The following is a 45166-nucleotide window of genomic DNA, read 5'->3' as shown; positions in this document are numbered from 1 at the left end:
AGGGGCAAGAGCCCTTGGTTACTTGGGGCTTTTCCAAGTGACTCGCCGTAAGGGCGAAACCCTAAGTGGCCGTTACCGCAGCAACGGATATACACCCATTCCAAATATGCACCTGGAGCCCTCCAACCTAAAGTGAGCAGTACTACGACTGTAGGAGCGAGCCGGCTCCGGGCGGCGTTCCGACGATGGACGTCAACGATAACGCGCACTGTCTGAATGGTCGCGGTGTCTAGACGTTTTTCGTCGGAACGCCGCCCGGAGCAGCCTCGCTCCCACAATGGACCTCGAACAGCCCTGCAATGAGGTCGCTCAAGCCAAAAAAAAACCCAGATTTTCACCTGGGTTTTTTTATCTTCACATGATCAGTGCCGTTAGCGCCCCATCGCTCGTGCCGCATCCGCGGTGTACATGTCCGGGGTGAACTTGGCTTCGTTGAGAATCGGCCCCTTCTTGGACTCGTTGGTCATGGCGTAGCCGGTGTACTGCCCTGAGTTCAGGTCCATGAAGAACTGCGAACCGGCCTGCCAGGCGCTCATGTCCGGGTGGTAGTAGTAGTTGATCATCGCATGCTTCCACAGTGCACCACGGCTGTCGTAGTTGTCCGAAACCACCGAGTTCCAGGTGTCTTCGTCAATAAACAGCACACGCTTGCCGTAGACATGGCGGTAGCCCTCTTTCAACTTGGCCTCAAGCACCCAGACACGGCGCAGCTCATAGCGCATGTAGTCAGGGTTGGGGTGGTTGGGGGTGAGGATGTCGGCGTACTTGACGGCACCGGTGTTCGGCTTGAAAGCGTTGGCCGGAACGTAGACTTCACGCTTGCCGATCAGCGTCCAGTTGAAACGCTCGGGCGAGCCGTTGTAAAGACGGTCTTCGTCGACAGTCATGGTGCCGTTGGTACCGATCATGGGCTGATCGTAACCGTAGCCAGGCAACTGCCGTACACGCCGGGTGGACGGGCTGTAGCTCCAGGCCTGACGCGGGTTGGTGAGGAAGTTGTAGGGTTCTTGGGAAATACTCACTACACCGTTGTCGCGCGCCGGTTTTAGCGTGGTGTTCCAGCTCATGGCCTGTATCGCGCCTTCAGTCTTGGGCTCGACTGTCGGCGAGTTGGCTTGCGAGAGATTTCGCGCATGGGCACGACCCCAGCCGATGCTGCCGTTAGGCAGGACTGACGCCAAATCGCTGACCTTTTCTTCGGTGTAGGCACGCGCCGGCAGCTGGTGGTTCCACAGCAGCTCCATGCCGTTTTTCGGGATCGGAAACGGTATCTGGCCGATCCCTTCGATGCCCATGCCGTCGTCGGCCAGCTTGGCGTTCAAGGCGTTTTTCATCGCCCGTTCGCAAACATAGTCCGGGTAGCGGAAGTCACGATGACCTGGGTAGATGTTCATCTTGTAGGTGGTTGGGTAGCGCTTGAGCAGGGCCTTCTGACCTTCGGTCAAATGGCTTTCGTACTGGCTCATATTCTGCGCGGTGATCACCAGGATCGGCTTTTCGGAAGCGTAGGGGTCGACCGGCTGGCTGCCGGAAAACTTCACGTGATTCCAGCCTGGTACCTCGCCGAGGTACTTGCCGGTGTAGGGCGGGATGGTGCCTTCGGCGTTGCCGGCTTTCTCGGCACCGACACAGGTCAGTTCCTTGCCGAGTTTGGCAGCCTCTTGCGGCGATACCTGCGCAAGTACGTTGCCTTGCAGGCCGACATTGGCGGCCACTGCAGCTACGAACATCACGCCTCTTGTTGTTATTTTCATCGATTGGCTCCTTCGCAGACCAGGACTACTGGGGTACTCCATTGTTCCTGATCTGCTGGGGAGAACATCGTCCGGAAAGACTAATCAGTCAGGCACTGACCAATAATTCACGGATCTGTGCCTTGATCAATTTGCCCGACGCATTACGTGGCAGCGGCTCCTGAAAACCATGTACCTCGGCTGGTACCTTGTAGGCGGCAAGGCGCTGGCCGATAAAGGCACACACCTGCTCCCGGGTCGGCGCCGGATCAAGTTCGCTGCGCAATACCAGCACCAGGCGCTCACCCAACTCCTCATCGGCCACCGCAAAGGCGGCCGCTTCAACGACCCCGGGCATTTCGCAGATACAGGACTCCACTTCACTGGCGGAAATCTTTTCCCCCGCACGGTTGATCAGGTCCTTCGCCCGGTCGGTGATGTAGAGGAAGCCCTCGTCATCCAGCAGGCCGATGTCACCGGTGTCCAGCCAGCCGTCCTGCAACGTCTGGGCACTGGCTTCGGGCAAGCGCCAGTAGGCGCTCATCAGCGTTGGCGAACGCAGCCAGATCAGGCCGCTTTGCCCTGCTGGCAGCGGCGAATACGGGTCGGGACCGATACACACATCAACGATCGGCAGCGGCCAGCCCACCGAATCGGGTTTGTACACGAACTGGTCGCCACCCACCGCCGCGCCGATGCCGTTGCTCTCGGTCAGGCCGTAACCACTGCCGCCAATCGCCTTGGGCTTGCGCTTGCTGATCTGCGCCAGCAGCCGGCTCGGCGCCAGCGCCCCTCCCAGGCCGAGGCCGTAGAGGCTGTCGCTGTCGGTGCTGTCAAAGCGTGGCGAGCCGAGCAATTGCTGCATCATCACCGGTGCACCGTTGAACTGGGTACAGCGCTCGTCGCGAATCAGGTCAAAGGCCTTGTCGACGTCCCACTTGTACATCAGCAACAAGCGTCGTCCGCTGCGCAGGGCCAGCAGAAACTGCGCGTGCAGGCCGCTGACATGGAACAGCGGCACCGCCATCAGGTTGGTCGGCGCCAGGCCGCTGTCGATCACCGCCTGGATGCGCTCGGGCGAACTCACAGCGCAGAACGCTGACTGGAACTCCAGGGCCGTCAGCGCCTGGCAAATGGCGCGGTGGCTTGACAGCACACCCTTGGCCCGACTGGTGGTACCGGAGGTATAGAGGATCAGCGCCGGGTCATCGGGGTCGATGGTGATGGCCGGCAACGCCAGCACCGGGGCCTGGATCAATGCCTCAAAACGCTGGCAGTTGGGCGCAAGCGCTTGCCCTTCCTGTACACCGACCACAATGCTGACCAGGCCCTCGTTGAGCACGTCGCCCGCCAGCAGGCGCAGGCGCTGCTCGTCACACACCAGCACCTGGGCGCCACTGTCCTGCAGGCCATGGAACAGCTCGTCGCGCAGGCCCCAACTGTTCAGGGGCACACACACCGCGCCGCACCGTTGCACCGCGACAAAGGCCACCAGCCAGGCCGGCTGGTTGCGCATGGCGATAGCCACCCGATCGCCCTGCTTCACCGAAAAACGTTGGGACAGTTGTGCGGCCAGCCGATCGACCTGGTCGAAAAATCCGGCGAACGTCAGCCGCTCCTGCTCCCACACCAGAAACTCACGGTCACCGTGCACGCGACCTGCATCGATGGCATCGAGCAGGTTGGGTGGTGCATGGCGAAAATACCGCAGGTTACCGTTGGGCGAAGTCACCACCTCGTACGGCGATCCCGGGCCGATCAACTGCTGCCAGGCGTTGCGCCACTGTTCCAGCTTCATGTTTTCACTTCTCCAAAGACTCGAAAGCGGCGTAGCGCGCACACTGGAAATCACTGTCACCCAGACACGCCTGGACCACGCGAATTCGCTTGAGATAAAGGCCCACATCCAGTTCGTCGGTGACACCGATACCGCCGTGCATCTGCACCGCTTCATTGCTGATCCGGGCAGCGGCTTCGCCCGCTTTCCATTTGCCCAGGCTCACCAGGCGCCCACGTTCAGCCGCGCTCAAGGCGCTGTCGTCGAGCGCTGACAACGCCGCCATCACGGCGCTGCGGGCCAGTTGCAGTTCCACGTGCAAGCGCGCCGCACGATGCTGCAAGGCCTGGAACGAGCCGATCAAGGCATCAAACTGCACGCGGGTCTTGAGGTAATCCAGGGTCAGGGCGAACAACTGCTCGGCGGCGCCAAGCAACTCCGCAGCCAGGCACGCACGCCCCCGATCCAGCGCTTCATCCAGGGCTGGCCACGCTGCCCCAACGGTACCGAGCAAGGTTTCGCTGCCCAGTTGCACCGCACTGAAACGCAGCTGCGCGTAATTGCGCGAGTCGATCAACGACAGTGCACTGACCTGCAGCCCCGGCGTGTCTGCCGGCACCAGGAACACGCTGATGCCCTGCTCTTCACCCGCCTGGCCGTCGGTTCGTGCAGTGACCAGGTAGGCATCGACACCCAGGCCATCGATCACGAAGAACTTCTCGCCGTCCAGACGATAGCCACCGGACTCGGCGGTGGCCGTCAGCGCCGTGTGCACAGGCCCATGGCGCGGTTTTTCATCCAGGGCCAGGGCCAGGCGCCGTTCGCCGCTGATCAACGCCGTCAGCCACTGATCCTGCTGCGCCGCAGAGCCTGCCAGATGAATCAGCGAACCACCGAGCACCACACTGGACAACAGCGGTGAGGCCGACAGGTTTCTACCCATGGCCTCGAAAATCGGCCCCAGGCCCATGCATCCAAAATTCAGTCCACCCAGCGCCTCGGGAAACGGTATCGCGCTCCAGCCCAGGCCAACTGTCTCCTGCCACAGTTGCGGGTCGTAACCGGGTTCGCAGGCCTCGTCTCGCAGGCGCCGCTGCGCCGCTACCGGGCTGCGCGCCGCCAGGAACTCGCGAGCACTGTCCGCCAACAGGCGTTGCTCTTCGCTATACACCAGACTCATGGTCACACTCCCCTTAAACACTCGGCAGGTTCAAGACCCGCTTGGCGATGACATTCAACTGCACTTCCGACGAACCGCCAGAGATGGTCAGGGCAAAGCTGTTGAGCCAGCCTCGGGTGACGGCCAGTTCCTCGCTGCTGAACGGCTCGCCTTCAAGGCCCAACGCGCGGTAGCCGAGGGCATCGAGGAGGATCTCGAACTTGTCGCGCTCCTGCTCGGTATGCACCAGCTTCATGATCGCCATGATCGCGCTGGTGTCCAGGCCAGCCCTGGCCTCCTCGCCCATGCGCTGCACGGTGAGGTTGTAGGCATGTTCGTCCATTGCGCAGGCCTGGGCGCGGGCGCGCAGGGCCTGGTCAGCGGGCGACTGGCTGTCTGGCAGGTAACGTTCGATCAACGGCAGCAGATGAAAGTGTGTCGGCAGGCTGAATTCGCCAAACTTGGACATGGCCCTGCGCTCGTGCTGCAACAGGCTCTTGCCCAGGTTCCAGCCACCGTTTAGCGGCCCGATCAACTGGCTCTGCGGGACCCGCACATTGTCGAAGAACACCTGGCAAAACGCCGACTTGCCGCTGATCAGGTCAATCGGCGAAACGCTGACTCCCGGGCTTTTCATGTCCAGCACGATCAGGCTGATGCCCTGGTGCTTGGGCGCCTTGGGATCGGTGCGCACCAAGGCGTACATCCAGTCGGATTTGTCGCCGTAGGAGGTCCAGATCTTGGTGCCATTGACCACGAAGTCATCGCCATCGGCGATGGCCGAGGTTTTCAAACTGGCCAGGTCGGAACCGGCATTGGGCTCGGAAAAGCCCTGGCACCAGCGCACCTCACCGCGGCACATGGGTGGCAACAGCGCCTGCTTCTGCGCTTCGCTGCCGAACTCCAGCAGCACCGGACCGAGCATCCAGATACCCAGGTTGATTTGCGCCGGTCGACATTTGAGCCGACGCAGTTCGCTTTCCAGTACCGCGTTGTATTCGGCGCTCAGTCCACCACCGCCATACTCGCTGGGCCATTGCGGACAGAACCAGCCTTTGTCGCGCATACGCTCGAACCAGAGGCGGGCGTCTTCATTGGGAAAGGCTACATGACGACCACCCCAGACCATCTCGCCCTCGGGAGTGGCGGTGCGCAGCGACGCTGGGCAATTGGCCTCCAGCCAGTCGCGCGTCGCTTGCCTGAATTGTTCGATTGCGCTCATTCGTTCACCTGAAAGGGACGTTATTGTTATTCGCATCAAGGGTACAGCCTGACTCAGCGCCTGGTGCGCGGCATCCCCAGGCCAAACTGGGCGATCAACTCGCGCTGGATTTCATTGGTGCCGCCGCCAAAGGTCAGGTTGACCGACGCCCGCACTTCATACTCCAGCTCGCCGAGCAGATAAGCTGCCGCAGAACCTGCCCGGGTCAGCCCGCTGGCACCGACAATGGCCGACAACTTGCGCAGGATCTCGATCGCCGACTCCGAGCCATAGACCTTGGTCGTGGAGGCCAGCGCTACGTCGACCCGATCGCGCTCAAGGTCGGCGGCGATGCGAAAGTTGATCAGGCGCATGGCTTCAAGCCTTGCATAACACTCGGCCAGGTCGCGCCGTACCCACGCATGATCGGTGGCGCGGTGGCCCTGTTCATCGGCACAACGTGCCCACAAGTAGACCCGGCTGAACAGGCTGACGACTTTGTCGGACCATGCTCCCAGCCCCAGGCGTTCGTGGTTGAGCTGCGCGGTGATGAGTTTCCAGCCACCGTGCAACTCGCCCACCAGCATGTTCCGCGGCACCCGTACGTTATCGTAATACGTGGCGGCCGTGGGGTTGCCGGAAGTCGGAATCAGGGTGCTGGAAAATCCTTCGGCCCGGGTATCGAGAATCAGGATCGAGATACCCTTGTGCCGCGCCTGCTCAGGGTCGGTACGCGCCGCCAGCCAGATGTAATCGGCCGAGTCGGCGCCAGACGTCCAGAGTTTACTGCCATTGACCACAAAGCCTTCGGCATCTTCGCGGGCAGTGGTCTTGAGGACTGCCAGGTCACTGCCGGCGCTGGCTTCGGAGTAACCAATGGCGAAGTTGATTTCGCCGGCGGCAATGCCGGGCAGGAATTTTTCCTTCTGCAGCGCCGAACCATGCGCCATCAGGGCCGGGCCGACAGTGCTGATGGTCACGAACGGCAGCGGCGCGCCGGCAATGTTGGCTTCTTCGAAGAAGATCAACTGCTCGGTGGCCGCGTAGCCCTGGCCGCCGTAAGCCTTGGGCCAGCCGACGGCCAGCCAGCCATCACGGCCGATCTGGGCGATGGTGCGGCGAAACAGCTCGCCGCCTTCGGTGCCACGCATTTGCTGGCGGAGCTCGGGGGTCATCAGGTTCTGGAAATAGTCCCGGACCTTGAGCCTCAGAGCACGTTGTTCGGGGGTGAGATCGACGAACATGAGACGCTCCTTATACCGCGCCGAGAATCAGGCCGCTGGTAGGCACGCCGGTCCCGGCGGTCACCAGCACGTTTTCCACACTGTCCACCTGGTTGACCGCCGTGCCACGGACCTGTCGCACCGCTTCGGCGATACCGTTCATGCCGTGGATGTAGGCCTCGCCCAACTGACCGCCATGGGTGTTGATCGGGAATTTACCGCCACGGGCATGGTGCCCGGCGCGAATGAATTCCTTGGCCTCGCCGCGCTTGGCCAGGCCGAATTCTTCCAGTTGCGGCAACACGAAAGGCGTGAAGTGGTCGTAGATGACCGCCGTCTGCAAGTCTTGCGGGCCCAGGCGCGACTGGCTGTACAGCTCCCTGGCGACCACGCCCATCTCCGGCAAGCCGGTGATGTCGTCACGGTAGTAGGAGGTCATCACTTGCTGCCCCGCGGCGATGCCCTGGGCCCCGGCCTTGATGATCACCGGCTTTTGCGGCAGGTCGCGGGCGCGCTCCGCCGAGGTGATGACCATGGCCACCGCGCCATCGGATTCCTGGCAGCAGTCAAGCAAGTGCAGCGGCTCGCAGATCCAGCGCGAAGCCTGGTGCTCTTCGAGGGTAATCGGCTTGCCGTAGAAAAACGCCTGGGGGTTGGTGGCGGCGAAATCGCGTACCGCTACCGCGACCCGGCCGAAGTCCTCGGAGGTGGCGCCGTAGGTGTGCATGTAGCGCTGGGCAAACATCCCGACCCAGGCCGCCGGGGTGTGGAAGCCGTGAGGCATGTACCAGCCGTAATTGACGTTCTCGAAGGTCGGCGTCGAGGCAAAGCCGTAACTGCCGGTGCCGAAGCGGTACCAGGAGCGTTCGTTCATCGCCCGATAGACCACCACCACCTTGGCCACGCCTGTGGCCACCGCCATCGCCGCATGCATCACCGGCCCGCAGGCGGCGCCACCACCGTGGGGCACTTGGGAGAAGAACTTGACGTCCTTGCAGCCCAGCAGGCGGGCAATTTCATACTCCGGAACCTTGTCTACCGAATAGGAACTGAAGCCCTCGACCTCGGAGGGATCGATGCCGGCGTCCTTGAGCGCCGCCAGGGTCGCTTCCATGGCCAGGCGCAGTTCGGTGCGCCCGGAATTCTTGGAAAACTCGGTCGCGCCCAGCCCGACAATGGCGGCGCGCCCGGAAATCGACGAATTCGTCATCTGTGATGTCTCCCGCGAATTAGGGCAGAACCAGCGCGACCGTACCGGTCACGTGATTGCCCATGGAGTTTTTGCCCTTGAGGGTCACTTCCAGGGTGCGTGTAGCAGCATCCTGATGGGTCACTTCGCCGCTGAAGATCATGCTGTCACCGGGGTAGTTCGGCGCGCCTAGCTTGATTTTCAGCGAACGGAACTGCACCTGCGGGCCGCTCCACTGCTCGATGAAGCGTTGCACCAGGCCGTTGGTGGTCAGGATGTTCATGAAGATATGCGACGAACCCAGCGCACGAGCCGCCTCCAGGTCATGGTGGCCGGGAAAGTAGTCGCGGGTGGCAATCGCACCGCCGGCAATCAGGCCGACCGTGATCGGAATCGTCAGCTCGGGCAGTTGTTCGCCGGTGTGCACGTCTTCAAAGCGCTTGGTGTTCATCGAGGTCATATTTCCATCCCAAGGTGTCGTTATCGCTCAGCCAGTCGCCGAGGCGTTCCAGGATCACCGACGATCCTCCCAATGCACTGCTCAGCGCCCGGCTCCAATAGAGGAACCGGTGGATCGGGTACGTCAGGTCGACGCCGATACCGCCGTGCACATGCTGTGCGGTGTGCCCGATGCGGTGCCCGGCCTCGCAGGCCAGGTACGCCGTGGCCAGGGCCTCGGCAGGTGCCGGCAGGCCGGCGTCCAGGCGGTAGCACAGTTGCCACAGCGCGCTGCGCAGCACCTCAAGGTGCACATGGGTGTCGGCCATACTCATCTGCACGGCCTGGAAGCTGCCGATGCTGCGGTCGAACTGCTCACGCTCGCTGACATAAGCCACGGTGCGATGCACCTGCTCGGCGCTGACGCCCAGCTGCAACGCCGCCAGGGCGGCAATCGAGCGCGGTGCCAGCCAGTCCAGCGCGGCCTCGGGCAGCACTTGATGCTTGCCCAGGGTGACGCCTTCGAAGTTCAGGTCGGCCAGGGCTTCGCCGTGGGTCATGACCCCTGCCACGCTGCTGATACCCGCCTGGCCCAGGTCTACCAGCACCAGCCGTGGCAGCCCTGAGACCAGGGCCAGCACCAGCGCCGCCACCGATTGTTCGGCCAGGGCCAGCGCCGCGACCCGCCCGTCCAGCCGCCAGCCGTCAGCCTCGGCGCTGGCCTGAAGTTCAATGCCGCGCACGTTGCTCAGGCCATCGAGGCTCAGGGTCAGCAACCCCGTAGCTGTCACGGCCTGTTCAACCCAGGGCGCCAGTGGCGCACCGCCGAATTCGGCCAGGGTGGCCGCCGCCAGCTGGTGACGCCACAGCGGCACTTGCGCCAAAGCGCCACCCTGGGCATCGAGGATCTGCATCAGCTCGGTCATGCCCAGCCCGCTGCCACCGGCCGCTTCGGGGATGGCCAAGGCATGCAGGCCGGTTTCCACACAACCGGACCACAGTTCATGCATGTAGGCTTGCCCCGACAGATCCCAGTCACGCAGGCGCTCGTCGGTGCAGTAGTCGCTCATCAGGCTGCCCGCCATTTCGGCAATGGCACGCTGGTCTTCATTGAGTTCAAAATCCATACCGCCCCCTACTCTGCCAACGGCCGGAACATCGGCAACGCCAGATCGTCGTCGAAGGTCTGGAATTCGACCTGCAAACGCTGGCCGATGCTGATGTCTTCACGCTTGACGCCCACCAGGCCGGCGATCAGGCGCACGCCTTCGTCCAGCTCGATCAGGCCGATCGGATTGGGATGATCGAATGGCGCCACTTGCGGGTAGTGCATCACCACAAAGGAATACAACCGCCCCTTGCCGCTGGCTTGCAGGGTGTCCCAGTCGAACGAGTGACACTCGATACACACCGGTGCCGGCGGATGCCGCAAGGTGGCGCACTGGGTGCAGCGCTGGATCAACAGCTGGCCTTGCTTGCAGCCTTCCCAGAAAAACCGCGTGTCGTCGCTCATGCCGGGGGTCGGCCGCTTGGCCACCACCGGTTCGACGCTCGCCTGGGGCTGCGCCTCGACCTTTTCCACGCTGGCCGGGCGGAACTTGAAGACCCGGAACAACAGCTCGCCGACCTTTTCGTCGCCAGCGGCCTGTTGCGAGAAGTAGGTCATGACCAGGGTGACGAAAAAGCCGGTGCCAAGGCCCGTGGTCTTTTCATCGCCGACCGACTCCAGGCGCGTGGTGTAGTAGAGCTTTTCACCCAGGCGCAGGTTGCGTTCGAAGGTCAGCTCGGAGTTCACCGCCACCACCGACGGATAGCCGTAGGCATCCATCAGTCCAAGCACTTCATACGGGTTCTCGGTGGTCGAGCCCGGGGCGTAGTTGTTGATGTGGAAGCCTTCCATGCACCAGATCTGCAGCATGGGTGGCGGCGCGATAATCCCGTCGTTGCAGCTGCTGGCTGCCGTCAAGGGGTCGGTGTAGAGCGGATTTTCAAGGCCGATGACTTCGCACCACTGGCGAATCATCGGTGCGTTCACTTCATCCCAGGCGTTCACGCGACCGTATTGGCGCCCAACCAGGGCGCGTACTTTGGATAGCAATTCTGGATCAGCCAAGTTCGTCTCCTGCGTGTTCAAAGCGGCGCCCGGTACTGCAACGCCGACGTGGGTCGATCAGTGCGGCGCGACCTGCGCCGCACTGAGATAAGCCGGGCGTTCACCGCCGCCATGTAGCAACAAATTGCATCCACTGGCGTAACCAGCCAGCCTGGACGCGATGTACAGACAGGCATTGCCGATATCCTCCGGCAGGGCCATGCGTCCTGCCGGGATACCGGCACTGACGGCGGCGATACCGGCTTCATCGCCGTAGTGCACGTGTGAAAGTTCGGTACGCACCAGCCCCGGGCTCACGGCCACAACCCGCACCTTGGGCGCCCATTCCGCTGCCAGCGATTGCACCAGCGCCAGTACCCCGGCCTTGGCCGCACCATAGGCCGCGGTGCCCGGCGAGGCGCGCAGCCCGCTGATGCTGCCGATAAAGACGATGCAACCGCCCTCGTCCTGGGTTTGCATCATCAGGTTGGCTTGCTGGGCGACGTTGAGCGGGGCAATCAGGTTGAGGCGGATGATCCCCTCATGAAACCGCGGCGAGGCGCTCGCGGCGTCGGCTGACGGGCTGCCACCGGCGTTGTTGATCAGCACGTCGAGGCGCCCGTAGTCGCTGCGGATAGTGTCGAACAGGCATTGCAGGGAGACCTGGTCTCGCACGTCGGCGGCGATGAAGTCCGCCCGTGCGCCCTCCACGCCTGGCAATTGTTCCGGCGCGTTGCGCCCACACACGATCACCCTGGCACCCGCGGCGAGAAAGCTACGGGCAATGCCCGCACCTATGCCTTTGGTTCCGCCGGTGACCAATACCACCTTGCCGTTGTAATCCAGCCCCGAGTGACCACTCATGGCACGCTCCTCATGCTTGTGTTGAGGATCACTCTAGGGACAAAGTCGCCCGGCCACGTCGTCTGAACGGACGATGAAGCGGCGCGCCGCGCTCGCAACAATCCGCCAAACGGCGCCCGCCCGCTGGTGCCCATGACCTGAGGTTGACCATGTCCGACTCACTGCCCGCGCCGGTACTGCTGGAGTACCCGACCCCCGGTGTCGCCCTGCTGCGGCTTAACCGCCCACACGCCACCAACGCCCTGAGCCTTGAGCTGCAGGCCCTGCTGTCGCAGTACTTCAGCGAACTGGGGGACAATCCCGAGGTGCGCTGCATCCTCTTGACCGGAGGCGACAAGGTGTTCGCCGCCGGTGGCGATATCAACAGCCTGGCCGGGGTCGGCCCGATCGATATCTACCAGCGCCATACCGAGCGGGTCTGGGCACCCATCCAGCATTGCCCCAAGCCCGTGATAGCGGCCGTGTGCGGCTACGCCTATGGCGGTGGCTGCGAGCTGGCCATGCTCGCCGACATCATCGTGGCCGGGCGCAGCGCGCGGTTTTGCCAACCGGAGATCCGCATCGGCATCATGCCCGGCATTGGTGGCACCCAGCGCCTGGTACGCGCGGTAGGCAAGGCCAAGGCCATGCGCATGGCCCTGACCGGGCAGCCGATTACCGCCGAAGAAGCCTGGGTCAGCGGCCTGGTCAGCGAGGTGGTGGATGACGATCAGGTACAAACCCATGCCCTGAAACTGGCCCAGCTGATTGCCGCCATGCCGCCGCTGGCCGCCGAACAGATCAAGGAAGTCATACTCGCGGGCATGGATGCTCCGCTGGAGACCGGCCTCGCGCTGGAGCGCAAGGCCAATGCCTTGCTGTTCGCCTCGCGGGACCAGAAGGAAGGGATGCAGGCCTTTATCGAGAAAAGGCCTGCGCAGTTCGAGGGCCGCTAAGGGCAGGAGCGGGCCTGGCCCGCCACTGCTGCGCGCAACTCGCTCTTGACCACCTTGTTCGAGGCGTTCACCGGCAGCGCCTCGAAGAACCGCACCTGGCGCGGCACCTTGTAGTTGGCCATGCGCTCCCTCGCCCAGGCGATCAGCGATGGCTCGTCCAGTTCCCGGCCCTGGCGCAACACCACGCAGGCGCAACCCACTTCTCCCATGCGCTCATCCGCCACCCCGATCACCGCCACCTGGGCGATGGCCGAGTGTTCGATCAGCCCCGCCTCGATCTCTGCCGGGTAACAGTTGAAGCCGCCGACGATGAACATGTCCTTGAGCCGGTCGGTGATCTGCAGGTTACCCTCGGCATCCAGGTTGCCGATATCACCGGTGTGCAGCCAGCCGTCGGCATCGATGGCCTGGGCCGTGGCCTCGGGGTCGTTGAAGTAACCCTGCATCACGTGGAAACCGCGCAGGCAGATTTCCCCCGACTCCCCCGCCGCCACGGGCTGGTTGTCAGCCGAACGGATGCACACTTCGGTGCCTTCGATCGCCCGCCCGCTGGTGGCGGCGACGATGTCGGCGGGATCATCCGGGTTGCAGATGGTTGCCAGGCCGCCACATTCGGTCAGGCCGTAGGCAGTGGTCACCACGGCGACTCCCAGTTCCTTGCGCATGCGTTCGATCAGCACCGGCGGGATGGTCGATGATCCGGTCACGGCAATGCGCAGGCTCGACAGGTCGGTCTCGGCCAGGCGCGGGTGCGCCAGCATCGACAGGTACAGCGTCGGGGGCCCCGGCAGTACGCTGATGCGCTCGGCGGCGATGCGCTGGAACACCGCTTCGGCGTCGAACACCGCATGGGGCAGGATGGTCGCACCGGCCAGCAGGCAGGTCAGCCAGCCGGCCTTGTAGCCAAAGGCATGGAAAAACGGGTTGATGATCAGGTAACGGTCACCGGGCTGCAGGCCAATCACCCTGACGTATTCGTTGTACGCGCGCAGGGTTTGCCCATGGGCGCTCATCACCCCCTTGGGTTTGCCCGTGGTGCCTGAGGTGAACAGCAAGTCCGACAAGTGCCGCGGACCGACCGCCACCGCACGCTGGCGGGCTTGCACCTCACTGACCGGCTCGCCCCTGGCGAGAAAACCGTCCCAGCCAAGGTCGGTGGTCAACCGCGGTTGCGCCAGCCCCATGACCACCAGTTGCTCCAGGCTGGCCGGGCGTAGCGGCGCCAGCATCGCCTGGTAGTCCAGGCCGAGAAACTCGCCCTGCATCAACAACACACGCGCCTGGCTGCGGGTCAGGATGTCGGCGGCCTCCGCACCTTTCATGCGGGTGTTGATCGGTACCAGTACCGCCCCTGCGCAATGCACGCCCAAGGCTGCGATCACCCAATCGCGGCAGTTCGGTGCCCAGATCGCCACGCGGTCGCCCGCCTCGATTCCCAGTGCCATCAGGCTGCGGCAGACACCGAGCGCCAATGCCGGTAAATCACGGTAATCGGTGGCTATACCGTCTTGCTCGATGGCCGCCCGGCCGGCGAAGCGTTCGGCACTGGCGAACAGCAAGGCGGGAATCGACAAGGGCAACGGGTTCCAGGCAGTCAAGGTGCCCGGTAATGCGGAACATGCGGTCATAGTGACAAACTCGGCTATCGGGTTATTCGGGAAAGAGCACCCGCAGGTGCTCGCTGCGGGCCAGGGACTGGCACGCCAGCGTCCAGCCCTGGTCCATTTCCTGTTGATCAAGGGCATCGTTGCGCAGCATCTGCACTTCGCCACTTTCGACGGTACACATGCAGGTGGCGCAGGAGCCGACCAGGCAGGAACTTGGCGGTTTCAGACCCGCCCGGCGCATGGCATCGAGCAGGGTTTCGCCTTCGGCGCAAGGCACCTCGAATTCTTCACCGTCCAGGCGCACCGAAAGCTGGCTGGCCGGCTGGTTGGTATCGACGATGACCGGCGCCGTGACCGCGCCCTCTTCGGGCAGGGAAACGAAACGTTCGACATGGATCTGCGCGGTGGGCATATCCAGGCTCTGCAAGGCGCTGACGGCGGCATCCATGAACGGTCCGGGACCGCAGATAAACGCTTCGGCTCGCGCAAACGGCCGGGCCAGTTCCGCCAGCTGGCTCACCGCCGGAATGCCTTGCACCGAGTCGAGCCAGTGCACCACCTGCAAGCGCTGCGGGTGCGCACTGGCCAGGGCCTTGAGCGAGTCGCGAAAGATCACCGAGGCTTCGTCACGGTTGGCGTAGATCAGCAGGATCCGCCCGGAACCCGTCAACAGCGCCGAACGCAAGATCGACAGCAACGGGGTCACGCCGCTGCCGCCGCCGAACAACAGCAGGTCAGTGTCCAGCTGGCGCGGTACAAAGACCCCGGCCGGCACCAGCACCTGCAGGCTGTCACCCGCCTGCACGGCGTCGCACAGCCAGTTCGAGGCGCGCCCGTCGCGCACCCGCTTGATCGTGACGCGCAGCGGCTCATCGAGCAGCGGTGTGCTCGACAGCGAATAGCAGCGTGGCAGCCAGCCGCCCTGGTGCGGCACCCGCAGGGTCAGGAATTGCCCGGGGCGATAACGGAAACGTTGCGCCAGCGCCTCTGGCAGCTCGAACTCCAGGGAGCGGCTGTCGGCGGTCTCTTCAATCACGCGCGCCACGCGCACTGTCAGGTAGTCCAGGCTCATATCAATTGCTCGCTGGGTTCGACTTCGACGCGGGTCCCGGCAGTCGTCAGCGACCGCCCGGCACGCCGCCCGGAAAACACACAATCGGCCAGCGACAGGCCGCTGACGTACAGGTGCGAAGGAATGCCGATGGCGGTGCGCCCGGCCGCGTAGAGGCCGGGGATCGGCTGCCCCTGGTCGTCCACCACCGCGCCACTGGCTTCATCGACCTTGAGCCCGCCCAGGGTCAGCGCGCCCAAGGGAAAAACGGGGTTGCCGACCGAAATATCGCAGGCGTAGAACGGCCCCTGATCGAGCACCTGGCGGCTGTCGCGGGATTTGCCGAAGGCATCTTCGGCGTCACCCCGTGCGGCGGCGTTGTAGGCAAGCAAGGAGCCACGCAGCACATCGGCACGCATGCCCGTGACCTGGGCCAACTGCTCGATGCTCTGGCCCTTGCGCACCCCGCGCAGCATCAGCAACAGTGCCGGCAGGCTCTGGAACCACCAGTAACCGGCGAACAGCGCCTGCTTGATCGACTGGCCGCGCAAGCGCGCATCCAGCACCAGCCACGCCTTGCCACCCTGCTCTTCGCACAGGGGTTGGCCCAGCGTCGCCCCGTAGACTTCTTCGTTGACGAAACGCTGGCCGAGGGTATTGACCACAATGCCCTTGGGCCAGCACAGCGGCGGGTTGATGAAGCGCCAGGCCGAGACCCGCTGCAGTCGATCCCCCACCGCGCCGGCACTGAGCCCCAGGCGCAGGCCGCTGCCATCGCAGCCGGTCGCCCCGACCTTGAAGTTGCGACGAAACTTTGGCGCATGCTGGCTGATCAGCTCACGGTTGAAGATGAACCCGCCGGTACTCAGCACCACCCCACGTCGGGCACGTACCAGCTGCGGACGGGCGAAATCACACTCCAGTTGATGCACGCGCTGGCGCAACTTGTCGCAGTACCGTGGGGCGAAGTTCTGCAGGCGCTCGGCCCGTGTGGCCCATCTGGCATGCAACTGCGCCTGTGCACTGCCGGCCGGCAGGCACCAGAGTTCGGCGCCCAACACCTGCCCCGTGGGGTCAATCACCAGGCGCCGGGCAGCCGCCTGGAGCTTGGGGCGTACACCGTTGCGCAGGCAGGCAGCCTTGAGGTGCGAGTACAGCACCGCGCCGCATTGGCCCTTGCCCACGGTGCGATGGCCGCGGGGGGCTGGTGGCAGCTCATTGCGGTGCGATGGCACCAGCTCGTTGCCGGAGTAGTAGAGAAAGTGGCCGTCCGAGGGGTACGAAGTCTTGCCGCCCGGCGGCATGCTGTGGGCATAGGGCACGCCATGGCCTTCCAGCCAGGCCAGGTTGGCCACGCTGTCTTGGCAAAAGCGCCGCAAGGTGGCATCAGTTACCACACCCTGGGTCTCGTGCCGCAGGTAGGTGAACATCGCCTCGGGCGTGTCGGCAAAGCCTGCGGCCGTTTGCTGGCGGGTGCCACCGCCGGCGTAGACGACGCCGCCGCTCTTGGCGCTGGCACCACCGCCGGTAAAACGATCGGCCACCAGCACATCGGCGCCGTTGGCACGGGCTTCGAGGGCGGCGCAGGCACCCGCCGCCCCCCAGCCGATGACCAGCACGTCGCACTGATCATCCCAGTGCACGGCGTCGGCGTCGGCCACCTGCAAGGCCGGCTGGATCGGGGTACAGGTTGAGTTCACAGCGGCAGGCATGGCAGCTCCTCAGCGTTGCGCGGCAATGTGGTTGGCCGCGATGTAGCCAAAGGTCATGGCTGGCCCGAGGGTCCCGCCCGCGCCGGGATAGCTGGTGCCCATCACGGACGCCGAGCAGTTGCCAATGGCATACAGGCCGGGAATCGCTTCGCCGTCCTGACTGACGACCTGGGCGTGCTCGTTGGTCAGCAGCCCGCCCTTGGTGCCGATGTCGCCAGCATCCAGGCGCATGGCGTAATACGGTCCCTTGCTCAGCGGCGCCAGGCACGGGTTGGGCTTCACATTCATGTCGCCGTAGTAACGGTCGAAAATGTTGCCGCCACGGCCGAAGTCGGTATCGACGCCACTGCGGGCGAACTCGTTCATGCGTGCCACGGTCTGCGCAAGCCCCGCACCGTCGACGCCAATCTGCGCCGCCAGCGCCGACAGGCTGTCCGCCTTGAAGTACAGGGAATTGAGCCATTGCTTGCGCAGGCGGCTGTCGGGCATGACCTGGGCCGGCATCAACGGCCCCATGGCGTAGTTGAAGCGAAAGTGCCCATCGAAGATCACCCAGGCCGGTATCGACTGCCCACCGGTGTTCTGGTTGTCGCGGTACATGGCGTCGACAAATTCCAGGTACGGGGCCGCCTCGTTGACGAAACGCCGGCCCAGGCTGTTGACCACCAGGGCCCCCGGGAATGCCCGCTCGGCAAACACGCCCCGTGGCTTGTCTTCGCCCGGCACGGCAATGGTCGGCGCCCACCAGGCCCAGTCCATCAGGGCCGTTGCCGCCCCCAGCGCAACTCCGGCCTCCAGCGCGGCGCCGGTGTTGTTGCCCGGCGGCGTGGCGCTCCAGTCCCGCTGGGTCGGCTGCGGCAGGTAGCGCTCGCGCAGCGCCTGGTTCTGCTCGAAGCCGCCAGAGCCGAAGATCACCCCACGCCGGGCATGCAGATGCAACGTCTCACCGTTCCGGCAGACCTGCACGCCACTGACGCGGCCATCCTCGGTCAGCAGCGACTGGAAGTCGGTGTTGAGCCACAACGGGATGTTGCGGTCCATCAGGGAACGGCGCAGGGAGGCAACCAGGGAACTGCCCAGGGCGGCGCGGCGATCGCGACGGCTCTTGCGACGCCACTTGAAATCCAGCTTGTAGCGCAGCATCAGGCCGAGGATCAGCAAGCGCCAGCCGAACGAGCGGGACATGGCCTTGTGCGCATGCCGGGCAGTCCAGGCAATACGCCCCATCAGCAGGGTCGAAGGTGAAGGTGCGCGCAGGTTCACCAGTTCGTCACCCAACAGACTGGTGTCGAACAACTCCGGGTCCAGGGTGCGCCCGCCCGCCAGGGAGCCTGGCAGTTGCGGGTAATAATCGGGATATTTCTGCGCCACGGCGTAGCGCACGTGGCTGGTGTGTTCCAGGGCCTGGATCATCTGCGGCGCGTGTTTGAGGTAGGCGCGCAAGCGCTTTTCATCGCCATGCTCACCCGTGGCCGCTTTGAGGTAGCGCAGCGCCAGTTCAAAACTGTCTTGACCACCCTTGGCAGCAAAATAATGGTTGTTGGGAATCCAGATGCCGCCGCCGGAGATCGCCGACGTGCCGCCGAACTTGTCGCTTTTTTCCACAACCAATACCGACAGACCCTGGTCGGCGGCAAACAGCGCCGAGGTCATTGCCCCTGCGCCGGAGCCGACGACGATCACGTCATAGTGAGAAACAGGCTGAGCTTTAGCTGTCATTGTTCTTGTGCCTTGGCTGTATTCGCAAAGATCCCGGCATGCCGGCCAGGGGTTGGCAGGCCCGGGCCTGCGTGCAGGCCCGGGTACGACTCATACGTACGGGTCGGGGTTGGGCAAGCCCATCTGCACGGCTCCGAGGCTGCGACTGAAGGCCATGTAGTTGTTGGCGATATGCCCGCGCGCCTGGTGCAGGTCGCGGAACAGGCGTGCCACCGGATTGGTGTTGTACAACCCCGAGGCGGCCATGCAGCGCAGCAGTTCGTTGACCTTCTCGGCGCAGATGTTGGTGACATAAGAGGATTGGTAGCGGTACAGCAAACGGGTTTCCACGTCCGGGTACTCGCCCGCCTCGGCCAGTTGCATCAGGTGCGCGTAGTTGCGCTCAAGCACCAGCCTCAGGCTGTCGACGGTGATCGTGGCCTCCGCCACCGTGGTTTGTGCCACCGGATCATCGGCGGTTTTCATCCCGTGTTTGCCGATGTGCGCGGCGGCGCTGGCGCGAAACTCGTTGATCGCCCCCTGCAAGGCGCCGATGGCCGATGAGGACACCGCCCGGGTGAACACCTGGGCAAAGGGAATGGCGTAGATCGGGTTGGTGTTGACCAGGCGTCCCGGCGTTGCGTCGATTGTGTTGTTGTTGGTGCGTTGCACCCGGTGTGCCGGCACGAAGGCATCCTCGACCACGATGTCGTGGCTGCCGGTGCCGCGCAGCCCCAGGACGTCCCAGTTATGCTCGATACGGTAGTCGCTGCGCGGGATCAGGAAGGTACCGTGCTCAGCCGCCTGGTCGCCATCGGCCGGCAGTACGCCACCCAGCAAGCACCATTGACAGTGTTCGCTGCCGCTGGAAAATCCCCAGCGCCCGCTGATGCGGTAGCCGCCTTCAACCACGGTGACCTTGGCCACCGGCATGTAGGTGGAGGAAATCAGCGTCGATTGATCCTGGCCCCAGACGTCGCGCTGGGCTTCGATCGGGTAACGCGCCAGCTGCCAGGGGTGTACGCCCATCACACCGTAGATCCATGCCGTGGACATGCAGCCTTCGGCGAGGATCATCTGGATTTCGAAAAAGGTTCGCGGGTCGACCTCGTAGCCGCCGAATGCCCGGGGCTGCAGCGCTCGCAACAGACCGGCCTGCTGCAGCTCGTATATCGTTTCGTCAGGAACCCGGAACTCGCGATCAGCTCGCGCGGTGCGGTTCTTGAGTGCCGGCACCAGGCGCCGAGCCTGTTCCAGCAGTTGGATTTCTTCCCGCGTTTTTACTCGCATGCTGTCCATCCGTTCGTTCTCCCAATCTCGTTGCGCGGTTGCGCGAGCCTTGGTTGATGATCGAACGCAGCAAACGATTATTCATCGTCAAAGCGGACTAGAGAACAGTTGCGCGGCGCCATCCCTGGTGCCGTTACAGGCTTAAATCGCTGCGCGCCTGGCGGCCCAGGGACGGTCCTGCTCCAGTTGCGAAGCCAATCGCAGCAGCACGTCTTCGGCGCCCAGGCGAGCGGTGAACATCATGCCCACTGGCAGACCGCTGTCACTCATGCCCAGCGGCAATGAAATGGCCGGTTGCCCGCTGACGTTGGCCAGCACGGTGAAACCGGCGCTGCCCATGGCCTTGCGTGCGTAGCTTTCGTAGGGCTGGTTGAGCGAGAGTTCGCCCAATGCCGGTGTCAGGCTGGAGGTGACCGGTGAGAGGATCACATCAAAACGCTCGAACTGCTGTTCCATGGCCATGCTGATGTCTTCAAACGCATGCCGTGCGCGGACGACGCCCTCACCCGTGGCCTTGCTCGCTCGCTCCAGCACACCAAAGGTGATGATTTCCAGATCCTGCGGCCCCAATGTGCGCCCCAGTGCCTTTTCACGGTCATCGACCATCGCCAGCAAGGAATTGCCGATCGCCACTCCATGAGCGCCGAACAACTGCTGGGCCTGAATCGGCAAGCGCAGTTCATCCACCTCGTGACCAAGGCCGAGCAACTGCTTGACTGTCTCATCCAGGACCTTGGCAATGGCCGGGTCCAACGGCGCACCGGTCAGCGACTCACGCACCAGGCCCACCCGCAGACGACCGGGTTCGCGGCCGGTTTCCTCGACATAGGACCGTGGCAACGGCTGGGTCCAATACGGGCTACCGGGCTCATGGCCCTGCCCGGCGTCGAGGAACAAGGCGGTATCGCGCACGCTGCGCGAGACCACGTTGGCGACACTGGCACCGAACGAGCCTTCAAGGCGCGTCGGCCCGCTTGGGGTGCGGTAGCGCGTCGGTTTAAGCCCGACCAGCCCGCAATAGGAGGCTGGAATGCGAATCGAGCCACCGCCGTCGGTGGCATGGGCGACCGGCACGATGCCGGCAGCCACCGCCGCGGCGGAGCCACCGGAAGATCCACCAGCGCTCAACGCCAGGTTCCAGGGATTGCGGGTTTGCCCCCAGGCCAGCGACTCGGTGGTCGTGGTCAGGCCGAATTCCGGGCTGGCGGCCTTGCCGAAAGGTACTGCCCCGGCCAGTTCATAACGGCGGATCAAGGTGCTGGTCAGGCTCGCCGGCGGCGCATCCTTGAACAGACGGCTGCCGTTGCTGGTGGTCGTACCTTGCAGGTACGTGTTGAGATCCTTGAGCAGGATCGGCACGCCCGCCAGCGAACCCTGGGCCTGGGTGGCGGCCTTGCGCCTGGCCGCCAGCAGCGCATGGGCATAATCGTCATGGCGCATGTTGACCGCATTGATTTGCGGATTGACCAGCTCACAGCGGGCAATCGCCGCGGCCAGCAAGTCCTCGGCGCTGAAGTGGCCGGCCTGCAGGCCCTTGACCATCGCCCAGGCATCCAGGTTCTGATAGTCGCTGGCCGACAACCCGCTGGCAGCACGGACATCGGCAAAACGCCCCAGAAGCCCTACGCCCAGCGCTACAGCGCCGGCCTTGAGAACCTGGCGTCGCGGCCAACCGTCAACGGCATCGGCGCAGGGTGCAGCAGCAGTGTCGCCATGTGGCAAAGTGTTGTGTTCCATGTGCTGAATTCCGTTTTTTATTGTGTTTTTCATGTCGGATAACTCACGCCGGCAACCCCGGTCAGTCCGGGGTGATCTGCGCCACCATCGCGGCGAGAAAGTGCTCACTGTAGGGCGGCAGCAAACCCCATTCGCGGCGTGGATCGTGTTCCGGGGCCTTGAGTACCGTGCGCAGATGGCTGAACTCGATAAAGCCTTCGCGGCCGTGATAGTGCCCCATGCCCGACGCGCCGACACCGCCAAAGGGCGCGTCATGCAAGGCGGCATGCATCATCACGTCATTGAGGGTGACGCCGCCCGACAAGGTGTGCGTCAGCACATGGTCCTGCTCCCGGGCATCATTGCCAAAGTAGTAAAGGGCCAGCGGTCGCGGGCGGCCGTTTATATGGGCAATGACCTGCTCGACGTCGTCGTAGGGCAATACCACCATCGCCGGCCCGAAAATTTCTTCGTGCATGATCAGGCTGTCTTGAGGCGGGTCGATCACCAGCTGCAGCGGACGACGGCGGTTTTGCGGATCGACCGGTTGTGCGTGAGGCAGGCTCTCGACCCTGGCGCCAGCGTGCCGGGCTTGCTCGACCAGGTTTTCAACCCGGGCCAGGTGCTGGGCGTTGACCACCGCCACCACATCCGGGTTGTCACTCACCTCGGGGATCAATTCGCGGTAAACGCTGGCGAACACGTCGAGGAAGCTTTCCAGTTGCTCACGCGGCACGTAGACCAGGTCCGGGTTGATGCAGACCTGGCCGCTGTTGGTGGTCTTGGACAGGGCAATACGAAAGGCCGCGGTCCCCAGCTCGGCGCTGCGCCCGATAATGACCGGCGACTTCCCGCCCAGCTCCAGGGTCACGGGCACCAGGTTATCGGCTGCATTTCGCATCACCGATTTGGCCACGGCGGTGCTGCCGGTAAACACCAGATGATCGAATGGCTGCGCCGTGAAGGCCTGGGCCAGGTCCGCACCGCCGGTGACCACGGCCACTTCGAGCGGGTCGAACAGCTCGCTGAACAGTTTCGCCACCAGCGCGGCCGTCCGCGGCACCACTTCCGAAGGCTTGAGAATCGCCCGGTTACCCGCCGCCAGCGCCGAAGCCAAAGGGCTGAGCAAGGTGTACAGCGGCGCGTTCCAGGTGCCCAGGATACCCACCGTGCCCTTGGGCTGATACATCACCCAGGCGCGGGCGCCGAGATGATCGTAGGGACTGAAGACTTGCCGAGGCTCGTCCTGCATCCAGCCTTCCAGATGGTCGCGCGCGTGTTTGAGCGAGCCCAAAGAGCCCAGCACATCATTCATTAACGAGAACCCCTGGGGGCGACCGCCGAAATCGCTATCCATGGCCTCTGCCAGCGCCTGGTGGTGCGCCACCAGCATGTCGATCACGCGCTGGATTCGTTCACGCCGTTGCGGCGCACTGACGGCACCCTGGGCGTTGAACGCGGTTTTTTGATCAAGCAACAGGGCCGACAGACCGTCGACGGATGAAATTGCACAACTCATTGGTGCCTCCTCAACTTTACAAGGGCCAGCGCTACACCTCTGCACCCACCATGGCCGTCATTGCACAACGCCCCGAACTGCAAACTAGCCCCAGCCCCCGCCAGCCGCCTCGTCCAAGTGGACGAGTGGGCCAAAAACGTTAGTCCGTTGAGACGATGTGAATCCCCGTTTCGCGAGGAATACTGCCACCACGCACACTCTTTCCATGAGGCACATCATGGCAACGCCCGCCAGTTTCGACCCTCAAGCGTTTCGCGCCGCGCTCGGCACCTTTACAACAGGGGTGACGATCGTCACCACCCAGGCCGAAGATGGCTCACCGGTTGGTATCACCGCCAACAGCTTCAATTCGGTCTCGCTCAATCCGCCGCTGGTGCTCTGGAGTTTGTCCAAGACCGCCCGCAGTCTGCCGGTCTTCAGCAGCGGCGGCCACTGGAACGTGCACGTCCTGTCGACCGAGCAAGAGTCATTGTCCGGACGCTTTGCCCGCCAGGGCGAAGACAAGTTTTCCGAAATCCAGCTCGACACCGGGATCAGTGGTGCACCCTTGCTGCAGGACTGCACGGCGCGCTTCCAGTGCCGCACGGCGTTCCAGTATGAAGGTGGCGACCATGTGATCTTCGTCGGCGAAGTGCTCGCCTTCGACCACAGCGACCGTGCGCCGCTGGCCTTCCAGAGCGGCCAATACGCCCTGGCGATGCGCAAGCCACGCAGCGAGCTGCGCCTGGCAACCACCCCGCCGCCGCCCGAATGCAGCTACACCGAAGACTTGCTCGGTTACCTGCTCGGCCGCTCGCACTACCAGATGCTGTTTGCGTTGCGACGCCTGCTGAAAAACCAGCAGCTCGATGAGCACGCTTTTTTCATCCTTTCGACCCTGTGCATTCGCGACAACTTGACCCTGGATGAGATCAACACATTCGTCGGCTACACCGGTCATGTGGTCAGTGCTTCGAGCATGCGCTTTCTCGAACGCCAGAACCTGGTGGCCCGGGAGATTGACGGCGAGGAGGTGCGCTATGTGCTGACCGCCGATGGGCGTGAGGCATCGATGCAGGAAGTCGCCTTGGCCAAAGCCGTCGAGGAAGATATTTCCACGCGCCTGGGTGCCGGTGATGCCCAGGCACTCAAGGTGCTGCTCAAGCGCCTGATCGCCACCTCCGACCCAGGCCTGCCGGACCTGTGGGCACCGCGCTGAGTGCGACCTGCGTCGCAACGCTTGAGACAGCAACCGATTCATTGGAACAACAAGGACAGCCATGAGCATTCTGCAACGCTTCAACCTTGCTGGCAGTGTCGCCATTGTCACCGGCAGCGGCCGTGGCATCGGTCGCGCCATTGCCCTGGCCTACGCCGATGCCGGTGCCGATGTGGTCTGCAGCGCCCGCTCGCTGGAAGATATTGAGGCCGTCGCTGAAGAAGTGCGAAGCCGTGGGCGTCGCGCCCTGGCCTTGAGCTGCGATGTCACCGACAGCGAACAGCGCATTGCACTGGTCAGCAACGCCCGCGAACAGATGGGTCGCATTACCCACCTGGTCAATAACGCCGGCGGTGGTGGCCCGAACGACCCGCTGACGATGAGCCCGGAAGATTTCGAGCAGGTGATGAACTTCAACGTCACCGCCGCCTACGCCCTGGCGCAGCAGTGCGTCCCGCTGATGCGCGAAGCCGGGGGCGGCAACATCATCAATATCACCTCGGTCGCGGCCCGCTATGCCCAGCGCCATTTCAGCGCCTATGGCACTGCCAAGGCTGCGCTGACCCACTTGACACGCCTGCTGGCACAAGAGTTCGCGCCGCAGATCAGGGTCAATGCGGTGGCACCGGGACCGATCCTCACCGACGCCCTGGCCGGGGTCATGCCCGACAGCATGCGCAGCACGATGGAAGCCAACACCCCGCTCAAGTGCCTGGGCCAGCCGGAAGATATCGCTGCCGCCGCCCTGTATTTGGCCTGCCCCGCCTCCGCGTGGGTCACCGGCAAAATCATTGATGTCGATGGCGGTGCCGATTCCAGCGTCTGGCCGGGTTGAGGCCTTGTTGCCGGGCGCTGCTGCAAGTCGTCCGGCATTTCATTCACTTGCCACAGAGCGACCTTTCCATGGATGCGCACCTGATTGAATCCTTGGGCGACGAACTGTTCAACGCCCTTCAAGCACGCCAAAGCCTGACGCCGCTGACCCAGCGCTACCCGGCCATCAGCCTCGATGAGGCCTACCGAATTTCCCTGCGCTTCCTGGCCCGGCGTGAAGCCCTGGGTGAGCAGGTGATCGGCAAGAAGATCGGCGTTACCAGCCGCGCCGTGCAAGAAATGCTGGATGTCCATCAACCGGATTTCGGCTTTCTGACCGACCGTATGCAGGTCGCCGATGGCAGCGACATCAGCTTTGCCGCACACCGCCTGGTACAGCCGCGGGCCGAAGGCGAGATCGCCTTTGTACTTGGCGAAGACCTGCAAGGTACCGACATCAGCGCCGACGATGTGCTGTCGGCCAGCGAGTGGGTACTGCCGTGCTTCGAAATTGTCGATTCGCGGATCGAGAACTGGCAGATCCGCATTCAGGACACCGTTGCCGACAATGCCTCCTGCGGCGTGTTCGCCCTCGGCCAGCAACGCGTCAATCCCCGTGAGCTGGACCTGGCCAAGGTCCGGTTAGAGATGTTCAAGAACGGCTACCACGTGGGCAGCGGCCTGGGCTCGGCGGTACAAGGCCACCCCTGCGCCGCCGTGGCCTGGCTGGCCAATACCCTGGGCAAGCTGGGCATCCCCTTTCGCAAGGGTGAAATCATTCTGTCCGGTGCATTGGCACCGCTGGTCCCGGTCGCCCCGGGAGACATCATCAGCCTGTCGCTGAGCGGCCTGGGCGAGATGCACTTGAATTTCGTGCCCTGAATCGTCGCCCACTCTTCTTCTGATCGAGAACAATGCCATGAGCAAAAAGATCAAATGCGCCCTCATCGGGCCAGGCAACATCGGCACCGACCTGTTGTACAAACTCAAGCGCAGCGAAGTACTGGAGCCGGTCTGGATGGTGGGTATCGATGCCACCTCCGAAGGTCTGGCCCGCGCCGCAGCAATGGGTCTGAAGACCACCAGCGGAGGCGTCGACGGTCTGCTGCCGCATGTACTGCAAGACGGTATCCAGATCGCCTTCGATGCGACCTCCGCGTACGTGCATGCCGAGAACAGCCGCAAGCTCAACGCCTTGGGCGTATTGATGATCGACCTGACCCCGGCAGCCATCGGTCCCTACTGCGTGCCTCCCGTCAACCTCAAGCACAACCTCGGCCTCGGCGCGATGAACGTCAATATGGTCACGTGCGGCGGCCAGGCGACCATTCCACTGGTAGCCGCTGTGTCCCGCGTGCAACCGGTGGCCTATGCCGAAATCATTGCCACCGCGGCCTCCAAATCGGTGGGCCCGGGCACACGCAAGAACATCGATGAGTTCACCCGCACCACCGCCGCCGCCGTGGAACAGGTCGGCGGCGCGAAAAAAGGCAAGGCGATCATCATCGTCAACCCCGCCGAACCACCGTTGATCATGCGTGACACCGTGCATTGCCTGACCGAAACCGAGCCCGACCAGGCGGCCATCAGCGCCTCGATCGCGGCCATGATCGAGGAGGTCCAGCGCTATGTGCCCGGCTACAAACTGGTCAACGGTCCAGTGTTCGACGGCAATCGGGTGTCGATCTACATGGAAGTCGAAGGCCTGGGTGACTACCTGCCCACCTATGCCGGCAACCTCGACATCATGACCGCCGCTGCGGCGCGCACTGCCGAAATGTTTGCCGAAGAAATGCTCAAGGGCGCGCTGACTCTCGGCGCCACCAGCACCCCACAACCTGCCACCGTCTAAGGAGCGCGCCATGGACCTTCACGGCAAAAAAATCACCGTCCACGACATGTGCCTGCGTGACGGCATGCACCCCAAACGCCACCAGATCACCTTGCAGCAAATGAAAGACATTGCCTGTGGCCTGGACGCCGCCGGCGTACCCTTGATCGAAGTCACCCATGGCGATGGCCTGGGCGGCAGCTCGGTGAACTACGGGTTTCCAGCGCACAGTGACGAGGAATATTTATCGGCCGTCATCGGGCTGATGAAAAACGCCAAGGTCTCGGCGCTGCTGTTGCCGGGTATCGGCACGGTCGATCACCTGCACATGGCTTACGAACTGGGCGTCAACACCATTCGCGTCGCTACCCACTGCACCGAAGCTGACGTTTCCGAGCAGCACATTGCCGCGGCCCGCAAGCTGGGCATGGACACCGTCGGCTTTCTGATGATGGCCCATATGAACAGCCCGCAAGGCCTGGTCGACCAGGGCAAGCTGATGGAAAGCTACGGCGCCAATTGCATCTACATTACAGATTCGGCGGGCTACCTGTTGCCCCATGATGTCAGCGCGCGAGTGAGCGCATTGCGCGCGGCGCTCAAGCCCGACACCGAAATTGGCTTTCATGGCCACCACAACCTGTCGATGGGCGTGTCCAACTCGATCGCGGCGATCGCCGCGGGCGCCACTCGCATCGACGCCGCTTGCGCAGGTCTGGGCGCTGGCGCGGGCAATACACCGATGGAAGTGCTGGTTGCCGTCTGCGACCGCATGGGTATCGAAACCGGAGTCAGCGTCTTTGGCATCCAGGACGTTGCCGAGGATCTGGTGGTGCCGATCATGGACTTCCCGATCCGTAGTGACCGCGATGCACTGACCATGGGTTATGCCGGTGTCTACGGCTCGTTCCTGCTGTTCGCCAAGCGTGCCGAGAAAAAGTACGGCGTCTCCGCGCGGGAAATTTTGGTGGAGATGGGCCGGCGCGGCATGGTCGGTGGCCAGGAAGACATGATCGAAGACACCGCCATGACCCTGGCCAGGCAACGCCAAGCCAGCGCCTGAGCAAAGCCTGAGCGCACTACAGGGGCCCAGGCACCGCCTGGCCCCCTGCCCCGGATACATCGCCTGGCCAGGAGTCACCCATGAGCAGTACGCACCCTCAACCCACTGGCTGGCGCAGCCATGGCCTGCTGTTTCTGCTCGCGATGATGTACGCCGACAGCTTTGTCGGGCGGCAGATCATTGCCGTGATGATCGAACCGATCAAACGGGAGTTCGGCGCCAGCGACACCGCCATGGGCCTGGTCTCCGGCCTGGCCTTTGCGGCGGTCTACGTGCTGCTGGGCTTGCCCGCCGGGCGCCTGGCCGACCACCTGCCGCGCACGCGCCTGCTCGCCGTGTCCTGCCTGTTGTGGGCCTTGGCCACCGTGGCCTGCGGCCTGTCCACAAGCTTTGCGATGCTGGTGATCGCGCGCATGGCCGTGGCCGTGTTCGAGTCTCCGAGCACCTCCACCTCCATGTCGATCATCGCCGATGTCTACCCGCCGCACCGGCGCTCGTTTGCCATCAGTTGCTACACCGCAGCACCGACTTTTTCGACGATCATCGCCCTCAGCGTCGGCGCCTGGGTGGTCGACAACCATGGTTGGCGAAGCGCCTTCGTTGCCGTCGCGCTGCCGGCCCTGGTGATCAGTGCGGTATTCGCCTTCGTGATGCGCGATCCGGCACGAGGTCGGTTTGACCTCAGCCACACGCACACCGCGCACCCGGTGCAAAGCCTGCTGGGCAGCGCCCGCGCGCTGCTGGCCCAACCGGCCTACCGCTGCCTGGTGCTGGCTTGCGGCATCACCAGCTTCAGCGCCTATGCCTACGCCATGTGGAACGCCAGTTTCCTGGTGCGCTCCCACGACATGCCCCTGCAATACGCCGGCATCCTCGCCGGCCTGGTCGGCGGCACTTGCGCCGGACTCGGCGCGCTGTTCAGCGGCTGGCTGACCGACCGCCTGGCGGTGAAGAACCCGCACTGGCAAATCGGCATCCCGGTCATCGGTCATTTGCTCGGTGGCTGCGCGATGGTCATCTACCTGATCTGGCCCCGCGACATCCTCCTGTACGCAGGCACAGTACCGGTGCCCACCGCCATGCTCTGGTGCGCCCTGACCAGCTTCTTCTCCGTCTGGTGGGTTGGCCCCTCGTTTTCGCTCCTGACCCAGCTGGTACCGGCGCACCGTCGCGCGACCGGTGTAGCGCTGCAGACCATCATCTCGACCCTGTGTGGCGTCGGCATCGGCCCGCTGGCCACCGGCTTGCTCAGCGATGCCCTGATGCCGATGTTCGCTGGAGAGTCGTTGCGTTACGCCTTGCTGCTGGTCAGTTGCACCCTCGTCATTGCGATCATTCTGCTCTGGCGGACCTATCAGCATTTGACACTGAACCAAACCACTACAACATCGCCGTCATCCCTTGGGCCGGTATCGGCAGGAAGTGATGCCGGGTGACGGGTTCGACATGCTCAAGAAATACGAGGCGATCCACTTCGACGCGCTCGGTTGGCCAGACGTTGTACCCGAACACATTTCATTGTGGGACTCGCTGTCGCAAAAGAAAAAAATCAGAAAAAAAACGAAATTGCCCACTAAGGCGTTGATTCCCTTTATCCTCGGTGCAAATCCTAGTGAAAAGTCATGCCCTGCTCATGACCGTTGACTGTTCCCCATGCGCAAACTTCTGTACCTGACTTTCTCCATGGCGCTGGTCGCCGCTCTTGCGACCTACGCAATGTGGGCCGCGGATCGCCCGCCGGGCCTTTACCTCTCGGATCTGCGGATCGATGTCGCCGTCGACCAGGGCACACCTGCTGACCGTGGCAATTTGCTGGGCATCCAGCCCGAGCTGTTTCCCACCGACTACCAAAGCCCCGAACGCTTGCACCGCAAACTCGCCGCCTACTTGCAGACGGCCCGGGATCAGGGCCTGCTGAATGAAAAAACCATCGTCGTATTGCCGGAACATGTTGGCACCTGGCTGATGGTCAGCGGCGAAAAGGACGAGTTGTACCAGGCCACCACGTTCAAGGAGGCCATGAACTGGCTGGCCGTGAGCAATCCTTTGAAGTTCCTCCGCGCGCTGATCGGTGCCGAGGGCGACAGCCGTATCGAAGACGCGCACCTGCGCATGAAAGCCAAAGGCATGGCCAGGGATTACCAGGCGTTGTTCGGCGGGCTGGCCAAGGAGTTTCACGTCACCCTGGTGGCAGGCTCCATCGTGCTCCCAGAACCCAGTGTCATCGACGGTACGCTGAAAATCGGTCGTGGTGCGTTATTCAACAGCAGCGTGGTGTTTGGCCGCGATGGGCTGCCCATCGGCCAGCCCCAGCGCCAGATGCATCCGGTTTTCGAGCAGCAGGAGGCGATCAAGGCCAACGGCGAACACACCCTCAATGTCGTCGATACTCCGGCCGGGCGCCTGGGCGTGCTGATCGGCAGCGACAGCTGGTACCCGGACAACTACCGCAAACTCGACACTCAACAGGCACAGCTGGTCGCCGTCCCGGCGTTCGTTGCCGGCCGCGGTAGCTGGGACCAGCCGTGGCGCGGCTACAGGGACTCATCGACACCCGGCTCCGTCAGCCTCAAGGCCGGGGAAGTCAGTGAAGGCCAGGCCTGGCAACGCCTCAACCTGAGCACCCAAGCCCCCGCCAGCCAGGCCATCGCCGGCATGAGCGTATTCCTGCGTGGACAGTTCTGGGATCAGGGCAGTGCCGGACAGAGTTTTCTCAGCAGCAACGGCCGGCATTTCGCCGATGGCAAGGCCCGGGGCGCGCGCTTGCTGAACCTTTGGCTGTAGGGCATGAAACCCGTCCCCATGCGCCTGGGAGATCTATCGGTGGGCTTTGTCCACAGCCTGGCCGACGCCGTGCGCAGCCACGGGACAGATCCGCAGCCACTGCTCGAGCAATACGGCCTTGATGCGGCCCGACTGGGTGAAGCCGGTGCCCGTCTCTCGATCCCGCGCTACATGCGCCTGGGTCACGCAGCCATCCAGTTGACCGGCAACCCGGCACTCGGCTTGCGGATGGGCCAGCTCAGCCGCCTGAGCCAGGCCGGCCTTGCCGGCGTCACGGCCGCCCAGGCACCGACGGTGCGTGAGGCGGCGCGCTGCCTGATTCGCTTCGAAGCCTTGTATGGCTCCAACTATCGCGGCCAATCGAGCTTCCACGAGGACCCTCAGGGTGCCTGGTTGCGCTTCTATTCCATCAGCCCCTACAACAGCTATAACCGCTTCGTGGTGGACTCGATCATCGGCGGCTGGTTGCAGCAATTGTCCAGCGTCAGCCCTGCCCGGCTGCGCGCCGAACGCATCGACATCGAGTTCGACGCGCCCGATTACCGCACGGCCTACGAGGTGCTGGGCGACTGCCCGATCCAGTTTGGCGCCGAGCACAATCAGTTGCGCCTGAGCCTGGCCAGCCTTGCCCAGCGCAACCCCGAGCACTGCCCCAGCACCTGGCGGCATCTGCTGCAATTGTGCGAGCGGGAGCTGGAGCAATTGACCCGCACCCGTAGCCTGCGTGAACGCATCACCCAGCTGCTGGGGCCATTGCTCAATGGTGGCCGGGAACCCGACCTGGAAGAAGTGGCGGCACGCCTGAAACTGCCGGTGTGGACCTTGCGCCGCAAACTCGCCGAAGAAGGCACGCAATTTCGCGCGATTCTCAACGACACCCGTCGCGACCTGGCCATGACCTACATTCGCGACACAGAACTGGCGTTCGGAGAAATCGCCTATCTGCTGGGTTTTGCTTCAGCCGAAGCCTTTCAACGCGCCTTCAAGCGCTGGACCGCCCAGACACCTGGCGACTTTCGTCGCAGTCGCAGGGAAACAGCCACCAGCAGCAAGCTTTAAGTTAGAGCTCGGTGGCGTCTTCGGCCGGCTCCAGTGGGTCCAGTTCAAACGCCTGATACTCGAGCAGCTCTTCTTGATAATCGTCCATTTTCGAATCCCCCACAGCCCATTGAAAAACGTCTGAATAAATGACCAGCGCCTTGAGCCTAAAGTGCCCGCATGAAATAAAAATGACGCGGACACGACACTTCGTCGCTTACAGATAAAACGTAGCAGGCGATGGGGAATTTATCACAGGTTTTTTTCGCTGCAGGCCGCAGGACGACGGCCTGTTTGACGCGGATCAATCTTTGTTGCGGGGACGGGGCCGGCACGCGAAGTTGCCTGGCCCCGTAACGCCATCACTGGCCAGTGATGGGCATCGCCCGGATCGGCTCCGAAGGTGGCGCCATGTCGCTCGGGTTGGCCGGTGGCGTTATCACTTCTTCGGTGGCAGGCGTTGGCTCGGCGGCTGGGGTCGAGGTAATCGGTGCGGCCTCAGGCGGCGGTGCTACCGGCTCGGAAGCGGCAGGCGCCACTTCAGCGGCCTTGGCGGCCTCTGGCGCTGCCGCCGGCTGTGCCGCGGATTCCGGAGCCAAGGGCGCCGCTGCCGGCTTGGGCTCGGGCACGCCCAGGTCGGTTTTCGGCTTGTCGGGGATGTGCGCCGCTTCTTTCACTTCCTTGGGCAGGAACAGCTCGACCAAGGCGAAGAAACGCTCGTAGAACTTGGCAGACGTGACGGTCTCACTGGCGACCTTGACCATCGAGTCGTCGGACGAGCCGATCGGCATCGACACCGAGCCCAGCACGCCGACACCGAGGCTTGCCGAGTTGTTGGTTTTCTTCAGCGCGTACTTGTCCTGCAGGGCGTTGGCGAACACGGTGGCATGGTGCGCCGAGGTGCCGTCTTCGGCACAGACCACACTGAAACTGATTTCCATGTGGGTTTCACCGGTCTGCTGGAAGCTCTTGTGCCCACTGACCAGTTTAGGATCGCTGCTGGTGATGATATAGCCCTGGCTCAGCAAGGCTCGACGAGCTGCTTCACAGGAGGCCGAATCGGTCACCGGATAGTTACGGGAAAACGTTCCGGAATCATCGAAGTTCTCATGCTCGTAGATGGCGGCTTTCTTCGACGAACAACCGGCAGCAGCAGCCAGCACCAAGGCCAGCCCGACAACCCGCATGGGAATTGATTTAAACATTGAACATCCTGAGAGAAACGGTTTGGGGCGTATTGTGCAACAGATCGATGCTTAGCGTCGCACCGATTGTGTCTTAAAACAGTTACAAAACTGTTGACCCGATGGTCGGGAGAAAATTGCCCGCGTTGTGTTATACAGCCGAAAAAAAACCCCGGCCTTGCGGCCGGGGTCTTCGTTTCATGCAAAAAGCTCGTACCCGGATCAGAAACGCTCGATCTCGGCCTGGCTTTCCAGCTGCTTGCGGTAAGCAGCGAAGTCTTGCTGGCCAACGCGCGAAGCGAGGAAGCGACGGTATTGAGCCTTCTCTTCTTCGGTTGGCGTGGAGGCCTCGTTCACGCCGTTCAGACGCACGATCATCAGGCTTCCATCAGGCAAGGTGACACTGCTGAAGGTCGGCTTGTCCTTGGCGGCTGGCTTGGGCATGCGGAACAGTGCCTGCAGCACAGTCGGGTCCAGCCCTTCCTGAGCGCGGGTCGCGGCTTCGGTGACCTTCCAGTTCTGACCGTCGACCGGGCTATCCAGTGGCGTCTTGCCATCGCGCAGGCTGGCAATCAGCTCGTCAGCCTTGGTCTTGGCGGCGGCACTGGCGTGCTCCTTGGCCAATTGCGCACGGATCGGGCCCTCGACCTTTTCCAATGGCAGTTGCGCAGGCTTGAGGTGTTCCTTGGCGCGCAACACGATCACGGTCTCGGGGTCGAGCTCGATGGCGGTGCTGTTGGCATTCTCTTCCAGCACTTCCGGGCTGAACGCTGCGGTGATCACGGCACGGTTGGCCGCGATGCCTTCACCACCTTCACGGCCGAACGGCTTGGAGGTGTGAACGGTCAGCTTCAAGTCCTGCGCAGGCTGGACCAGGTCGGACGCTTCGAACGAGGCGTCTTCCAGTTGCTTGGTCGCCTCGACGAAACGCTGCTCGACCTGCTGGGCCTTCAATTCGCGGGTCAGCTTGTCTTTCAGGCTGGCGAACGTCGGCACTTCAGGCGCTTCCACGCCCAGCAGCTTGATCAGGTGGAAACCGAAGTCGGTGCGAACCGGCTCGGAAACCTGATCCTTGGCCAGCGAATACAGGGCTTTCTCGAACGCCGGGTCATACACGCCAGGACCTGCGTAGCCCAGGTCGCCGCCGTTGTTCGCCGAACCCGGATCCTGGGAGAATTCCTTGGCCAGGGCTTCGAACGTCTCGCCCTTGTTCAGGCGGGCCTGGATCTCTTCGATCTTGGCCTTGGCCTGCGCTTCGGTAGTCTTGTCGTTCACTTCGATCAGGATGTGCGCAGCCTGGCGTTGTTCGGACAGGTTCGCCGTCTCTTTCTGATACGCCGCTTGCAGGTCTTCGTCCTTGACGCTGACCTGATCAAAGAAGGAAGCCTTCTTCAACTCCAGGTAATCGATGACCACCTGATCCGGCGTCATGAATTCCTTGGCGTGCTCGTCGTAATAGGCCTTGACCTCTTCGTCGGTCAGCTTCACGGCTGCCGGGTCGACCTTGATGCTCAAGGACGCGAAATCGCGGGTCTGTTTTTCCAGACGGGCAAAGGCCAGAACCTGGGCATCGGTAACGAAACCGCTACCCGCCACACCGGCGCGCAGCTGACCGATCAGCATTTCCTGGGCCAGCATCTGGCGGAACTGCATACGGCTGTAGCCGAGTTGACGAATCACCTGGTCGAAACGCTCAGGACTGAACTTGCCATCGACCTGGAATTCAGGCGTTTGCAGGATGACCTGGTCCAGCGCCGCTTCGGAGAAAGCGAATTTGGAGTTTTCTGCGCCTTGCAACAGCAGCTTGCGGTCGATCAGGCCTTTGAGGGCCGATTCACGCAGCATTTTTTCGTCGAGCAAGGAAGCGTCGAAATCCTTGCCCAGCTGTTGCATGAGTTGACGGCGTTGCATATCGACCGCCTGGCTCAGCTCGTTCTGGCTGATTTCTTCACCATTGACCTTCGCCGCCTCATTTTTGTGCGTCGTAGCCTGGAAAATGGCGTCGAAACCGGTCAAAGCCATCAGTGCAACGATGACCCCGATAATGGTCTTGGCAATCCAGCCTTGTGAATTGTCCCTGATATTTTGCAGCATGCGTCCCCCATAAACGGTTGAACTTCAAATTAGGCAACCGTGGAGCGTGGGTAGAATCCGGATAGAAGAAAGGCGCATCCGAGGATGCGCCTTCTCGTAACTGGCGGAACGGACCGATGACTCGACCTTGCGAGCCTCGGTGTCTCGGACCGGCGAACTGCCGACTGGACTACCGCTCCGCTGCCAGGTCAGGCATGACCCCGACCCGGATAGGCAAAAACCTGAATGGAACTTAGTTGACAGCTTCTTTCAGTGCTTTACCAGCTTTGAAACCTGGTTTTTTGGCAGCTGCGATTTCCAGCGTCTTACCGGTCTGTGGGTTACGACCGATGCGAGCTGGACGATCAGTGACGGAGAAAGTACCGAAACCAACCAGAACCACGGAGTCGCCGGCCTTGAGAGCGCCAGTGACGGATTCGATTACAGCGTCCAGCGCACGGCCAGCAGCAGCTTTCGGGATATCAGCGGATGCAGCGATAGCATCAATCAGTTCCGACTTGTTCACTCTAAGTCCCCTTATATCTATTTGAGTATGATTCTAAGTTTTTTGGTGAAAGCAAAAACGAGTGCTGAATGGCCTACAGACACTTAAGAGCCGCTTTATAACAAGGGCTCTAAAAAGCTGTCAAGGAAGCCCCCCAGGCAAATACGTACTAATGCGTGCTAATTCTTTCCTTAGAATCCGACTCGCGTTTTTCATCCTTCGCGACTATCTCCGGAGCCACATCCGGCAAGGGCTCCGGGGCGTATTGCAGCGCAATTTGCAGGACCTCGTCAATCCATTTAACTGGTTTAATCTGAAGATCTTGCTTGATATTGTCCGGAATCTCCTTCAAATCGCGAACATTCTCTTCAGGAATGATCACGGTCTTGATTCCGCCACGATGTGCGGCGAGCAGTTTTTCTTTCAAGCCACCGATCGCCAATACCTGGCCACGCAGGGTAATTTCACCCGTCATGGCAACATCCGCGCGTACGGGAATGCTGGTCAGTGCCGACACCAACGCCGTGCACATGCCTACGCCGGCGCTCGGGCCGTCTTTCGGGGTCGCCCCTTCCGGCATGTGGATGTGCGTGTCGCGCTTCTCGTGGAAGTCCAGGGGGATCCCCAGGCTCTTGGCACGGCTGCGGACAACGGTCAGGGCTGCGGTGATCGATTCGACCATCACATCACCCAAAGACCCGGTCTTGATCAGCTGGCCCTTGCCCGGAACGACGGCGGCTTCGATGGTCAGCAATTCACCGCCCACCTGAGTCCACGCCAGGCCGGTCACCTGACCGATCTGGTCCTGCTGTTCTGCCAGGCCGTAGCGGAATTTACGCACGCCCAGGAAGTGTTCCAGATCGTCCGCAGTGACCTTCACCGAGAAGCGTTTTTCCAGCGCATGCTCTTTCACGGCCTTGCGGCAAACCTTGGCAATCTGGCGCTCCAGACCCCGTACACCGGCTTCGCGGGTGTAGTAGCGGATGATGTCGCGGATCGCTTCGGCGTCGAATTCCAGCTCGCCTTTCTTCAGGCCGTTGGCCGTGATCTGTTTGGGCGAGAGGTATTTGACGGCGATGTTGATCTTCTCGTCTTCCGTGTAACCGGGCAGGCGAATGACTTCCATCCGGTCCAGCAGCGCTGGCGGAATGTTCATGGAGTTGGAGGTGCACAGGAACATCACATCGGACAGGTCGTAATCGACTTCCAGATAGTGATCGTTGAAGTTGTGGTTCTGCTCGGGATCGAGCACTTCCAGCAACGCCGACGCCGGATCGCCACGCATGTCGCTGCCCATCTTGTCGATTTCATCGAGCAGGAACAGCGGGTTGCGCACACCCACCTTTGTCATCTTTTGAATCAATCTTCCTGGCATCGAACCGATGTAAGTACGGCGATGACCACGAATTTCCGCTTCATCGCGCACGCCGCCGAGGGCCATGCGCACGAATTTACGGTTGGTGGCGTGTGCAATGGACTCCGCCAGCGAGGTTTTACCCACGCCAGGAGGACCGACCAGGCACAACACCGGACCACGGATCTTTTTCACGCGCTTCTGCACGGCGAGGTATTCGAGAATCCGTTCCTTGACCTCTTCGAGGCCGTAGTGATCGGCGTCGAGAATGTCTTCTGCGCGAGCCAGATCAAGGCGCACCTTGCTCTGGGCCTTCCACGGCACCTGGACCAGCCAGTCGATGTAGGAACGAACCACCGTCGCTTCGGCGGACATCGGCGACATTTGCTTGAGCTTGTTCAGTTCGGCGGTCGCCTTGGCGAGCGCGTCCTTGGGCAGGCCGGCGGCATCGATGCGCTTTTTCAGCTCTTCGACTTCGTTATGCCCTTCGTCGCTGTCGCCGAGCTCTTTCTGAATGGCCTTCATCTGCTCATTCAGGTAGTACTCGCGCTGACTGCGCTCCATTTGCTTTTTAACACGCCCGCGAATGCGTTTTTCGACCTGCAGCAGGTCGATCTCGGCATCCAGCAAGGCCAGCACGTGCTCGACACGGGCCGACAAATCGATGATTTCGAGGATTTCCTGCTTCTGCTCGATTTTCAGCGCCATGTGCGCAGCCATGGTGTCGACCAGGCGGCCTGGCTCATCGATGCTGTTGAGCGACGACAGGACCTCGGCAGGGACTTTCTTGCCCAACTGCACGTATTGTTCAAACTGCGACAGCAGGCTGCGGACAAACACTTCCGACTCGCGCTCCGGTGCATCGACTTCGTCGATCAACGAAACTTCGGCGCGGCAATGGCCATCCACTTCGCTGAAGCGCTCCACGGCGCCGCGCTGCTCGCCCTCGACCAGAACCTTGACCGTGCCGTCAGGCAGCTTGAGCAGCTGCAGGACGGTCGCAATCGTACCTACGCGATAAAGTGCGTCTTCACCGGGATCGTCGTCAGCAGGGTTTCTCTGGGCCAGCAGAAGGATCTGCTTGTCGCCCGTCATCGCTGCCTCGAGGGCTTCGATGGATTTCTCGCGCCCCACGAACAGCGGGATAACCATGTGCGGATAAACCACGACATCACGCAATGGCAGGAGAGGCAATTCGATGGTTGTCTTCATGATTTCGCCTCTACGGCGGCCATAAGGCCGGAAACAGATGGAAGTAAGCTTGAAACCAAGATGGGGGCTGCCTTAAAAAAAAACAAGCACAAAGACAGCGTTAAAACCCGGAAAAAGCAAAGGGGCCCGAAGGCCCCTTCTTTGTACCGGCTGCGTGACGCTTAGGCGTCTGGCGCGGCCTTGGCAGCAGGCTCACTGTTTTCGTAGATATACAGTGGCTTGGACTTGCCTTCTATAACGCTTTCGTCGATCACTACTTTACTCACCTCGGACTGCGAGGGGATTTCGTACATGGTGTCGAGCAACACACCTTCGAGAATCGAACGCAGGCCACGGGCACCGGTCTTGCGTTCCAGCGCGCGTTTGGCGACCGATTTCAGTGCGTCGGCCCGGAATTCCAGGTCCACGCCTTCCATCTCGAACAGCTTGGCGTATTGCTTGGTCAGCGCGTTTTTCGGCTCGGTGAGGATCTGCATCAAGGCAGCTTCATCAAGCTCGTCCAGCGTCGCCAGGACCGGCAGACGACCGACAAATTCCGGGATCAGACCGAACTTGACCAGATCGTCAGGCTCGACTTCACGCAGGGATTCACCGACTTTCTTGCCTTCTTCCTTGCTGCGAACTTCCGCGTTGAAACCGATGCCGCCCTTGGTGGAACGGTTTTGAATAACCTTTTCCAGACCGGAGAACGCACCACCGCAGATGAACAGGATGTTACGGGTGTCGACCTGAAGGAACTCCTGCTGCGGATGCTTGCGACCACCTTGGGGTGGAACGGAAGCGACCGTGCCTTCGATCAACTTGAGCAGGGCCTGCTGCACGCCTTCACCGGAAACGTCCCGGGTGATCGACGGGTTGTCAGACTTGCGCGAAATCTTGTCGATTTCATCGATGTAGACAATGCCCATCTGGGCTTTTTCCACGTCGTAATCGCACTTCTGCAGCAGCTTCTGAATGATGTTCTCGACATCTTCACCCACATAACCCGCCTCGGTGAGGGTGGTTGCGTCGGCGATGGTGAACGGAACGTTCAGCAAGCGGGCCAGTGTTTCGGCAAGCAGGGTCTTACCCGAGCCTGTCGGGCCGATCAGCAGGATGTTGCTCTTGCCGAGTTCGACGTCGTCATTCTTCTTGTCACGCTGGTTCAGGCGCTTGTAGTGGTTGTACACCGCTACGGCCAGAACCTTTTTCGCACGCTCCTGACCAATCACGTATTGATCAAGGATGCCGCTGATTTCTTTGGGCGAAGGCAATTTATGCGCGCTGCTTTCGGCCTGGGCTTCCTGCACCTCCTCACGGATGATGTCATTGCACAGGTCGACGCACTCGTCGCAGATAAAGACCGAGGGGCCGGCAATCAATTTGCGCACTTCATGCTGGCTTTTGCCACAGAAGGAGCAATAGAGCAGCTTGCCGTTGTCCTCGCCGTTGCGGGTGTCAGTCATTCGTTCGATCCAAATCCGATAGGCTTGCAACACAAGATGAAGGCTATTGCGGGCTTTTTCAAGCCCGCAGGTGATCGGACGTGCCGACCAGCCTTATTTTGAGCTGCTTATTTAAGCGGGGCGCTGGTTGATCACTTCATCGATCAACCCGTACTCACGCGCAGCTTCTGCACTCATGAAATTATCGCGGTTGGTATCGCGCTCGATTTCTTCAAGGGTGCGCCCGCTGTGCTTGGCCATCAGCGTGTTGAGACGCTCGCGAATGAAGAGGATTTCCTTGGCATGGATTTCGATATCCGAGGCCTGGCCCTGGAAACCGCCCAGTGGCTGGTGAATCATCACGCGCGAGTTCGGCAGGCAGTAACGTTTGCCTTTGGCACCGGCCGTCAGCAGGAACGCGCCCATGCTGCACGCCTGACCGATACAGGTGGTCGACACGTTGGGTTTGATGAACTGCATGGTGTCGTAGATCGACATGCCCGCCGTCACCGAACCGCCCGGGGAGTTGATATAGAGATGGATGTCCTTGTCCGGGTTTTCCGCTTCAAGGAACAGCAGTTGCGCACAGATCAGGTTGGCCATGTAGTCCTCTACCGGGCCCACCAGAAAGATCACTCGCTCCTTGAGGAGGCGCGAGTAGATGTCGTAGGCGCGCTCGCCACGAGCGGACTGCTCGACAACCATCGGGACCAGGCCGCCTGCGGCCTGGATATCAGAGTTCTGCTGAATATACGAATTACGGAACATGCTCTGCAGTCACTCCCAAATAGTTATGTCTTGAATACGCATAAGCCAGCTCGAGAGCTGGCTTATGGTGTGTGCTTCTTAGCGCAAAAATGATCAGTCGGCTTGTGGAGCTTCTACCGGCTTGACCGCTTCTTCGTAAGAGACCGATTTGTCGGTCACGCTAGCTTTCTGCAGAACAGTATCCACAACTTGCTCTTCCAGCACAACCGAACGAACTTCGTTCAGTTGCTGGTCGTTTTTGTAGTACCAGGACACAACTTGCTCAGGCTCTTGGTAAGCCGAAGCCATTTCCTGGATCATCTCGCGAACGCGGGCTTCGTCAGGCTTGAGGTCGAACTGCTTGACCACTTCAGCCACGATCAGGCCCAGGACAACGCGACGCTTGGCTTGCTCTTCGAACAGCTCGGCCGGCAGTTGGTCTGGCTTGATGTTGCCACCGAACTGCTGAACAGCCTGCACACGCAGACGGTCAACTTCGTTGGACAGCAAAGCCTTCGGCACTTCGATCGGGTTGGTGGCCAGCAGACCGTCCATGACCTGATTTTTCACCTTGGATTTGATCGCCTGGCGCAGTTCGCGCTCCATGTTCTTGCGAACTTCGGTGCGGAAGCCTTCCAGACCGGTTTCCTTGATGCCGAATTGGGCGAAGAATTCTTCGTTCAGCTCAGGCAGTTTTGGCTCGGAAACGCTGTTGACGGTCACGGTGAACTCGGCGGTTTTGCCAGCCAGGTCCAGGTTCTGATAATCCTCAGGGAAAGTCAGGTTCAGAACGCGCACTTCACCGGCTTTAGCGCCAACCAGGCCTTCTTCGAAGCCCGGGATCATGCGGCCGGAACCCAGCACCAGCTGAGTGCCCTTGGCGGAACCGCCAGCGAACACTTCACCGTCGACCTTGCCTTCGAAATCGATGTTCAGCTGGTCTTCGTTCTGGGCAGCGCGATCGGCCACTTCGAAACGGGTGTTCTGCTTGCGCAGGATGTCCAGCATCTTGTCCAGATCGGCATCAGCCACGTCGGCGCTCAGGCGCTCTACGTTGATACCTTCGAAACCGGCAACGGTGAACTCAGGGAACACTTCGAATACAGCGACGTATTCCAGGTCCTTGCCTGCTTCCAGGGATTTAGGCTCGATCGAAGGGGAACCCGCCGGGTTCAGCTTCTGCTCAACCACAGCTTCGTAGAAGGAAGACTGGATGACGTCGCCTACCGCTTCCTGGCGAGCTTCAGCGCCGAAACGACGCTTGATTTCGCTCATTGGCACTTTGCCTGGACGGAAGCCAGCAATCTTGGCCTTTTGGGCAGTCTGCTGCAGACGCTTGTTGACCTGAGTCTCGATGCGCTCAGCCGGCACGGTGATGCTCATGCGGCGCTCAAGAGCAGAAGTATTTTCAACAGAAACTTGCATGGATATTCCTCGTTGCACAGACGTTAGCCGGCCGTTTCCGACCCCAGAATCAAGGGCATGCATTCTAGTGGGTCAAACTCAAGAAGTCACCCTACTGAAAACGGGTAAAAAAGCAGCAGGCAATTTATAGGTGCGAATGCACGGGTGCACCTCGCCCCGGTGGCAAATACAGCCAATCACGCCAAGGCTCTGCGCCAACCCTTCCTTATATGGATGAGGTTGCCAATCATCTCCCTGACAGCCGATCTTGCGAGCAAGGCCGGCGGGCAGCACGGCATCATCGCGAAACATAAAAACGACGAAACGCCCTGCCCTTGCGACCCGGAACCCGCGGTCGCCGAAACCGCTGAAACAAAAAAGGCGCCAGACTATTAATCTGGCGCCTTTTCGAAATATGGGGTGGACGATGGGGATCGAACCCACGACAACGGGAGTCACAATCCCGTGCTCTACCAACTGAGCTACGCCCACCATATTGCGTGCCAAAGAAGCCAAATCACTTCTTTGTTGAACCTCGACCATACCAGGCGGCATGATTGAAGTCTTGTTTGGTGCGGATGAAGAGACTCGAACTCTTACGCCTCGCGGCGCTGGAACCTAAATCCAGTGTGTCTACCAATTCCACCACATCCGCGAGATGAAGCCTTTAAAGCAAAGGCGCCAGACTGTTAATCTGGCGCCCTTCGAAATATGGGGTGGACGATGGGGATCGAACCCACGACAACGGGAGTCACAATCCCGTGCTCTACCAACTGAGCTACGCCCACCATATCGCGTTACTTGTGCCAAAGCTGCCTAATGGCGCACCCGGCAGGACTCGAACCTGCGACCATCCGCTTAGAAGGCGGATGCTCTATCCAGCTGAGCTACGGGCGCCTTGTTAATCTGTACTCTTGGAGGACTACAAACTAAGTGCTTTTCAGTCTTGCAGAACCGTAATCCCGCTCAACCTTCTCAACCAGTGCTAGGCTGTGCCCGACAAGTGCGACGAATAGTATAGAGCCCCCCGCAGGTCGTCAAATCCTTTTTGAAAAAAATTCATTTAATTAAAGGGGTTAGCGGAATTTGCAGACCAAGCGCCTTTGCCCTCACCGCATGACATGCGAGAATGCGCTCTCTTTTTTTCCCCTCTCGATGGTTAATCACGCGCAATGACTGCACAACTTATCGACGGCAAATCGATCGCCGCCAGCCTGCGCCAGCAGATCGCCCAACGCGTCAACGAGCGTCGCCAGCAAGGCCTGCGCACGCCCGGCCTCGCGGTGATCCTGGTCGGCAGCGATCCTGCCTCTCAGGTTTATGTCTCGCACAAGCGTAAAGACTGTGAAGAGGTCGGCTTCCTGTCCCAGGCCTATGACCTGCCTTCCGACACCACTCAACAAGCGCTGGCCGACCTGATCGATCGCCTCAATGACGATCCGGCGATTGACGGCGTTCTGCTTCAGTTGCCTCTCCCTGAACACCTGGACGCTTCCAAATTGCTGGAACGCATTCGTCCGGATAAAGACGTCGATGGTTTCCATCCTTATAACGTCGGCCGCCTGGCCCAACGCATCCCGCTGCTGCGTCCATGCACGCCGAAAGGCATCATGACCCTGCTGGAAAGCACCGGTGCCGATCTCTACGGCATGAACGCGGTGGTAGTTGGCGCTTCCAATATCGTCGGTCGCCCGATGGCGATGGAACTGTTGCTGGCCGGTTGCACCGTGACCGTCACTCACCGCTTCACCAAGGACCTGGCCGGCCATGTCGGCCGCGCCGACCTGGTGGTGGTCGCCGCCGGCAAGCCGGGCCTGGTAAAAGGTGAGTGGATCAAGGAAGGCGCGATCGTGATCGACGTCGGCATCAACCGTCAGGAAGACGGCAAGCTGGTGGGTGACGTGATCTACGAAACCGCCCTGCCCCGTGCCAGCTGGATCACTCCGGTGCCGGGTGGCGTCGGCCCGATGACCCGCGCCTGCCTGCTGGAAAACACCCTGTACGCGGCCGAAACCCTGCACAGCTGAGGCTCAACGCAGCGGTAGCCAGCGACACAAGAAACCCCGCCACTGACGGGGTTTTTTGTGCCTGCGGAAACTGATCGACCATCCGCCGGAAAGTGACTTTTTTTTCATGTTTCCGGGGTCTTTCACCCCGCCCTCGAACAACCATCGACAGTTATTCAGCCATACTCCAGAATGTCGCGCTTTTTAAGTAATAGCCCGTTACAGAACGGCTTATCAACACATTATTGAGTCTGCCAGCGTGAAAATCCGTCTTTCCATCCTGAGCCTATTTTTTGCAGTTACAGGGACTTTCATCACGCCAATCGCCAGCGCGGGCGACACCACCACCGCAGCGCCCCGAGACACCTCGCAACTCAAGCTCGCATCCGGCAGTTCGTTGCTGCTGGACATGCAGACCAACAAAATCATCTATGCCAGCAATCCGGACGTCGTCGTCCCCATCGCTTCCGTCAGCAAGCTGATGACCGGCCTGGTCGTGGTTGAAGCCCGGCAGAACATGGACGAATACATCAACATCAACATCAGCGACACACCGGAAATGAAAGGTGTGTACTCCCGAGTGAAGCTCAAGAGCGAACTTCCGCGTCGGGAAATGTTGCTGATCGCCCTGATGTCTTCCGAAAACCGTGCCGCCGCCAGCCTGGCCCACCACTATCCAGGCGGCTATGCGGCGTTCATTGCCGCGATGAACGCCAAGGCCCGGGCCCTGGGCATGACCAACACCCATTTCGTCGAGCCGACCGGCCTCTCCCCGCGCAACGTTTCCACCGCGCGCGACCTGAGCAAACTGTTGATTGCCGCGCACAAATACCCGTTGCTGACAGAGCTGAGCACCACCAAGGAAAAAACCGTCACCTTCCGTAAACCCGTGTATAGCCTGGGTTTCCGCAATACCGACCATTTGGTGCGCAAGCCGGACTGGGACATCCAGCTGACCAAGACCGGTTTTACCAACGAAGCAGGTCACTGCCTGGTGTTGGTGACGCGGATGAGTAATCGACCGGTTGCCCTGGTGTTGCTTGACGCCTATGGCAAGTACACGCACTTCGCCGATGCTGCGCGCATACGCAATTGGGTCGAAACCGGCAAGAGCGCGAACGTGGCTTCTGCGGCCTTGCAGTATAAATCGGACAAGAACCTCAAGCAGCGTCAGAGTGGTGTTGTTGAGGCTTCGAAGTAAGTGGCGGATATCGAAGGCTTAAGGGTGCATATTTGGATTGGGTGTATATCCGTTGCTGCGGTAACGGCCACTTATGGTTTCGCCCTTACGGCGAGTCCCTTTTTCAAACGCCAAAAAGGAAGCAA

At 61.7% G+C, this 45166-nt stretch carries 36 protein-coding genes and 4 tRNA genes; 12 read left to right on the top strand and 28 right to left on the bottom strand.

Going from position 1 to position 45166, the window contains the following annotated elements; translation table 11 throughout:
- Nucleotides 1–371: 371 nt before the first annotated feature.
- The 10 genes from PMI35_RS09865 to PMI35_RS09910 form a co-directional block, all read right to left on the bottom strand.
- A complete protein-coding gene (locus PMI35_RS09865) occupies nucleotides 372–1754 on the bottom strand; it encodes a DUF1329 domain-containing protein (protein WP_008062517.1) in 1383 nt (460 codons plus the stop codon).
- Between the two features lie 88 nt (nucleotides 1755–1842).
- Nucleotides 1843–3531 (bottom strand): class I adenylate-forming enzyme family protein, encoded by a 1689-nt coding sequence (locus PMI35_RS09870; protein ID WP_008062516.1) that lies wholly within the window; start codon nucleotides 3529–3531, stop codon nucleotides 1843–1845.
- A 4-nt stretch (nucleotides 3532–3535) separates the two neighbouring features.
- Complete coding sequence (locus PMI35_RS09875) at nucleotides 3536–4690, bottom strand: acyl-CoA dehydrogenase family protein (RefSeq protein ID WP_008062515.1); 1155 nt, start codon at nucleotides 4688–4690, stop codon at nucleotides 3536–3538.
- Nucleotides 4691–4703: 13 nt separating this feature from the next.
- Entirely contained in the window at nucleotides 4704–5891 is a 1188-nt protein-coding gene (locus tag PMI35_RS09880) for an acyl-CoA dehydrogenase family protein (RefSeq protein ID WP_008062508.1), read from the bottom strand.
- Between the two features lie 53 nt (nucleotides 5892–5944).
- Entirely contained in the window at nucleotides 5945–7114 is a 1170-nt protein-coding gene (locus PMI35_RS09885; protein ID WP_008062506.1) for an acyl-CoA dehydrogenase family protein, read from the bottom strand.
- Between the two features lie 10 nt (nucleotides 7115–7124).
- Entirely contained in the window at nucleotides 7125–8303 is a 1179-nt protein-coding gene (locus PMI35_RS09890) for a lipid-transfer protein (RefSeq protein WP_008062505.1), read from the bottom strand.
- 19 nt (nucleotides 8304–8322) lie between these two features.
- Complete coding sequence (locus PMI35_RS09895) at nucleotides 8323–8742, bottom strand: MaoC family dehydratase (RefSeq protein ID WP_008062504.1); 420 nt, start codon at nucleotides 8740–8742, stop codon at nucleotides 8323–8325.
- Nucleotides 8714–9847, bottom strand: a complete 1134-nt coding sequence (locus tag PMI35_RS09900; RefSeq protein ID WP_008062503.1) for an acyl-CoA dehydrogenase family protein — start codon at nucleotides 9845–9847, stop codon at nucleotides 8714–8716. Before PMI35_RS09900 ends, PMI35_RS09895 begins: the two co-directional genes overlap by 29 nt.
- An 8-nt stretch (nucleotides 9848–9855) precedes the next feature.
- Nucleotides 9856–10833 carry a bifunctional MaoC family dehydratase N-terminal/OB-fold nucleic acid binding domain-containing protein gene (locus PMI35_RS09905; RefSeq protein ID WP_008062502.1) on the bottom strand — a complete coding sequence of 326 codons (978 nt, stop codon included), beginning with the start codon at nucleotides 10831–10833 and terminating at the stop codon, nucleotides 9856–9858.
- 57 nt (nucleotides 10834–10890) lie between these two features.
- The gene (locus PMI35_RS09910; protein WP_008062500.1) at nucleotides 10891–11676 is read right to left on the bottom strand and encodes an SDR family oxidoreductase; all 786 of its coding nucleotides are present in this window, start codon (nucleotides 11674–11676) and stop codon (nucleotides 10891–10893) included.
- Between the two features lie 149 nt (nucleotides 11677–11825).
- On the opposite strand from PMI35_RS09910, the gene PMI35_RS09915 reads away from it, so the two are divergent.
- Nucleotides 11826–12611, top strand: coding sequence for an enoyl-CoA hydratase (locus PMI35_RS09915; RefSeq protein WP_008062499.1), 786 nt, complete (start codon nucleotides 11826–11828; stop codon nucleotides 12609–12611).
- Here the strand turns inward: PMI35_RS09915 and PMI35_RS09920 are convergent.
- The 7 genes from PMI35_RS09920 to PMI35_RS09950 form a co-directional block, all read right to left on the bottom strand.
- Nucleotides 12608–14239, bottom strand: coding sequence for a FadD3 family acyl-CoA ligase (locus PMI35_RS09920; RefSeq protein WP_008062496.1), 1632 nt, complete (start codon nucleotides 14237–14239; stop codon nucleotides 12608–12610). The two genes, PMI35_RS09915 and PMI35_RS09920, sit on opposite strands and share 4 nt — an antisense overlap.
- Nucleotides 14240–14261: 22 nt before the next feature.
- Nucleotides 14262–15290, bottom strand: coding sequence for a ferredoxin--NADP reductase (locus PMI35_RS09925; protein WP_008062495.1), 1029 nt, complete (start codon nucleotides 15288–15290; stop codon nucleotides 14262–14264).
- A complete protein-coding gene (locus tag PMI35_RS09930; RefSeq protein WP_008062494.1) occupies nucleotides 15287–16981 on the bottom strand; it encodes an FAD-binding protein in 1695 nt (564 codons plus the stop codon). The genes PMI35_RS09925 and PMI35_RS09930 overlap by 4 nt, the downstream gene beginning before the upstream one ends.
- Before the next feature lie 9 nt (nucleotides 16982–16990).
- Nucleotides 16991–18700, bottom strand: coding sequence for an FAD-dependent oxidoreductase (locus PMI35_RS09935; protein ID WP_008062491.1), 1710 nt, complete (start codon nucleotides 18698–18700; stop codon nucleotides 16991–16993).
- 90 nt (nucleotides 18701–18790) lie between these two features.
- Nucleotides 18791–19978 (bottom strand): acyl-CoA dehydrogenase family protein, encoded by a 1188-nt coding sequence (locus tag PMI35_RS09940; protein WP_008062489.1) that lies wholly within the window; start codon nucleotides 19976–19978, stop codon nucleotides 18791–18793.
- Nucleotides 19979–20110: 132 nt separating this feature from the next.
- Nucleotides 20111–21706, bottom strand: coding sequence for an amidase (locus PMI35_RS09945; RefSeq protein WP_008062488.1), 1596 nt, complete (start codon nucleotides 21704–21706; stop codon nucleotides 20111–20113).
- Between the two features lie 61 nt (nucleotides 21707–21767).
- Nucleotides 21768–23204 (bottom strand): coniferyl aldehyde dehydrogenase, encoded by a 1437-nt coding sequence (locus PMI35_RS09950; protein ID WP_008062487.1) that lies wholly within the window; start codon nucleotides 23202–23204, stop codon nucleotides 21768–21770.
- Nucleotides 23205–23421: 217 nt separating this feature from the next.
- Between PMI35_RS09950 and PMI35_RS09955 the strand changes: the two genes are divergently transcribed.
- The 9 genes from PMI35_RS09955 to PMI35_RS09995 all read left to right on the top strand — a co-directional run bounded on the left by PMI35_RS09955 (nucleotide 23422) and on the right by PMI35_RS09995 (nucleotide 31952).
- Nucleotides 23422–24402: a flavin reductase gene (locus PMI35_RS09955; protein ID WP_008062486.1), complete on the top strand. Its 981-nt coding sequence runs from the start codon at nucleotides 23422–23424 to the stop codon at nucleotides 24400–24402.
- Between the two features lie 61 nt (nucleotides 24403–24463).
- On the top strand, nucleotides 24464–25237 hold the full coding sequence (locus PMI35_RS09960) for a glucose 1-dehydrogenase (RefSeq protein WP_008062485.1): 774 nt from the start codon (nucleotides 24464–24466) through the stop codon (nucleotides 25235–25237).
- A gap of 68 nt (nucleotides 25238–25305) precedes the next feature.
- Complete coding sequence (locus tag PMI35_RS09965; protein WP_008062482.1) at nucleotides 25306–26097, top strand: fumarylacetoacetate hydrolase family protein; 792 nt, start codon at nucleotides 25306–25308, stop codon at nucleotides 26095–26097.
- A gap of 37 nt (nucleotides 26098–26134) precedes the next feature.
- Nucleotides 26135–27067 carry an acetaldehyde dehydrogenase (acetylating) gene (locus PMI35_RS09970; protein WP_008062480.1) on the top strand — a complete coding sequence of 311 codons (933 nt, stop codon included), beginning with the start codon at nucleotides 26135–26137 and terminating at the stop codon, nucleotides 27065–27067.
- Between the two features lie 10 nt (nucleotides 27068–27077).
- Nucleotides 27078–28109: a 4-hydroxy-2-oxovalerate aldolase gene (dmpG, locus tag PMI35_RS09975; protein ID WP_008062478.1), complete on the top strand. Its 1032-nt coding sequence runs from the start codon at nucleotides 27078–27080 to the stop codon at nucleotides 28107–28109.
- A gap of 80 nt (nucleotides 28110–28189) precedes the next feature.
- The gene (locus PMI35_RS09980; protein ID WP_008062476.1) at nucleotides 28190–29545 is read left to right on the top strand and encodes a spinster family MFS transporter; all 1356 of its coding nucleotides are present in this window, start codon (nucleotides 28190–28192) and stop codon (nucleotides 29543–29545) included.
- A gap of 10 nt (nucleotides 29546–29555) precedes the next feature.
- Nucleotides 29556–29753, top strand: coding sequence for a hypothetical protein (locus tag PMI35_RS35970; RefSeq protein ID WP_202949505.1), 198 nt, complete (start codon nucleotides 29556–29558; stop codon nucleotides 29751–29753).
- Between the two features lie 9 nt (nucleotides 29754–29762).
- Nucleotides 29763–30893, top strand: coding sequence for a carbon-nitrogen hydrolase family protein (locus PMI35_RS09990; RefSeq protein ID WP_008062473.1), 1131 nt, complete (start codon nucleotides 29763–29765; stop codon nucleotides 30891–30893).
- A gap of 3 nt (nucleotides 30894–30896) precedes the next feature.
- Nucleotides 30897–31952, top strand: coding sequence for an AraC family transcriptional regulator (locus PMI35_RS09995; RefSeq protein WP_032831832.1), 1056 nt, complete (start codon nucleotides 30897–30899; stop codon nucleotides 31950–31952).
- A 341-nt stretch (nucleotides 31953–32293) separates the two neighbouring features.
- Here PMI35_RS09995 and PMI35_RS10000 read toward each other — a convergent pair whose 3' ends face one another.
- From PMI35_RS10000 to PMI35_RS10045, 11 genes are all read right to left on the bottom strand, one after another.
- Nucleotides 32294–33136, bottom strand: a complete 843-nt coding sequence (locus tag PMI35_RS10000; RefSeq protein WP_008062471.1) for a DUF2242 domain-containing protein — start codon at nucleotides 33134–33136, stop codon at nucleotides 32294–32296.
- Nucleotides 33137–33337: 201 nt separating this feature from the next.
- A complete protein-coding gene (locus tag PMI35_RS10005) occupies nucleotides 33338–35209 on the bottom strand; it encodes a SurA N-terminal domain-containing protein (RefSeq protein ID WP_008062470.1) in 1872 nt (623 codons plus the stop codon).
- Nucleotides 35210–35441: 232 nt separating this feature from the next.
- Nucleotides 35442–35714, bottom strand: coding sequence for an HU family DNA-binding protein (locus PMI35_RS0132935; RefSeq protein WP_002552737.1), 273 nt, complete (start codon nucleotides 35712–35714; stop codon nucleotides 35442–35444).
- Between the two features lie 148 nt (nucleotides 35715–35862).
- Nucleotides 35863–38259 (bottom strand): endopeptidase La, encoded by a 2397-nt coding sequence (lon, locus tag PMI35_RS10010; RefSeq protein WP_008062469.1) that lies wholly within the window; start codon nucleotides 38257–38259, stop codon nucleotides 35863–35865.
- A 161-nt stretch (nucleotides 38260–38420) separates the two neighbouring features.
- Nucleotides 38421–39704 carry an ATP-dependent Clp protease ATP-binding subunit ClpX gene (gene clpX, locus PMI35_RS10015; RefSeq protein ID WP_007946893.1) on the bottom strand — a complete coding sequence of 428 codons (1284 nt, stop codon included), beginning with the start codon at nucleotides 39702–39704 and terminating at the stop codon, nucleotides 38421–38423.
- A gap of 111 nt (nucleotides 39705–39815) precedes the next feature.
- Complete coding sequence (gene clpP, locus PMI35_RS10020) at nucleotides 39816–40451, bottom strand: ATP-dependent Clp endopeptidase proteolytic subunit ClpP (protein ID WP_008062468.1); 636 nt, start codon at nucleotides 40449–40451, stop codon at nucleotides 39816–39818.
- A gap of 93 nt (nucleotides 40452–40544) precedes the next feature.
- The gene (gene tig, locus PMI35_RS10025; RefSeq protein ID WP_032831831.1) at nucleotides 40545–41855 is read right to left on the bottom strand and encodes a trigger factor; all 1311 of its coding nucleotides are present in this window, start codon (nucleotides 41853–41855) and stop codon (nucleotides 40545–40547) included.
- A 395-nt stretch (nucleotides 41856–42250) separates the two neighbouring features.
- Nucleotides 42251–42326, bottom strand: a tRNA-His gene (locus PMI35_RS10030).
- A gap of 78 nt (nucleotides 42327–42404) precedes the next feature.
- Nucleotides 42405–42489 (bottom strand) — tRNA-Leu (locus PMI35_RS10035).
- A gap of 57 nt (nucleotides 42490–42546) precedes the next feature.
- A tRNA-His gene (locus tag PMI35_RS10040) sits at nucleotides 42547–42622 on the bottom strand.
- 32 nt (nucleotides 42623–42654) lie between these two features.
- Nucleotides 42655–42731, bottom strand: a tRNA-Arg gene (locus PMI35_RS10045).
- 275 nt (nucleotides 42732–43006) lie between these two features.
- Between PMI35_RS10045 and folD the strand changes: the two genes are divergently transcribed.
- Nucleotides 43007–43861, top strand: a complete 855-nt coding sequence (folD, locus tag PMI35_RS10050; RefSeq protein WP_008062465.1) for a bifunctional methylenetetrahydrofolate dehydrogenase/methenyltetrahydrofolate cyclohydrolase FolD — start codon at nucleotides 43007–43009, stop codon at nucleotides 43859–43861.
- A gap of 238 nt (nucleotides 43862–44099) precedes the next feature.
- Nucleotides 44100–45041: a D-alanyl-D-alanine endopeptidase gene (pbpG, locus tag PMI35_RS10055; protein ID WP_008062463.1), complete on the top strand. Its 942-nt coding sequence runs from the start codon at nucleotides 44100–44102 to the stop codon at nucleotides 45039–45041.
- Nucleotides 45042–45166 lie beyond the last annotated feature (125 nt).

The sequence above is a fragment of the Pseudomonas sp. GM78 genome, from assembly GCF_000282475.1.
Lineage (GTDB): Bacteria > Pseudomonadota > Gammaproteobacteria > Pseudomonadales > Pseudomonadaceae > Aquipseudomonas.
The sequence above is the reverse complement of the archived record's forward strand: the minus strand, read 5'-3'. Positions and strand labels throughout refer to the sequence as shown.

Excerpts from the sequence above, each read along its gene's own strand:
- PMI35_RS09865 (WP_008062517.1), bottom strand. The coding sequence starts at position 1,754 with ATGAAAATAACAACAAGAGGCGTGATGTTCGTAGCTGCAGTGGCCGCC.
- PMI35_RS09870 (WP_008062516.1), bottom strand. The coding sequence starts at position 3,531 with ATGAAGCTGGAACAGTGGCGCAACGCCTGGCAGCAGTTGATCGGCCCG.
- PMI35_RS09875 (WP_008062515.1), bottom strand. The coding sequence starts at position 4,690 with ATGAGTCTGGTGTATAGCGAAGAGCAACGCCTGTTGGCGGACAGTGCT.
- PMI35_RS09880 (WP_008062508.1), bottom strand. The coding sequence starts at position 5,891 with ATGAGCGCAATCGAACAATTCAGGCAAGCGACGCGCGACTGGCTGGAG.
- PMI35_RS09885 (WP_008062506.1), bottom strand. The coding sequence starts at position 7,114 with ATGTTCGTCGATCTCACCCCCGAACAACGTGCTCTGAGGCTCAAGGTC.
- PMI35_RS09890 (WP_008062505.1), bottom strand. The coding sequence starts at position 8,303 with ATGACGAATTCGTCGATTTCCGGGCGCGCCGCCATTGTCGGGCTGGGC.
- PMI35_RS09895 (WP_008062504.1), bottom strand. The coding sequence starts at position 8,742 with ATGACCTCGATGAACACCAAGCGCTTTGAAGACGTGCACACCGGCGAA.
- PMI35_RS09900 (WP_008062503.1), bottom strand. The coding sequence starts at position 9,847 with ATGGATTTTGAACTCAATGAAGACCAGCGTGCCATTGCCGAAATGGCG.
- PMI35_RS09910 (WP_008062500.1), bottom strand. The coding sequence starts at position 11,676 with ATGAGTGGTCACTCGGGGCTGGATTACAACGGCAAGGTGGTATTGGTC.
- PMI35_RS09915 (WP_008062499.1), top strand. The coding sequence starts at position 11,826 with ATGTCCGACTCACTGCCCGCGCCGGTACTGCTGGAGTACCCGACCCCC.
- PMI35_RS09920 (WP_008062496.1), bottom strand. The coding sequence starts at position 14,239 with ATGACCGCATGTTCCGCATTACCGGGCACCTTGACTGCCTGGAACCCG.
- PMI35_RS09925 (WP_008062495.1), bottom strand. The coding sequence starts at position 15,290 with ATGAGCCTGGACTACCTGACAGTGCGCGTGGCGCGCGTGATTGAAGAG.
- PMI35_RS09930 (WP_008062494.1), bottom strand. The coding sequence starts at position 16,981 with ATGCCTGCCGCTGTGAACTCAACCTGTACCCCGATCCAGCCGGCCTTG.
- PMI35_RS09935 (WP_008062491.1), bottom strand. The coding sequence starts at position 18,700 with ATGACAGCTAAAGCTCAGCCTGTTTCTCACTATGACGTGATCGTCGTC.
- PMI35_RS09940 (WP_008062489.1), bottom strand. The coding sequence starts at position 19,978 with ATGGACAGCATGCGAGTAAAAACGCGGGAAGAAATCCAACTGCTGGAA.
- PMI35_RS09945 (WP_008062488.1), bottom strand. The coding sequence starts at position 21,706 with ATGGAACACAACACTTTGCCACATGGCGACACTGCTGCTGCACCCTGC.
- PMI35_RS09950 (WP_008062487.1), bottom strand. The coding sequence starts at position 23,204 with ATGAGTTGTGCAATTTCATCCGTCGACGGTCTGTCGGCCCTGTTGCTT.
- PMI35_RS09955 (WP_008062486.1), top strand. The coding sequence starts at position 23,422 with ATGGCAACGCCCGCCAGTTTCGACCCTCAAGCGTTTCGCGCCGCGCTC.
- PMI35_RS09960 (WP_008062485.1), top strand. The coding sequence starts at position 24,464 with ATGAGCATTCTGCAACGCTTCAACCTTGCTGGCAGTGTCGCCATTGTC.
- PMI35_RS09965 (WP_008062482.1), top strand. The coding sequence starts at position 25,306 with ATGGATGCGCACCTGATTGAATCCTTGGGCGACGAACTGTTCAACGCC.
- PMI35_RS09970 (WP_008062480.1), top strand. The coding sequence starts at position 26,135 with ATGAGCAAAAAGATCAAATGCGCCCTCATCGGGCCAGGCAACATCGGC.
- dmpG (WP_008062478.1), top strand. The coding sequence starts at position 27,078 with ATGGACCTTCACGGCAAAAAAATCACCGTCCACGACATGTGCCTGCGT.
- PMI35_RS09980 (WP_008062476.1), top strand. The coding sequence starts at position 28,190 with ATGAGCAGTACGCACCCTCAACCCACTGGCTGGCGCAGCCATGGCCTG.
- PMI35_RS35970 (WP_202949505.1), top strand. The coding sequence starts at position 29,556 with ATGCTCAAGAAATACGAGGCGATCCACTTCGACGCGCTCGGTTGGCCA.
- PMI35_RS09990 (WP_008062473.1), top strand. The coding sequence starts at position 29,763 with ATGCGCAAACTTCTGTACCTGACTTTCTCCATGGCGCTGGTCGCCGCT.
- PMI35_RS09995 (WP_032831832.1), top strand. The coding sequence starts at position 30,897 with ATGAAACCCGTCCCCATGCGCCTGGGAGATCTATCGGTGGGCTTTGTC.
- PMI35_RS10000 (WP_008062471.1), bottom strand. The coding sequence starts at position 33,136 with ATGTTTAAATCAATTCCCATGCGGGTTGTCGGGCTGGCCTTGGTGCTG.
- PMI35_RS10005 (WP_008062470.1), bottom strand. The coding sequence starts at position 35,209 with ATGCTGCAAAATATCAGGGACAATTCACAAGGCTGGATTGCCAAGACC.
- lon (WP_008062469.1), bottom strand. The coding sequence starts at position 38,259 with ATGAAGACAACCATCGAATTGCCTCTCCTGCCATTGCGTGATGTCGTG.
- clpX (WP_007946893.1), bottom strand. The coding sequence starts at position 39,704 with ATGACTGACACCCGCAACGGCGAGGACAACGGCAAGCTGCTCTATTGC.
- clpP (WP_008062468.1), bottom strand. The coding sequence starts at position 40,451 with ATGTTCCGTAATTCGTATATTCAGCAGAACTCTGATATCCAGGCCGCA.
- tig (WP_032831831.1), bottom strand. The coding sequence starts at position 41,855 with ATGCAAGTTTCTGTTGAAAATACTTCTGCTCTTGAGCGCCGCATGAGC.
- folD (WP_008062465.1), top strand. The coding sequence starts at position 43,007 with ATGACTGCACAACTTATCGACGGCAAATCGATCGCCGCCAGCCTGCGC.